Here is a 46,532-nt window from a genome sequence, read left to right as displayed (position 1 = left end):
GGGGGGGATCGCGGGGCGCGCGGCGCGTGCTCGCCGTCCCATTGTCGCGGCCCGCACCGCGGCCGGGATCATCCGGAAGGACGAGTCGGGGTCCTCCGGAAGGACGGGTCCGGCGGCGCGGCCCGTGCCGCCGCGCCTCCGGACGGACCGCTCCGCCTATCGTGGTCCCATGAGTCAGCACCCCCCGGCCGCTCGCCCCGCCAAGATCCTCATCGTCGACGACCAGCGGCTCATGCTGGGCGCCCTGCGCGTGTTCATCGACGCGGAGGACGACCTCGAGGTCGTCGGCGAGGCCCAGGACGGGAAGGTCGCGGTGGCCCAGTGCCGGGCGCTGCGCCCGGACCTCGTGGTGATGGACCTGCAGATGCCGGTGCTCAACGGCGTCGAGGCCACCCGTGCCATCATCCGGGAGTTCCCCGAGACCAGGGTCCTCGCCGTCACCGCGTTCCACTCGGAGGACTGGGTGATCCCGGCGCTGAAGGCCGGGGCCGGCGGCTACGTGGTCAAGGACTCCGAGCCGCACGAGATCGTGGGCGCCATCCGCGCCGTCCTCGCCGGGGAGTCGGCCCTGTCCCGTCAGGTCGCCGCCACGCTCATCCGCAGCGTGGTCACCGAGCCGGACCGGCCGGGCCCCCTCCCGTCCGCCGCGGCGGAGCTGGCCGGGACGCTCTCCGAGCGGGAGCTGACGGTCGTGGGGCTGCTGTGCGAGGGGCACAGCAACCGGGAGATCGCGGCACGGCTGCACCTGTCCGAGCCCACCGTGAAGTCCCACCTGCGCAACATCCTCACGAAGATGGAGGTCCGCGACCGGGTGCAGGTCGTGATCAAGGCCTACCGGACGGGGCTCGTCACGCTCCCCGTGCCCTGAGGCCGGTTCCCGGCCCGGGCGGCAGGGTCACGACCGCGGTCGGCACGAGTTCGGCGGGGGGACGGTGGGCGACCACCAGGACGGCGCGGTGCCGTGCCCACTCTGCGAGCTCCGCGCACAGCTCGGCGGTCGACGCGAGGTCCAGCCCGTTGAACGGCTCGTCCAGGACGACGACGGCGAAGGCGCCGCACGTGCACACGATGGTCCACAGCTTGCGCCGGTTGCCGGTCGAGAGCCTCTCGGCGGGCTCGTCCAGCCACGGGCCCAGGCCGTGGCGCACGGCCCGGCGCAGGCCCTCGGCGGGATCCGCCCCGGCCCACCCGCTGGCGAACACGATGTGGTCGTGCGCCGTCAGGGTCGGGTAGAGCGCGGGCTCCGTCCGGCAGATGCGGCGGACCCGGGGCGCCCGAGGGGAGCGCGCGTCCACCCCGGCGAGCTGGACGGTTCCGCCCAGTGGGCGGAGGTGGCCGCTGAGCGTCTCGACGAGGGTGGACTTGCCGGACCCGTTGGGGCCCTGCAGCAGGTACAGGCCCGGCCCGTCGACGCGCAGGGAGAGGCCGTGGTGGACCGGCCGGGCGGCGTCGTAGCCGGTGCTGAGGCGCTCGACGTCGATCAGCGGCGGGTCAGGGCGCGGTGCAGGCATGCCAGGGCACCTCCGGCGAGGACCAGGGCGGACAGGGGCGCCCACCACGCGGCGGTGGCCGGGAGGGACATCGGGAGGACCACCGGCACGGCGGCCAGGGCCACGGTGAGCAGCGCCGTGAGCGGGCTCTCCCCGCCCGTGCCCTCCGCCGTGCGGGGCGGGGGCAGCAGGTGCTCGGCGATCGTGGCCGCCCACACCCCGCTGAGGACCACGAGCGCCGGGACGGCGGACGCGGTGCCGGTCACCGTGCCGGCGGCGACGGCGACCAGGACGGCCACGGGCAGCACCGGCGCGCTCAGCGCGGCGGCGTGCCCCAGGGCCACCGACGCGGCCGGTGCCCCGGACTCCACGGCGGTGCGCAGCTGCCGGCCGTAGCGGAGGAACCCGATGTCGGCGCCGACGAGCTCCGCGAGGGCCAGCCCCACCGCCAGCGCGACGAAGCCCGTGGCCGGTCCCGCGGAGGCGTTCCACACCTCCTCCGGCACCGCCGGCCGGGCCGGCAGGACCAGCGGGGCCGGGAGCGGCGGCCCGGCTGCGCCCGCGCTCACCGCGGCGGCCGTGACGGCGGTCGCCGCGAGGACGACGCGCTGCTGGGCCCGCAGCCGCCATCCGCCGGCCCGCTGGGCGCTCAGCACCCGGGCGAACCGCAGAGCCGCCGGCCCCTGCAGCCGGACCCGGCGGACGCCCGCCGGGCGGGACGGAGGGCTCCAGGGGCGGCTCCCGAGGGCCCGCCACCCGGCGACGGCGCCCGCCGCCCCGGCCAGTGCCAGGACGACTGCCGCGACCGCCGGTCCCGGCGTCCCGGGGAGCTCTTCGGCCCCCAGTGCCCCGGCGGAGCCCAGCAGCCCCTCAGAGCCCAGCGCCCGGGTGGAGCCCAGCACGTCCTCGAGCAGGCGGACGGCGGCGAAGGCCGCCCCGCCCGTCAGGAGCGCCACCGCCGCGGCCACGGCCGGGAGGCGGCGCCGAGCGCGCTCGGGGTGGGCCGCGGCCCACAGGGCGGCGGCTGCGGTGCACGTCCCGACGGCCACGGGCAGGACGAGCACGCCCACGGCCGCGGCCGCCCCCGTCCCGCCCCCGGAGCCGAGGAGCACGCCGAGCCCGGCGAGCCACCACGACGCCGTGGCGGCGGTGAGCCGCGGGAGCACGTGGACCATGAAGACCGCCGTGGGCGGGACGTCGAGCGCCCGGAAGAAGTCGCGCTGCGGGTGGCCGCTCACGGTGCTCCGGAAGCGGCCGAGGGTCTCGGCCGCGAGCAGCCCAGCACCGGCGCAGGCGCACAGCAGCACGAAGAGCTCCGCCGAGGGAAGACCCGGGGCCAGCGTTCCCAGGACCCTCGCGGCGAGCAGTCCCGCCGCGAACGCCGACAGCGCGCCGGCGGCGCCGGCGGCCAGGACGATCCGGCGGGCCGCGGTCACCGACAGGGAGGTCCCGAGCGCGGTGAGCAGGTCCGCGATCCGCAGGTCGGCGAGCAGCCGGGTCCGCCGCCACCGGCCGGGCGCGGAGGGGCCGCCGGCCGCGCTCCGGCCGTGGACCGCCGCGCCGGTCACGACAGCCGGCTGCGCCCCGCGGTCCCGCGGCGGCGCAGGTCGAGGGCGTTGAAGAGGACCACGATCCCGGTGGCGAGGGAGACCAGGACACCCACGGCGCACAGCACCGTCACGGGGAAGCCGCCCAGCCGGTCGTTCAGGAAGGTGGCCTGGACGAGCCCGGCCAGGAGCAGCACCAGGGCCGGCACGAGCGAGCTGGGCCGGGACAGCGGGGTCAGCAGCGTCACCAGGGGCACGACGACGCCGAGCAGCGCCAGGGCTGCCACGAAGACCGCCCACAGTCCCGGCGGCACGGGCCCGGCCCCCTGCTCGCGCAGCAGGACGGCGGTGAGCGCGGCGGCGGAGAGGACGGTGACGACACCGAGCCCGACGCGGACGTGGTTCTGGCTGAGGGTGAAGGGGAACACGGTGCGACTCCTCGGGACGGGGGATCGGCAGGGCGGTGGGGGCGGGCTCAGACCACGGTCACCAGGACCGCGACGACCACAACCACGGCGGGGACGAGGAGGCCTCTGCCGCGCGGCCGGCGGGCCCACTGCCGCCGGTAGAGCAGGGCGGCCACGAGGGCGAAGGCGACGACGAGCGCGACCTCGGCGGGACCCCGGGCGAGGTGCCCGCTCCACAGTGCGTACAGCTGCGACAGGACGGTGAGCCCGCCGGCGACCAGCGTGCAGAGGCCGATCCGCTGCCGGACGCCGAGGGCCAGGCCCTCGGGCACCAGCTTCCGGTCGAGGACGCCCGCGAGCCACAGGTAGAGCGCCAGCACCACCGCGAAGACCAGGACGCCCAGGAGGACCGCGACGTTCACGGCCAGGCCGACCAGGGCCGGGTCGAGCTCAGCGGTCTCCGCGGCGAGCGTCCCGACGGCCTGCTCGCGCATCTGCACGCTGGTCGTGGGCAGCCGGCACAGCAGCAGGCCGAGGCCCAGCGCGTAGACGGTGCGCCGCACGAGGGGCGTGGTCGCCGGGTCCGTGCCCGCCGCCCCGGGGGCGGGGTGCGCGGGGTGGGCGGGGACGCCGCGGAGGGACATGGCGTGGTCCTTTCGGTGGGCGGGGCGTGCGGCGAGCCGGTGGGCGCGGCGTGCCGCAAGCCGCTCAGGCACGGGCGATGAGGGCCGCCTCGAGGCCGGCTGCGACGAGCAGGAGCACGACCGCGGCGGCGAAGAGGCAGAGCGAGGCGGGCAGCGCGGCGAGGTAGCGGCGCACCGGGGCTCCGCCGGATCCGGACCGCCGGGCACGCAGGGCCGCGCTCACGGGGAGGAGCCCGGCCGCGGCGGCGGCGAGGCAGCCGAGCAGCTCCGGTCCGGCGTACCAGCCGGCGGAGCCGAGCACGGCGCCCGCCCCGACGGTGAGGACGCCGACCTTCGCGGTGGCCCCGACGTAGGCGGACAGCACCGCCAGGGATACCCCGGAGCTCAGCCCGCCCGTCAGCACGCCGCTGTACAGCAGGGCGGCCGCCCCGAGGTTGCGGGCGAGGATGGTCCCGAGGGTCCACCGCACGCCGTCGGCGGAGGCCCCGGGCGGGGCCGCCGGCGCCTCGGAGACGCTCGACCAGCCGACCAGGAGACCCGCCACGAACACCGCGGCGGCCGTCGCCCCGGCCCATCGGAGGGCGGGCGGGAGCCGGGCGGCGGCGGGTGTCCACGCCGGGGCGGACACGGTGCGCACGACGGGCCTCCGGCGCGGTCGGTCGGAGGGCCGGTCAGGCGATCGCCATCTTGGTGCCCTTGCGCAGGACGTACCAGCGCACGGTCGCGACGAAGGCGCTGCCGACGCCGAAGCCGAAGGTCGCGCCCACCAGGGTCAGGGCGAGCCCGCCGACCTGGACGGCGGTGACGATCTGGGAGGCGGCGGCGGTGGAGATGCCGAGCGAGCCGGCGACCCAGGCGACGGCGAAGCCGCCGAGCAGCAGGCCCAGGACGGCGACGCAGGCGGCGACGGGGACCGCGGCCCGGACGGCCCGGGGGCCGGCGGGGGTGGTCGCGGAGGGGACGGCGGGGGTGGTGAGGGTGTGCATGACGCGCTCCTGGCTCCTGATGAGGACTTCCTGGTCCGCCGGCCGGTGGGGTCCGGCGCGGCGGTGATCAGAAAGCTACGGGAGCGGGAGCGCCCGGACATCCTCCGGAGGGATGTCCGGGGACCGTCCTCCGGGTGCCGCCCGGGCTGTGGAGGACGGCCCCCGGCCGGCTACTGGAGCACCGGGAGCTGGAGGGGGTACCGGTAGACCTCGCCCCGGTTGGCGCGCACCACGGCCAGGACGTGGCAGACGATCAGCAGCACCGCCGCCACGGCCCACAGGACGATCGCCACCGGGATCAGGATCACGGTGAACAGGCAGACCCAGGCGGCGACGTTGAGCAGCCACATGGACAGGTTGAAGTTGAACGACCCGGCCGAGGTGGCGCGCAGGAACGGGTTCCGGTCCTTGTAGACGAGCCACACCACGAGCGGGCCCACGAACCCGAGCCAGCCCACGGAGATCAGCGCGCCGACCAGCCCGGACAGGTGGGTGAGGACCGCGATCGTGCGGTCGTCGCCCTGGGCCCGGTACTGGGGCTGGGATGCGGCGGGAGGAAGGTAGGACATCGGGGTCTCCTGGTCGGGCGACGGGTGCCGGCGGGTCGCCGGGCGGGCGCCGGATCGGCGCGGTGCAGCCAGCGTATCGAGGCGGGGGGTCTGCCCGGTATGGGGGTTGACCGCACATTCGGGTGGCGCTCACCCGCCGGGCCCGCGCTGGTCTACGATTCTCGGCAGAGCACGAACGGCCCGCCCGCGGGCCCCCGAACCGAGGAGGAGCCGTGGGCCTGCACCTGCGCCCCAACGAGCACGCCTACCGCGCCATCGTGCTCGCCGGCCTGGCCGCGGTGAAGGCCTTCCGCGTCCCCCTGATCGCCTCGGGCGAGGAGCACCTGCCCGCCGGCCAGGTGGTGCGCCACGGGTACCGGCAGGTCCTGCCGGGCACGGGGGCGGTCGTGGCGGTGACCCACTTCGGCTACCTCGACTTCGTGTTCGCGCAGCTGGTGGTCTGGCGCCGGCTGCGGGCCCACTCGCGCTTCCTCATCACCCGCAAGCACACCGGCAGCGCCTTCGTCAGGGCGGTCTGCGAGCTGTGCGACCACGTCGTCGTCGACCGCGCCAACGGCGCCCCCGCGTACGCCGAGGCCCTCGCCAAGCTGCGCCGCGGGGAGTTCCTCGCGCTCTTCCCGGAGGGGGGCGTCAGCCGCAGCTTCACGGTGCGGACCCTGCGGACCGGGGCGGTCCGGATGGCCGCCGCGACCGGCGCGCCGATCATCCCCGTGGCGGTGTGGGGCGGCCACCGCATGCTCACGCGCGGGCGCGGCGGGATCCGGCTGCGGGACGTGTGGCGGACCCCCGTGCGCGTCCACGTGGGCGCCCTCCTGCACGTGGCGCCCGACGACGACGTCCTCGCCGCGGCGGAACGGCTGCGCGCCGAGCTGCAGGCCGGGATCGAGCAGTGCATCGAGACCTACTCCGAGACCCCCGAGCCGGGCGCGTGGTGGATGCCGGCGCACCTGGGCGGCGGGGCGATCACGGTCGAGGAGCAGCGGGCGTGGGACGACCGCGAGCGGGAGTCGTACCGGACCACCGGCTGAGCCGCCGGGTCCTCAGTCCTGCCCGGCCAGGGCCTGCGCCCTGAGCACGAGCTCGAGCTCGAACCGGGCCTGCGGGTCGTTGAGCTCCTCCCCGAAGACCTCCCGCAGCTGGTTCACCCGGTAGCCCACCGTCTGCTCGTGGACGTCCAGCTCGGCGGCCATCGCGGCGCGCTGCCCGTGGTGCTTGAGCCAGGACAGCAGGGTGGCCCGCAGCCGCGACCGGGGCCCGGGCCGCAGGGCCTCCAGCGGCGCGAGCCGGCGCGCCGCCAGGTCCTCCAGCACCGTGTGCTCGGCGAGCAGCAGCAGGTCCGCGAGGTGCTCCGCGACCCACAGCGGGCCCTGGGCGTCCGTCCCGCCGCGGAGGTCCTCCTCCCGCAGCAGGTCCCGGGCCATGACCGCGAGCCGGAGGGAGTCGGGGGCGGCGTACCAGGGGCGGGCCGGGCCGATCACGGCCGCCCGCCCGGCGAGCCGGCGGGCGAGCGCCTCGCGCGCCGACGGGGAGGAGGGCTCGGGCAGGACCGCCACGGTGTCCCCCGGCCGCAGGGTCAGCAGCGCCTGCTCGCCCAGCCTGGACCGCAGCCCCTCCCGGCGCGCGCTCGGCAGGGTCACCACCACCACCCGCTCCGGCAGGACCCAGCCCGCGGCCGCCGCCGCGGCCCGCATCGCCTCCTCGTCCCCGTGCCCCCGGATGAGCATGTCCGCGACCGTGTCCCGCAGCCGGTCCCGGTCCCCCGCCCGCTCCGACTGCTCCGCCGCGTAGCCCTCCGCGCTGGCCGCGGAGAGCTCCTCGATGTAGGCGAGCACCGACTCCCCCAGCGCGATGAGGACCCTGGCGTCGAAGCCCGCGCCCATGGCCACCTCGGACAGGGAGCGCAGGGTGGTGCGGGCGCCCGAGCGGTAGGCGGCGAGCAGGGAGTCCATCGTCCGGCCCTCCCTCAGCTCGCCCCGCCCGAGCCGGACGTAGACCCCCCGGTCGTCGGGGGTCAGGGCGGGCCTGCGGGTGCCCGGCAGCTGCAGGAACCGTGTGAGGGCCACGTCCACGCCGCGCCGGATCGCCTCGCCGAACACCCCCTCCAGGGGCCGGGCGTACACGGGGACGTCGCGCCGGACGCCGTCGAGCAGCTCCTCGGTCACGTCCGGCAGGTGGGCCAGCAGGACCGGCGCCACGTCGGCGGGCAGGTCCGTCCAGGGATGGCGGTGGTCGACGTCCGGCATGATTCCCCGATTCATCTCTCGACAACAAGAACTGCACGCAAAGAGTACGTGCGAGTACGAGAATAGTTTGTCGGGATGAGTAAAACTGGCATCGTGCCTTCTTTTCGCCCGCTGTCCCGCATCGCCTCTGCGTTCACCACGCCGCTGACCCCCGCCGACTACCTGCGCCTCGTCAACCCGCTCTCCAGCGCCCGGCAGCTGCGCGCCGTCGTCACGGCCGTGCAGCCCGAGACCGCGGACTCCGTGACCATCCGCTTCCGCCCCGGCAAGGGCTGGAACCCGCACGAGGCCGGCCAGTGGGCGCGGATCGGCGTCGAGATCGACGGCGTGCGCCAGTGGCGCTCCTACTCCTTGAGCACCGGCGCCGGCCAGGACCCGGCCATCACGGTGACCGCCATGGGCACCGTCTCCACCGCCCTGGTCCGCGGCACCCGCGTGGGGGACGTGCTGTTCCTCGCCCCGCCCGAGGGCGACTTCGTGCTCCCCGAGCACCCCCGGCCTCTGCTCATGCTCACCGCCGGCAGCGGGCTCACCCCCGTCATGTCGATGATCCGCACCCTGGTCCCGCGCCGCGCGGACGCCGACGTGGTGCTCGTGCACTCGTCGCGCACCCCCGAGGAGGCCCTGTTCGCCGAGGAGCTGCTCGAGCTCGCGGACCAGTTCCCCGGCTTCCGCCTCGTGCAGTGGTTCACGGGCGAGCGCGGCCGCCGCCTCGACCTCACCACGACCTCCGACCTCGACGCCGCCTGCCCCGACTGGCGCGACCGCGCGTCCTACGCGTGCGGGCCCGTCGACTTCCTCGACGCCGCCGAGTCCCTGTGGAACCGGGAGGAGGGCGAGCTGCGGGTCGAGCGCTTCGCACCCGTCGTCGCCCCCGGTTCCGGCGGCGAGGGCGGACGGATCACCTTCGAGAAGACCGACAAGGAGGTCGAGGCCGACGGCTCCACGACCCTCCTCGACGCCGGCGAGAACGCCGGCGTGCTGATGAGCAGCGGGTGCCGCATGGGCATCTGCCACGCCTGCGTGACCCCCCTGCTCGCCGGCCAGGTCCGCGACACCCGCACCGGCGAGGTGCACGGCGAACCCGGCCACCTGATCCAGACCTGCGTGTCGACGGCCGCCGGGCCCGTGAGCCTCGACGTCTGACCACCCCCTGACCACCCCCGCTTCCCTGTCCCCGTTCCGAAGGAGCGCCCCATGACGATCGTCACCCCATTCCTGCTCGACTCCGGACAGCGCGCCGAGCCCGCCAAGCCGGCCGCCGCCGCCCACCTCACCGACGAACAGGTCGAGGAGCTGGGCCGGGAGCTCGACGCCATCCGCGCCTCTGTCATCGCCACGCGCGGGGCCAAGGACGCCGCCTACATCCGCCGCGTCATCGCCGTCCAGCGCTCCCTCGAGCTCGCCGGGCGCGCCACGCTGCTGTTCTCGAAGCGGAAGAGCGCGTGGGTCGCCGGGACCGGCATGCTCAGCGTCGCCAAGATCCTCGAGAACATGGAGATCGGCCACAACGTCCTGCATGGCCAGTGGGACTGGATGCGCGACCCCGACATCCACTCCACCACCTGGGAGTGGGACTTCGTGACCCCCTCCTCCGCCTGGCAGCACACCCACAACGACCTGCACCACACGTGGACCAACGTCATCGGCAAGGACCGCGACGTCGGGTACAACATCTTCCGCGTGGACGAGGCCCAGCCGTGGCAGTGGTGGAACATCGGCAACCCGCTTTACAACGCGATGCTCGCCCCCGTCTTCGAGTTCGGCATCGCCATCTACGACCTGGAGCTCGACCAGGTGCGGGAGGGCACCAAGCCGAAGTCCGAGCTGCGGAAGAACCTCAAGGCCCTGGGCAAGAAGTTCCTCAAGCAGGTCGCCAAGGACTACGTGGCCACCCCCACCGCCGCGGCGCTGACCGGCTCCGGCAAGCAGGCGCTCGCCGGGACCCTGACCGCCAACGCCGTCCGCAACGTCTGGGCGCACGCCGTGATCTTCTGCGGCCACTTCCCCGAGGGGGTCGACACCTTCACCGAGGAGCAGATCGAGGGCGAGACCCGCGGCGACTGGTACGTGCGGCAGATGATCGGCTCGGCCAACATCTCCGGGTCCAAGCTGATGCACCTGATGACGGGCAACCTGTCCTTCCAGATCGAGCACCACCTGTTCCCGGACCTGCCCTCGAACCGCTACGCCGAGGTCGCCGTGAAGGTGCGCGAGATCTGCGAGCGCTACGGCCTGCCCTACACCACCGGGCCGCTGCCCAAGCAGGTCGGCTCGTCCTGGGCGAAGATCTTCCGCCTGGCGCTGCCCTGATCCCAGGCCCCTTCCGCTCCCGGCCGCGCTGCGGCCGGGAGCGCATCCGGAACGGCCGCACACCTCGGGGGGTGCGGCCGTTCCGCGTGCGCACCGACCGCAGGACCGGCACCGGGACCGGTAGCCGGACCGACCGTGGCAGCGGCCGGGCTGCAGGCCGGACTGTCGGCCCGCGTTGGTAGGCTCGGGCCAACCGCACGAAAGGCAGACCATGAGCTCTCCCCAGCGCGTCCTCGTCACCGGTGCCACCGGGTACATCGGAGGGCGCCTGGCGCCCCGGCTGCTCGAGGCCGGCCACCTCGTGCGGGTCGCCGTCCGCAGCCCCGGCAAGCTGGACCACGTCCCGTGGCGGGACCGGGTGGAGATCGCGAAGACGGACCTCTCCGACCTCGACGGCATGACCGAGGCGTGCCGCGACGTGCACACCCTGTACTACCTCGTGCACTCCATGGGCAGCTCCCAGCAGTTCGAGGAGCAGGAGGCCGAGATGGCCCGCACCGTGGCGCTGGCCGCGGAGCGCGCCGGGGTCCGGCGCATCGTCTACCTCTCGGGGCTGCACCCGGAGGGCGTCGAGCTGTCCCAGCACATGCGCTCGCGCGTGCGCGTCGGCGAGATCCTGCTGGCCGGCGCCGTCCCGGCCGTCGTGTTCCAGGCCGGCGTGGTCATCGGCTCCGGCTCCGCGTCCTTCGAGATGATCCGCCACCTCGGCGACACCCTGCCGGTGATGCCCGCCCCGTCCTGGGTGAACAACAGCATCGAGCCGATCGCGGTCCGGGACGTCCTGCACTACCTCGTGCACGCCATGGACCTGCCGGAGGGGCTCAACCGCACCTTCGACATCGGCTCGCGGGACGTCATGACGTACGCGGACGCCATGCGCCGCTACGCCCAGGTGGCCGGACTGCGCCGTCGTCGCGTGTTCCACTTCCCCCTGCCGGCCCCGCGGCTGTCCGGGTTCTGGGTGGGGCTCGTGACGCCCATCCCGCTGGGCCTGGCCGTGCCGCTCGTGCAGTCCCTGCAGCACGACGCCGTCTCCGCCGAGCACGACATCGACGCCTACATCCCGCCGCCCGCCGAGGGGCTGACGGGCTACCGCCGCGCCGTCGCGCTCGCGCTGAAGAAGATCGAGGACAACAGCGTGGAGACGACGTGGGACTACCGTCCCGGCGCCACCTCCGCCGCCGATCCCCTCCCCTCGGACCCGGACTGGGCGGGGCGCACCGTCTTCGTCGACGAGCGCAGCCGGACGGGCGAGGCGGAGCCCGAGAAGGTCTGGAAGGTCATCGAGTCCATCGGCGGGCGCAACGGCTGGTACTCCCTGCCCCTGGCCTGGCGGGTCCGCGGCGCCATGGACAAGCTCGTGGGCGGGGCGGGCCTGAACCGCGGCCGCCGCGACCACACCGACCTGCAGGTCGGTGAGTACGTCGACTGGTGGCGCGTCGAGGCCATGGAGGAGGGCCACCGGCTGCTCCTGCACGCCGAGATGAAGGCCCCGGGCCGGGCCTGGCTCGAGCTGTCCGTGGAGCCCGAGGGCGACGGCAGCCGCTACAAGCAGCGGGCCATCTTCTTCCCGAGGGGCCTGCCCGGGCGGCTCTACTGGTGGGGCGTGTGGCCCTTCCACGGCTTCATCTTCCCGTCCATGGCCCGCAACATCCTCTCCCGGGCGGCCGCGCTGGACACGACCGAGGAGGGCGCCGCGTCGCGGCCCTGATCGGCCGGGACCTCGATCAGGCCGGGCCTGCGGCGACCGGGCGCGGGCCGGGGCGTCCCCACTCGCTCCAGGAGCCGTCGTAGACCGCCACGTCCTCCCGCCCGGCGAGGTGGGCGCCCAGGGCGAGCACGCACGCGGTGAGCCCCGAGCCGCACGTCGTGACGATCCGGTCCCCCTCGGGGACCGCCGCCGCGAAGCGGGCCCGCAGCTCGGGCAGGGGCAGCAGGTGCCCGTCCGCGGTCTGCAGCTCCGTGTGGGGCAGGCTGACCGCGCCGGGCATGTGCCCGGGGCGCAGGCCCGGGCGCGGCTCGGGCTCCGTGCCGGCGAACCGGCCGGCGGAGCGGGCGTCCAGGACGGTCGCGTCCGGAGCCGCCAGGGCGCGCGCGACGTCGTCCGCCGTCACGAAGAACTCCTCCCGCGGGACGAGCTCCACGTCGCCGGGCTCGGCGGGGGCCGGCGCGTGCGGGCCGGTCGGCCGGTCCTCGGCGGCCCAGGCGGGCAGGCCGCCGTCGAGCACCGCGACCCGCTCGAAGCCCGCGGCGCGCAGCATCCACCACACGCGCGCCGCGGCGAAGAGGCCCTTGCCGTCGTAGGCCACGACGGTGCTGCCGCGCCGGATGCCCAGGGCCCGGGCGGCCGCCGTCAGCTGCTCCGCCGGGGGCAGGGTGTGCGGCAGGCCCGAGGACGGGTCGGAGAATGGTCCGTCCAGGTCCAGCAGCAGGGCGCCCGGGATCGCCTCGTCGGCGCGGTTCAGCGTGGAGCTCGCGTCCACCAGCACCAGCCGGGGGTCGTCGAGGTGCTCGGCCAGCCAGGCCGTGCCCACCACCGGCCCGGGCAGCCCGAGCGGGGCGGTCGCGTCGTCGTCGTGCGGAAGGCTGTGCGTCATGCGCCCCAGGCTAGTGCGGACATGGCCCCGCCACGAGGGTCTGCCGTGAGCGCCTGCTACGCGGTGGCGGCCGCGAGCGCCCGCTCGAGGTCGGCGAGCTGGTCCTCGACGTCCTCGATGCCCACGGAGAGCCGCACGAGGTCGGCCGGCACGGCCAGCGGCGTGCCCTTCACCGAGGCGTGCGTCATCTCGGAGGGGTAGCAGACCAGGGACTCGACCCCGCCCAGGCTGACGGACAGCGAGTACAGCTCCGTGGACTCCGCGACCGTCCGCGCGGCGGCCTCGCCGCCGGCCAGCCGGAAGGAGACCATGCCGCCGAACCCGCGCATCTGGGCCGCGGCGAGCTCGTGGCCGGGGTGGCCGGGCAGGCCCGGGTAGAGCACGTGCGCGACCTCGGGGCGCTCGAGCAGCCACTCGGCGATCGTCTGCGCACTGGCCTGGTGCCGCTCCATGCGCAGGCTCAGGGTCTTGAGCCCGCGCGCCGCCAGATAGCTGTCCTGGGGGCCCGCCACGGCTCCGGCGGCGAACTGCTGGAAGCCCACGGCGTCGGTCAGCGGGGCGTCCCGCCACGCGGCGTCGCCCACGACCACGGCGCCGCCGAGGACGTCGGAGTGCCCGCCGATGTACTTGGTGGTGGAGTGCACCACGGCGTCCGCGCCGAGCGCGAGCGGGGTCTGCAGGTACGGGGAGGCGAAGGTGTTGTCGACGACGAGCAGCGCCCCGGCGTCGTGCGCGAACTGGGCCCAGGCGGCGACGTCGGCGATGCCGAGCAGCGGGTTGGACGGCGTCTCCAGCCACAGCACCCGGGTGGAGCCGGGCCGGACGGCCGCGGCCACGGCGTCGAGGTCGGTGATGTCCACCGGCGTGCTGCCGATCTCCCACGGCGCGAGCACCTTGGTGATCAGCCGGTTGGTGCCGCCGTAGCCGTCGGCGCCGAGCACGATGTGGTCCCCGGGCCGCAGCACCGCCCGGAGCAGGGCGTCCTCGGCGGCGATCCCGGAGGCGAAGGCGAAGCCCCGCCGCCCGCCCTCCAGCGCGGCGAGCTGCTGCTCGAAGCCGCTGCGGGTGGGGTTGGAGCCGCGGCTGTACTCGTGGCCCGCGCGCAGGACGTTGATCTCGTCCTGGGCGAAGGTCGAGGTCTGGTAGATCGGCGGGATGACGGCGCCGGTCAGCGGGTCGGGCTCCTGCCCGGCGTGGACGGCGGTGGTGGTGAAGCCCGGGGTGCGGGTCCCGGTGGTCGCGGACGCGGCGGCGGTGGTGGAGGCGGTGGTCATCGTGGGTCTCACTTCCCGGAGGTCTGGACGCGGTCGAGGGCCTGGCGGAGGTCCGCCACGAGGTCGTCGGGGGACTCGAGGCCGATCGAGAGCCGGATCGTGGTCTCGGCGATCCCGCCGGCGATCCGCTGCTCGGGGGTCAGCCGGCAGTGGGTCATGGCGGCGGGGTGGGCGACGAGGCTGCGGACGTCCCCGATGTTGGCGACCAGCTTGAACAGCCGGAGGCTGTCGATGAACGGGCCCACGGCGTCGTCGGGGGCGGCGAGGTCGAAGGAGAACACGGAGCCGATGCCGCGGGGGAAGTCCCGGGCGGCGATCCCCGCGCTGGGGTCCCCGTCCACGCCGGGGTGGTGGACGCGGGCGACGGCGGGGTGCCCGGCGAGGAACTCGGCCACGGCCAGGGCGGACGCGGTGTGCCGGGACACGCGCAGGTCGAGGGTCTCGGTGCCCTGCAGGATCTGGCTGGCGTTGAATGGGGACAGGGTCGTGCCGAGGTCGTGGACGTACTTGGCCCGGACCAGGTGCAGGTAGGGGCTGGCGCCGGCGCACTTGTCGACCAGGCTCTGCCCGCCCCAGCGGGCGCGTGCCGCAGTGAACTGCGGCCACTTCCCGGGCTGCGCGGCCCAGTCGAACGTCCCGCCGTCCACGACGGCCCCGGCGAGGGCGTTGCCGTGCCCGCCGAGGAACTTCGTGGCCGAGTGCACCACGACGTCCGCGCCCTTCTCCAGCGGCCGGTACAGCGCCGGCGAGGCGAGGGTGTTGTCCACCACGACGGGCACCCGGGCGGCCCGGGCGACCTCGGCGATGCCGGGCAGGTCCGGCAGGGTGGCCAGCGGGTTGCCGATGGACTCGAGCAGGAAGGCCCGGGTGTCCGGGCGCACGGCCGCGGCCCACGCCCCGGGCGCGGCGGGGTCCACGAAGTCGACCTCGATGCCGAAGTCGGCGAAGGAGTCGGTGAGCAGGTCCACGGTCCCGCCGTAGAGCTTCTCGGAGGCGACGAGGTGCTTGCCGGAGCCCTGGCCCAGCAGGGCCAGCAGGGCGACGGCGACGGCGGACTGGCCCGAGCCGGTGGCCACGGCGCCCACGCCGCCCTCGAGGTCGGCGATGCGCTGCTCGAGCACGGCGACCGTGGGGTTGCCGGTGCGGGTGTAGGTGAAGCCCGGGCGGGTCTGTGCGAACATCTGCTTCGCGGCCTCGTAGTCCGGGAACTCGAAGGCGGCCGACTGGTAGATCGGGACCGTCAGGGTGCGCTGGGTGAGGTCGTTCTCGGTGCCGGCGTGGATCTGCCGGGTCGAGAGGTCGTGGACGGTGACGGACATGGCGGTGCTCCTCGCGCTTGCTCTTACCCGCATCGGTCACCGGCTGCGCCACAGCCGGGATGCGGGCCGCTTCCTCATCCGAACCACCCATGAGCACGGGGTTGGTGCGTGGCCCAGTCGGAGCTTCGCGGCCACGTCTCGTGAAGCTGGGGCCACACTATGCGCATAGGCAGTGCCCGTTCCAGCCCCCGGCAATGTGACGACTGTGACGCGGGCCGTCGTCATGTGACGTCCCGCTGGGCGGGGCGGAGGCTCAGGCGCGGGTGTCGATGTCCTCGAAGATCAGGAACGTCTGGGTGTCCACGACGCCGGGCAGCTGCTGGATGTGCTCGAAGATGACCTGCCGCAGGTGCACGGTGTCCACGGCCCGCACCAGCAGCATGACGTCGAAGTTGCCGCCGACCAGGGCGATGTGGTGCACGGCCGGGATGGCCTGCAGCTGCTGGCACAGCTCCCGCCAGGTGTTCTGCCGGAGCTTGAGCGTCACGTAGGCGGAGGCCTGGAGGCCGGCCCGCACGGGGTCGACGACGGTGCTGAAGCGCTGGATGACGCCCTCCTCCCGGAGCCGGTTGATGCGGGCGTACGCATGGGCCCGAGAGACGTGCACGGCCGCGGCGATCGCGGTCACCGACTGCCGGGAGTCGCGGGAGAGCTCGGTGAGGATCTTCCGGTCGGTCTCGTCGAGCGGCACGGGGGTGGAGGGCACGGGAAGCTCCTGATGCGGTCGGGGACGGGGCACCGGACGAACCGGTGTGCTCCACGCCACACTAGAACATTTCGTCCATGCAGGACACGGTCCTGGATCCACAATTCTGCACTTTCGCGGATCTGTGGATACGAACCCGCTTCTCTTCCCATACTTGGGAGACAGAACCAGTTCCGTTGTCCCGTCTCCCCGCTCCGCACCCGGCTCGGGGACCGACCGAAGGGGAACCCCATGAGCCAGACCGTCGAGAACGTCGACGACCTCGACGACGCGGAGAACCCGATCCTGAAGGCCTCCCAGACCTTCGGGATCACCCCGGAGCAGTACATGCTCCCGGCCCGCGGCGAGATCCGCATGGTCGACCCGAACGGGTGCCTGCTGGCCCCCGAGGACCAGGGCACCGGCCCCGGCCACGAGTACCCCCTGCCGCCCCAGGACGTCCTGCTGGACGCCTACGAGAAGCTGGTGGTGGGCCGGCGCGTCAACGACCAGAACTCCGCCCTGGTGCGCCAGGGCCGCATGGCGGTCTACCCGTCCAGCCACGGCCAGGAGGCCTGCCAGGTGGCGGCCGCCCTGTGCCTGGAGGAGGGCGACTGGCTGTTCCCCACCTACCGGGACACCGTGGCCGTCATGACCAAGGGCGTGGACCCCATGGAGGTCATGGCGATCTTCCGCGGCGAGTGGCACAGCGGCTACGACCCCCACGAGCACCACGTCAGCATCCAGTCCACGCCGCTGACCACCCAGCTGCTGCACGCGGTGGGCGTGGCCCACGCCGCGAAGCTGCGCGGGGAGGACACCGTGGTGCTCGCGATGTGCGGCGACGGCGCCACCAGCGAGGGCGACTTCCACGAGGCCCTGAATTTCGCGGCCGTGTTCAAGCTGCCGGTGGTCTTCTTCGTGCAGAACAACGGCTACGCGATCTCCGTGCCGCTGTCCCAGCAGTCCGCGGCCCCGACCCTCGCCCACAAGGCGGTCGGCTACGGCATGGCCGGCGAGCGCGTGGACGGCAACGACCTCGTGGCCCTGCTGGCGACCCTGCGCCGGGCCGTGGACCTCGCCCGCTCCGAGTCCGAGCCCCTGCTCGTGGAGGCCCACACCTACCGCATGCAGGCCCACACCAACGCCGACGACGCCACCCGCTACCGCGACGACGCCGAGGTCCAGGAGTGGATCAAGAAGGACCCCGTCACGCGCATGCGCGCCTACCTGTCCGGGGAGGGCGTGCTGGACGAGGCCGCGGAGCAGCGCATCGCCGCCCGCGCCGAGGAGGTCGCCGCCACCCTGCGCGAGGGCATGAACGCCGAGGTGGAGATCGACCCGCTCGAGCTGTTCCGCCACGTCTACGCCGAGCAGACCCCGCAGCTCGCCGAGCAGGAGCGATTCCTGGCGGACGAGCTCGCCCGAGAGGAGACCGAGAAGTGAGCACCCTCGAAGCCCCCGCGCCGGCCCCCGAGGCACCGGTGCAGAAGCCGGTGACCTTCGCCCAGGCGCTGAACACGGCCCTGGCCGACGCGCTGGAGGCCGACGACGGCGTCGTCGTCTTCGGCGAGGACGTCGGCACCCTGGGCGGCGTCTTCCGGATCACCGACGGGCTGACCAAGCGCTTCGGCCGGACCCGCTGCTTCGACACCCCGCTGGCCGAGTCCGGGATCGCCGGCATGGCCGTGGGCATGGCGATGAACCGGATGCGGCCCGTCGTCGAGATGCAGTTCGACGCGTTCGCCTACCCCGCGTTCGAGCAGATCGTGTCCCACATCGCCAAGATGCACAACCGGACCCGCGGGGCCGTGCGGCTGCCGATCGTCATCCGCATCCCCTACGCCGGCGGGATCGGCGGCGTGGAGCACCACTGCGACTCCTCCGAGGCGTACTACGCCCACACCCCGGGCCTGAAGGTCTTCACCCCGGCCACGGTCGAGGACGCCTACCTCATGCTCCGCGAGGCGGTCGACTCGGACGACCCCGTCGTGTTCTTCGAGCCCAAGAAGCTCTACTGGTCCAAGGCCCCGGTCGACCTCGCCGCGCTGCGGGACCGCTACGAGGCCCGCTCCCCCGAGCGGCGGGAGGGCCGCGCCGTCGTCGCCCGCGCCGGGGACGACGCGACGATCCTGACGTACGGGCCCTCCGTGCCCACCGCGCTGGCGGCCGCCGCCGCGGCGGCGGCCGAGGGGCGCTCGCTGGAGGTCGTGGACCTGCGCAGCATCGTCCCGTTCGACGACGAGACGGTCGGGGCGTCGGTGCGCAAGACCGGGCGCGTGGTCGTCGTCGCCGAGGCCCCGGGCTTCGCGTCCGTGGCGAGCGAGATCGTGGCGCGCGTCCAGGAGCGCTGCTTCCACTCGCTGGCGGCCCCGGTGCTGCGCGTGACCGGGTTCGACATCCCCTACCCCGCGCCCAAGCTCGAAGAGCACTACCTGCCGAGCGTCGACCGCATCCTCGACGCCGTGGACGACCTGCAGTGGGAGGACTGACCATGACCGTGAAGACGTTCACCCTGCCGGATCTCGGCGAGGGGCTGACCGAGGCCGAGCTCGTCACCTGGCTCGTCCAGGTGGGGGACACCGTGGCGGTGGACCAGCCGATCGCCGAGGTCGAGACCGCCAAGTCCGCCGTGGAGGTGCCCTGCCCGTTCGCCGGGACCGTGCGCCAGCTGCACGGCGCCTCCGGGCAGACCCTCGACGTGGGCGCCCCGCTGATCTCCGTGGACACCGGCGCCGGCGACGGCGTCCCCGCGCCCCAGGGCGGCGGGCCCAAGGGCGGGCAGACCTACCGCGAGGAGGAGCGCGCCGGGGCGGACCCCGCGGCCGCGGCCGAGACCGCCGAGGACGGCTCCGGCAATGTCCTCATCGGCTACGGCACCCCGGGCGGGGGCTCCTCCGGGCGCCGGCGCCGGCCGAAGAAGGCGCCCTCCGCCACCCCGGCCCAGGCCGCCGCCACGGGTGCCGCCCACGACGCCATGGCCTCCGCCCCGCGGCTCGCGCCCACGGTGATCTCCCCGATCGTGCGCAAGCTCGCCAAGGACCGGGGCGTCGACATCTCGACCGTCCGCGGCTCCGGGCCCGGCGGGCTGATCCTGCGCCGGGACGTCGTGACGGCGGCCGCCTCCCCGGAGGCGGCGCCGGTCCCGGCCGCGGCGCCGGTGGCCGCACCGGTGGCCGCGCCGGCCGCCGAGGCCGTGGACGCCCGCACCGGCCTGGAGGTCGCCGGGCGCGTGCCCGTGAGCGGGGTGCGGAAGGTCATCGCGGAGGCCATGACCCGCTCGCGCACCGAGATCCCCGAGGCCACGGTGTGGGTCGACGTCGACGCCACGGAGCTGGTGGAGCTGCGGGCCGCGCTCAAGGCCCGGGATCCCGAGAACGCGCCCGGTCTCATGGCGCTGATCGCACGCTTCGTGCTCGCCGGCCTCGCCCGCTACCCCGACCTCGCCGCCCGGATCGAGACCCGCGAGGACGGCAGCCAGGAGATCGTGCGCTTCGACGGCGTGAACCTCGGCTTCGCGGCGCAGACCGACCGCGGGCTCGTGGTGCCGAACATCCGCGGCGCCCACCGGCTCAGCGCCCGCGGGCTCGACGCCGAGCTCAAGCGGCTCGCCGAGCGGGCCCGGTCCGGCAAGGCGTCCCCGGCGGAGCTGTCCGGCAGCACGTTCACCCTCAACAACTACGGGGTGTTCGGCACGGACGGCGCCGCAGCGATCATCAACCACCCGGAGGTCGCGATCCTGGGCATCGGCCGGATCATCGACCGGCCGTGGGTGGTCGACGGGCAGCTCGCCGTCCGCAAGCTCACCCAGCTCTCGCTGGCGTTCGACCACCGCGTGTGCGACGGCGGGGTGGCCGGCGGGTTCCTGCGCATGGTGGCCGACGCGGTCGAGAATCCGGTGTCGGTGCTGGCCGACCTGTAGCGGCCGGCTCCACCGCGGAAGAGGCCCGTCCGGACGGAACGCACCACGTGTTCCGTTCGGACGGGCCTCCTCGGCATGCGGGGCCGTTGTTCGCGACCCCTCGGCGCTGCCGCCGGGTCAGTAGGGCTGGTCGGTGACGGTCTCCCGCCGGCGCAGGTCGGGGTGGTTGCGCGTGCCCATCAGCTCCGGGCCCAGGCCACGGACCGACTCGGCACCCATGAGCTGCATGCTGATCCGGATCTCCTCGGCCAGCAGCTCGACGGCCCGCTCGACGCCCTGCTGTCCGCCGGCCATGAGCCCGTACAGGTAGGCCCGGCCGATCAGCACGAAGTCCGCCCCGGCGCACAGCGCGGTGATGACGTCGGCGCCGCTCATGACCCCCGAGTCCAGGATCAGCTCGACGCCCTCCCCCACCTCGTCCCGCACCTCGGGCAGGGCGTGCAGGGAGGCGGGAGCGCGGTCGAGCTGGCGCCCGCCGTGGTTGGAGACGACGAGGCCGTCGGCGCCGGCGGCCATGGACCGGCGGGCGTCCTCGCGGGTGAGCACGCCCTTCACGAAGAGCTTTCCCGGCCACACGGAGCGGATCCACTCGAGGTCCTCGTAGGAGAGGGTCGGGTCGAACATGGCGTTCGTGATGGTCGGCAGGTCGGCGCTCGTGCTCGACAGCGACGCGAACTTCAGGGAGTCGGTGGTCAGGAAGTTGAACCACCACTCCGGGCGGTGGGACGCGTCCGCCACGGTCCGCAGCGTGAGCTTCGGCGGGATGACCATGCCGTTGCGCACGTCCCGCAGCCGCTGGCCGGCGACCGGGGTGTCGACGGTGACGAGCAGGGTCCCGTAGCCGTTGCCGCCGGCGCGCTCCAGCAGGTCGCGGGAGCGGGCCCGGTCCTTCCACAGGTACAGCTGGAACCAGCGGGTCGCGTCCGGCGCGGCCTCGGCCACCTCCTCCAGCGACCGGGTGCCCATGGTGGAGAGCGTGAACGGGATGCCGGCCTTCCGGGCCGCACGGACACCGCCGATCTCGCCCTCCGCGTGCATGAAGCGGGTGAAGCCGGTCGGCGCGATGCCGAACGGCAGGGCGCTGCGGGCCCCCGCGATCGTGGTGGAGAGGTCCGGGGCCTCGATGCCGTGCAGGATGCGCGGCAGCAGCTCGACCGCGTCGAACGCGGCCCGCGAGCGCTCCCGGGTCAGCTCGCGCTGGGCGGCGCCGTCGGCGTAGTCGAACGCCGGGCGCGGGGTGCGGCGGCGGGCGATCCGGCGCAGGTCCCACAGGTCCGCGGCTCGCGCCAGCCGGACCGCGCGCCGGTCGAGGGACGGGGTCTCGAACTGCATGAGCGGGCGCAGCTCGGACCACCGGGGAAGACGTCGCTCCATCGCGGACCTCCTGGTCGGTGTGCTCCCGACCACACTACGACGTGATCGGGCGAGGAGGACCTGACGGACGCGCCCCTCAGTCGCTCTCCGGGCCGGAGCAGTACGGGCAGTCGGCCTCCGACGTCGCGGACTCGCACCGCGGCACGAAAGGCGTCCGGGACCTGACCGGGGCATGCTCAAGAACCGCCCGGGGCGGGGTGGCGGAGACGGTCGGCGGGAGTTCGATGGTCATCATGACTGGTCCTTGGTGAGAGTCGTCGTTGAGCGGCGGTCGCGCAGTGGACGGGCGGGAGGCAGCGGGCGAGCAACGGATCACGGATGGAGGCCTGTGATCCCCGCCACTGCTGAGGAGGTGGTGACTCCAGTATCGGCGGCTCCAAGTATCAGGAAAAGCAGTGCTTTCTGACGAACACTGGTTAGTAGTTCTGTGCGTTTCCTCCAGCTGGGGCGCACGAAGCTGCGGCTGGGGCGAGGAGACGTGATCAGCCCGCGCGGCACGTCGAGGGGGCGCGTTCGGTCGGCATCCGCGCGGCATTGCAGCGGAACGCGACCCCTCACGCGCGGAGAATGCGGGACGCGACCCCTCGCGCACAGAGGGGGGAGGGGGCGACTACGGGCTCAGTGTGCGAGCGCCCAGGACCAGATGAGCAGCATCGTCACCAGGAAGCCGGTGACGTAGTTCAGCCACAGGAACCGCTTCCAGCCCCGGTTGGCGCGCTCGCAGCCGGCGTCCGTGACGGTCAGGTACGGGGCCACGTTGGCCAGGTACGGCAGCACCAGCAGGGACGCCAGCGGCCCCGGCCAGGGCGTCAGCAGCATCAGCAGCCCGGCCGTCAGGTAGAACACGGCGGCGGCCCAGACGGTGGGGCGGGCGCCCAGGACCGTGGCGATCGACTTCAGCCCGCCGTCCCGGTCCGCCTGCACGTCCTGGACCGCGCCGAACGCCTGGGACGCCATGGACCAGAGGAAGAACCCGGCGCACAGGGCCACGGTCCCTAGCCGCCAGTCCGCCCCGGCGAGCACGAGCCCGTACACGGCCGGGGACACGAAGTGGGTCGCGGAGGTGGCCGAGTCGAGGAACGGGACCTCCTTGAACCGCAGCCCCTTGGCGCTGTAGGCCACCACCGCGAAGAGGCTGACCACGAGCACCCACGCCGCCGCGGCACCGCCCACCAGGAACAGCCAGGCCAGGAACGGCAGGGCGAGCAGGACCGATCCCACGAGGATCATCCGGTGCTCGGAGCGGTCCACGAGGGCGCCCTCCACGCCGCCCTTGCGGGGGTTGAGGAGGTCGGACTCGTAGTCGAAGACGTCGTTGATCCCGTACATCAGGAGGTTGTAGGGGAACAGGAAGAACAGCGTCCCGACCACGAGCGGGAGGTCCACCCGCCCGGTGGTCATGACGTAGGCCGCCGCGAACGGATAGGCGGTGTTCACCCAGGACACCGGCCGCGACGTGGCCACGAGGGTGCGCACGGTCGCGGTCAGGCGCCCGCGCTCCCCCAGCCCCCACCACAGCGCGGGCAGCAGGAGCAGGGCCGCGAGGGGATAGGCGAAGTCCTCGACCGGCACGAGCCCGATCCGCAGCTCCGTGATGTGCCCGTCCCCGTAGTCGAAGAACCCCGCGGCGATCATGAGGTTGTCGAACACGACGGTCAGCACCGCCAGCACGGCGAACGAGAGGCCGAGGACCGCCGGCGCCCGGCGTCCCGGCGGCGCCGGGGAGGGCGCGCGCACCAGCAGCGTGGCCGGCACGAGCGCCAGGGCGAGGAACACGGGGATGATCATCGCGTAGGTCACGGGGCGTCCACCTCCCGGCGCGCCTCCGGGGTGACGACGGCGGCGCGCCGGCCCAGCAGCTGCTCGGCCAGCCGCACCACGTTCATCGTGAGGTAGCAGAGGAAGACCAGGAACACGACCTCCTCGACCGGGATCTGGGGCGCCACCATCCACCCGGTCGCGAACCGGCTCTGGCTGTGCAGGAAGATGCCCAGGCCGATCCCGGCCACGTCCCACGCCAGGAAGAACAGCACGCCGACCAGCAGCACGAGGGCCGCGCGCCGGGCGTCGGCCGCGAAGAACAGCCTCCGCCGCACGTCCAGGACCACCATCCCGGCGAGGCTGAGGAGCAGGAACCCCAGGTACAGGAAGCTCATGCGCCCGGCACCAGCGGCTCGGCGAGGCGGCCCGTGGAGGTGTCCCCCCGGAGGTCCTTGAGCAGGATCTCGGCGCTGATCAGGCACATCGGCAGGCCGATCCCGGGGATGGTCGAGGCCCCGCAGTAGTGCAGCCCCTGGACCCGGCGGCTCTTGTTGGTGCCCCGGAAGAACGCGGACTGCTTCAGGACATGGGCGGGGCCGAGCACGTTGCCGCGCCAGGAGTTGAAGTCCCGCCGGAAGTCCTCCGGGCCCACGGTGTGGCGCACCACGATCCGCTCCCGGAGGTCGGGCACGCCCGCCCACTGCGCGATCTGGTCGATCACCCGGTCCGCGGCGGCCTCCACGGCGGCGGACCCGCCGCCGTCCGGACCGCCCGCGCCGAGCCCCGGGTCGGCGGGCACCGGCACCAGCACGAAGAGGTTCTCGTGGCCCTCGGGGGCGACGTCCGGGTCCGTGGCCGACGGCTTGCACACGTAGACCGACGCGGGGTCCGGGACGCGGGCGGGCTCGTCGAAGATCGCCCCGAAGTTGGTGTCCCAGTCGTCGGTGAAGAACAGGCTGTGGTGCGGCAGCTCGGGCAGCTCCCCGCGCACCCCGAGCATCACGAGCACCGCGCCGGGACCGGTCTGGCGGCCGTCCCAGTAGCGCTGCGGATAGGTCTGCAGCGCCGGCGGCAGCAGCTGCGTCTCCGTGTGGTGCAGGTCCGCGGCGGAGACCACGACGTCGGCGGCGAGCTCGTGCTCGGCCCCGTCCGCGTCCCGCCAGACGACGCCGGTCGCCCGGGGCCGGCCCGCGCCGCCGGCGTCGGGGGCGGTGACGATCCGCACGACGTCGGCCTGCGTGCGGATCCGTGCCCCGTGGGCGACGGCGAGCCGCTCCACGGCCTCGATGATCCGGCGGAACCCGCCCTGCGGGTACTGCACGGAGTCGGCGAGGTCCATGTGGCTCATGAGGTGGTAGAGCGAGGGCGTCATCCGGGGCGCCGAGGCCAGGAAGACGGCCGGGTAGCCGAGGACCTGGCGCAGCCGGGTGTCCTGCACGGTCCGGGCCGCGAGGTCGTGCAGGGACCCGGTGAGGTGCCGGGCGAGGCCCGGCAGCCCGGCCACGACCGCCCGGGTCAGCAGCGGGGTGAACGACGCGTAGGAGGTGTAGAGGAAGTGGTCGACGGCGAGATCGTACGTGCGCTTCGCGGAGCCCAGATAGGCGCGGATCCGGGCGCCGGCCCCGGGCTCCACGGCCTCGAACTGCGCCACGGTGTGCTCGAGGTCCGAGCGGATGTCGAGCGGCTCGGCGTACTTCTCGCCCCACACGCGGTAGGCGGGGTCGAGCCGGACGAGGTCGAGCTCGGCCGAGGCGCTGGAGCCCATCAGCCGGAAGAAGTGGTCGAAGACCTCCGGCATGAGGTACCAGGAGGGCCCGGTGTCGAAGCGGAAGCCGTCGCGCTCGAGCAGCCCGGCGCGCCCGCCCGTCGTCGTCCCCCGCTCGAGGACCTCCACGTCCCAGCCGTCCCGCGCGAGCAGGCCGGCCGCGGCGAGCCCGGCGATCCCCGCGCCGACCACGACCGCCCGCCTTCCCCCGGGCGCGGGGGCCGGGGCGCGGCGGCGGGTGCGCGCCTTGGCGACGGCGGCCGCCGCCAAGGCGGCCTTCCGCGGGTTCGGGACCTGCACGCGGGTGCTCAGGAGGTCGCGGGCCGGGGTGGCTCGGATGCGCACGGACAGCTCCCGGAAGAGGTCGTGGGCGGCCAGCACGGCCGCCCGGGAGGACGGGGGCAGGTCGCCGACCACGGCGCGGGCCGCGGCGAGGTCGGCGTCGATGTCGTCGAGCAGCCGGTCCTTCTCCGTCTCGGAGAAGGCGCCGGGCTCGACCCCGGGGAAGTAGACGCGGCCGAGCTCGCCGTAGTCCTCGGCGAGGTCCCGCAGGAAGTTCACCTTCTGGAACGCGGCGCCGAGCCGCCGGGCGCCGGCCACGAGCTCCGCGCGGCGCTCCTCGGGGACCGGCCGGTCCATGAGGAAGACCTGCAGGCACATCAGCCCCACGACCTCGGCCGAGCCGTACACGTACTCGTCGAGGGAATCGGCGCTGTGCCGGTCCTCGCTGAGGTCGGCGCGCATGGACGCGAAGAACGGGCGGATCAGCTCGGGGCCGATCCCGGCGCGCCGGGCGGTGCGGGCGAAGGCGTGCACCACGAGGTTGCTGCTGAAGCCGCGCCCGATGGCCGCGTAGGTCTCCGTCTCGAGGTCGTCCAGCAGCTCGCGGGCGCCCCGGGCGGAGACCCCGGAGCCCGCGCTGGCCCCGTCCACGATCTCGTCGGCGATCCGGACCAGCGCGTAGACCGCGTAGACGTGCGGCCGGACCTCGGGGCCCAGCAGCCGGCAGGCCAGCCCGAACGAGGTCGAGTAGCGGCGGATCACGGTCGCGGCCGCCTGCAGGGCGGCGTCGTCGTAGCGGGCGGCGGCCTCGGCCGGGGAGCCGGCGTGCTGCGGGCGGGACGGCGCGGCGCTCATCGGGCGCGCTCCGTGGCGCCGGCCACGATGCGGCGCAGGTCCCGGTCGAGGTCCGGGGGCAGGTCCGCGGCGTCGAGCAGGGCCCGGGCCTCGGCGGCGCAGCCCGCGACCATGTCCTCCACCTCGCGCCGGGCGCCGCACTGCTCGAGGAGGTCGCGGGCGCGCAGGGCCTGCTCCCCGCTGATCTCGTGCCGGTCCAGGAGGGCGTCGAGCTCCTCCCCCGCCGGCGTCCGCTGGGCGACGGCAACGAGCATCGTCCGCTTGCCCTCCCGCAGGTCGCTGACAGCGGACTTGCCGGTGGTCTCCGGGTCCCCGAAGACCCCGAGCAGGTCGTCCACGAGCTGGTAGGCGGTGCCCACCGCGCGGCCCAGCCGGCCGAGCACCGCGACGTCCTCCTCGGGGGCGCCGCCGAGCACCGCACCGGCCTGCAGGGGCGTCTCGAAGGAGTAGACCGCGGTCTTCAGGCACGTGGCCGCCAGGACGTGCTCCCGCGCGGGGCGGGCGCCGGGCAGGGCGTGGTCCACGTCGAGCAGCTCGCCGGCGGCGGAGTGGAAGAGGGCCTCGTCGAGCAGGTCGAGGATCCGCGGCAGGCGCTCGCCGGAGATCCCCGAGCGCGCCACGAGCCGGTAGGCGCCGGCCAGGGCCAGGTCACCGGCGATGACGCCGACGCTGGCCCCGTACTGCCGGGCGTGCTCGGGCGGGGAGCCGGCCGCCGCGGCGCGGGCGGCGGCGGCCGCGTTGATCGTGGGCTGGTGCCGGCGCTGGTCGTCCTGGTCGATGACGTCGTCGTGGACGATGAGCGCGGTGTGCAGCAGCTCGAAGGCGGCGCCCACGGCCTCGACCGCGGCCTCGGGCTCCCGCCCGGGATAGGCGCCGGCCGCGAGGCGGACGAGCCGGGGCCGGATCCGCTTGCCGCCCGAGCTCAGCCGCGCGACCTCGGCCCACAGCTGGGCGAAGCCGGGGGCCACGGTGCCGGCCCGGTCGGTGGCCTCCGCGAGGAAGCCGTCGAGGGCGGGCGCCGACCCGTTCCCCGCACGGGGTGCCGCCGGGGCGTCCGCCGGGGCGCCGTGCGGAGCCGATGCGCGCGAGGAGACCGTCACCATGACTCCATTCCACCACAGTCGTTCGAAAATCGAATCAATTACCCTCCTCGTCTCCTCCGGGGGCCTCCGGGTCCTGCGCGGCGCCTCCCGGGCGCCCCTCGGGCCCCTCCCCCGGCACGGCCTGCGCCCCCGCCTTCCGGCCCGGGGCCGGGTCGGCCCCCTGGGCGGCGCGCCGGCCCGCCCGGCCCACCGCGTCGGTCAGCTGCGGCAGGCGCCGCCGCAGCACCTCGAGCTCCTCGTCCGTGCAGTCGTCCAGCACGGCCATCAGCTCCTCCGTCATGGCGGCGAACATCTGCCGCCCGGAGCGGTAGGCGTGCTCCGTGGCCCGGAGGCTGACCTCGCGCCGGTCGTGGGGATCCACCGCCCGCACGAGGTGGCCGGCGGCGACCAGCCGCTTGATGACCGTCGTCGTCGCCGAGCCGCTGAGCACGAGCCGCCGGGCGATGTCCCCGGCGCGCACGGGCCGTCCGGCCCGGTTGGCCTGCATCACCTCATTGAGGGCGTGGACGTCCTTGTGGGCGAGCCCGAAGCCGCGGCGCACCTGGTCCGCGTAGCGCTCCGCCTCGGTGCTGAAGAGCTGGAGGAGGAAGAGGACGTCGAAGCCCCGGTCCCCGCGGCGCGCGCCGCCCGCCGGCGCCGGGGCGCCGGACCCGCTGATCGTGCCCTCGTCGGCCTGCATGTGCCGATTCTAGGGGGCGGGCACGAGAGAATGGGCCCATGACGGACAGCAGGAGCGAGACCGGCCACGACCGCACCCCCGTCGTCTCGGTGGTCGTGCCCGCCCGGGACGACGCCGTGCACCTGGCGCGGTGTCTGCGCCTGCTCGCCACCCAGACCCGCCCGCCCGACGAGGTGGTGGTCGTGGACAACGGCTCGACCGACGGGACCGCGGACGTCGCGCGCGCCGCGGGGGCGCGCGTCGTGGTGGAGCCGCAGCTCGGCATCCCGCCCGCGGCCGCGACCGGCTACGACGCCGCCCGCGGGGACGTGGTGGTGCGCTGCGACGCGGACACCGTGCCCGGCCCCGGCTGGATCGCCGGGCTCCTGGCCGCCCTCGAGGCCGACGACGGCGCCGTGGCCGTGTCCGGGCCCGGGCGCTTCTACGGGCTCCCGCCGGGGCTCGACCGGGCGGTGTCCGCCGTCTACATGGGCCTCTACGTCGTCAGCACGGGCGCCGCGCTGGCCCACCCGCCGCTGTTCGGGACCAACATGGCGATGCGCCGCTCCTGGTGGCTCGAGGTCCGCGACGGGGTGCACCGCCACGACCCCGAGCTGCACGACGACATGGACCTCAGCTTCCGGCTGGCCCCCGGCCGGCGGATCGTGTTCCGCCCGGGCCTGGCCGTGGGCATGTCCCCGCGGGCCCTGCGGCTCGGCCCGGCCGGCGCGCGGCGCCTGGCCCGTGCCGGGCGGACGCTGCGGGTGAACTGGGCGCTGGAGCGGCCGTGGGAGCGGTGGCGCTCCCGGCTCGACCAGCGGTTCGGCGCGGGCAGCGGGCGGGACCGCGCATGAGGCCGCTCGTGCTGGTGGTGCGCTGGTGCGGGCCGCTCTCGGTGCTCGCCACCGCCGCGCTCTTCGACGCCGTGGGCGCCGCCGTGATGATGCTCGTGTGCCTCGGCGTCACCGTCACGTGGCGGGCCCGCCTCCCGGCCGCCCTCGAGCTCGCCACCGACCTGGTCCTGCTGCTCGCCGCGTGGAGCTCCGTGTTCCTGCTCTACGAGCGGCTGTCGTACTGGGACCTCGTCGTCCACTTCGCGGCGACCGCCGTGCTGGCCGAGCTCGCGTTCCGGGCGCTGGAGCGCTGGGGCCGCCTCGCCGCGCCGGGGGCCGTCACGCACGTGCTCGTGGTCACCGCCCTGGGCACCGCCCTGGCCGTGGTCTGGGAGTACGCGGAGTTCGTGGGCAACGTCGCCGTGGACCCCCGTGTGCAGGTCGGCTACGGGGACACCATGGGAGACCTGGCCGCGGGCAACGCGGGAGCCGTCGTGGCGGGCATCCTCGGGGCCTGGGCCCGGCTTAGAGTGGACCCACCGGCGTCCGCTCCGGCGCGCACACCGGCCGACACCGTCGGAGAGACCGCAGAGGGAACGGGGTAGCCATGTTCGGGACGTACCTGCTCAAGACGTCCGCGCAGACGGCCGCGGCCGCCGCCGCGGGCAGCGCGGCCACCGCCACGGGGACGGGCAGCGCCTGGTACCGGGCGCTGCGCAAGCCGTCGATCCAGCCGCCGGCCGAGGTCTTCCCGGTCGTGTGGACCCTCCTCTACGCGGACATCGCCGTGACCTCCGCCGCGGTGCTCACCGCGCTGGAGCGGCGGACCCGTCCGGGACTGCACCGCGGCAGCGGGCAGGTGCGCACCATCCGCCCGCCCCGGCCCGGCCGCACCCCGTCCGAGGCCGCGCGGCAGCACCGCGGCTACCGCCGGGCCCTCGCCCTGAACCTGGCGCTCAACGGCGGGTGGAGCTGGGTGTTCTTCACGAAGCACGACACCGCCCTGGCCACCGCGACCGCCGCGGCCCTCACGGTCAGCAGCGCCGACCTGGCGCGCCGCGCCGGCCGGACGACCCCGGTCCTCGGCGCGGCCCTCCTGCCCTACGCGGGCTGGTGCGCGTTCGCGACCGTGCTCAGCGCCCGCATCCACCGGCTCAACGCCTGAGGGGCGGGGCCGCCGTCCCCGCCCCGCACGACGCCGTCCCCGCCCCGCCGAGGCGGTGCGGGGACGGCGGGCTCAGCCGATCAGCCACCGCTGCGGGGAGCGGGGCACCGGGCTCAGCTGATCAGCCACCACTGCGCGGGGAGCGGTCCGTCGATCCAGCGCGCGCCGCCGGTGGTGGACCACACGATCCACCCGGTCTCGAACTCCTGGAAGCACGGGCTACCGCTCATCCCGCAGATCTCGCGGGAGACGGGCTCGCCGGTGCTCGCACCGATCCGGCCGTGGAGCTCCCCGATGGCACCGTCCACGGCGAAGGGCTCGCCGCCCTGCACCCGGACCAGCGCGGAGACCGGGTCGATCATCCCGGCGCCGCAGCCGGCCGGGCAGCCGCCGGGCGCCGTGCGGGCCGTGGACGTGAGGGCCTCGCGCACGCCCTCCACCCCCAGGCCCGGGGCGAGCTGCTGCAGCAGGGCGATCGTCCCGGAGACCGCCGGGGCGGCCATGGACGTGCCGTTGCGGTCCCCGTAGGAGGCCGCCGCGGGACCCTGGGCGCCGGCGTTGAGGGTGCCGCGGATCCCGCTGAAGGCGTTCCCGCCAGGGGCCGCGAGCGTCACCGCCCCGAAGTTGGAGTAGGGCGCCCCGGCCCCGGCGATGTCGGTGGCCGCGACCGAGATGACCCCGGCGCAGTTGGCCGGGGTGGTGCGGGAGGCGTCGATGCCCTGGTTGCCGGCGGCCACGACCACGGGCACGCCGCGGGAGACGGCCTCGGTGATCGCGCTCTGCAGCACCGGCGGGCACACGCCCTCCACCGCGAGGCTCAGGTTGACCACGGAGGCGGGGTTCGGGTTGGCGGGCGCGCCCGGCACCGCGGCGCCCACGGCCCAGGCGATCCCTGCGGCGACGTCCGAGATCTGGCCCGTGCTGCACGCGCCCACGGCGCGCACCGGCAGGATCTTCGCGTCGGGGGCCACCCCGGAGACGCCGATCCCGTTGTTGCCGTCCGCGGCGGCGATGCCCGCGGTGTGGGTGCCGTGCCACGTGGACGTGAGCGGCATGGGGCTGCCGGGGCACAGGGCCGGGTCCGGGTAGTCGCCCATGTCGGTGGGATCGGCGTCCCAGCCGTCGCCGTCGCGGGCGTGGGGCACCGCGGAGATGAAGTCGCGGCCCGGGAGGACGTTCGCGTCGAGGTCGGGGTGGGCGGTGATGCCGGTGTCCACGATCGCGATGGTCTGGCCCGCGCCGGTGGCACGCTCCCACGCGGGGGGTAGGCCCAGGCCCGCCGGGTCGTCCCACAGGCTCCACTGCACGGCCTTGTACTCGGGGTCGTTGGGCACGGCGGTGCCGCTCGCCGGGACCTCGGGGGCCGTGCCCCCGACGGCGGGCGCCTGCTCCAGGGCGGTGCTCAGCGCGCCGGGCCCGGTGATGCCGGGGTCGGCGGGCGCCGCCACGGCGGACGCCGCGGGAACGAGGGCCAGTGCCGCCGCGAGGGCGAGGGTTGCGGTGGTGCTGCGGGTGGTCGTCAAGGATTCCTCCGGCCGAACGGGCGGAAGGCAGCACGGCGCACGCAGTCCTGCCCCCCGACGGACTGGAGCGCGGACCATCCCCCTGCGAGAAGGCTGCGGACAGCCTGCGAGAAAGGAGCCCCCACTCCTGTGCACTGCCCAGCGTAGGGACGTTATGGACATGTGACCCAATGCGAAGCCTGCCGGGACCCCTGCCGGAGGGCGTCGGGCGATGTCAGCGGGCCGGTGCCACGGCCCGGCGCGTCACCCGCGGACCCGGAGCGCGACCCCGCGCAGCTGGTAGCCGGCGATGAGGTCCTCCCAGCCGAGCCGCGGCGGCTCCGCCAGCTCGAGGGGCAGCCGGAGCAGGCGCTGCAGGAGGACGTCGCTCTCCTGGATCGCGAGGAAGTTGCCGGGGCACCGGTGCGGGCCGTCGCCGAACGAGACGCCCTCGGGCCTCGCCCCCGTGGGCCGCTCGCGCACGGGGCACAGGGAGAGGGCGTCGTCCCCGAAGGCGCCGGGGTCCGCGTTCGCCTGCCGCACGTAGAGGTCGAGCACGGCCCCGGCGGGCACCTCGTGGCACTCGTCCCCGTCGACGAGGACCAGGTCCCGCACGGCCCGGCGGTAGAGGTGGCCCACCACGGGCTCGAGCCGGAGGATCTCGTGGAGGATCCCGTAGCGCTCCGCCTCCTCCGCCGCCAGGTAGCGCTCGCGCAGCCGCGGGTCGTCGAGCAGGTGCCAGGCGGCCATCGCGATGAACTCGCGCGTGGTGGCCATGCCCGCGGCCGCGTAGGTGATGCACTCGGTGAGGATCTCCCGGTCCCCGTACCCCTGCTCGAGCAGGTGCGAGATGACGTCCTCCTGGGGCGCCGCCCGGCGGGCGGCGATCGCGGGGCGGACGTCCCTGAGGAAGAACGCGCCGACGGCCGCGAGCGAGCGCAGCGACCGCGCCCGGGCCCTGAGGGCGGCCCCGAGCCGGCTCCCGCCCGCCCCCTGCTCGCCCGGCGGGACGAACGGGAGCCCGAAGAACCGGTCCAGCCGCACGGACATCCCGTCCGTGTCCGACTCCGTCAGCCCCACCACCTGCGCCGCGATCTCCACGGAGTAGCGCATGGTCACGCGGGAGAGCTCGCACCCGCCGTCCCGCCGGACCTGCCCGACCAGCTCGTCGGCCAACTCCTCCATGAGGCCGCGGTAGCGCCGGCCCACCGTGGCCGGGGTGAAGTACCGCGCGATGGCGGCGCGCTGGCGGCGGTGCTCGGGGCCGTCCATGAACAGCACGGGGGTCCGGGCGAGCCCCTCGTGCGCGGTCTCGGCGTTGAACCCGGCCTGGACCGTGGCGTCCCCCTCCCGCAGGACCTGGCGGACCAGGGACAGCGAGCGCACGTGCCAGGCTCCCCCGACCACCTCGATCCCCGGCTCGGCGGCCTCTCCGGCGCGCACGGACTTCCGGTGCCCGCCGTGGTGCGGGGCGGGGCACGAGTTCTCGGCGTTCACGGGGTCCTTCTTCCCTCGGCGCGGCAGGCCGCGGCACGGCCGGCCGGGCCGCCAGGTCTCGCTCCCGGCGCCCGGACGTCGTCCGCCTGGCCCCAGGCTACTCACCGGTGACGTGATGAAGCGCACGTCCGGGCCGGGCATGGGATCGAGTCGCTTGTTGTTGACATGTACACGAGCAGTGCTTGAACTCGAAAGGATCATCATGACCGCCGACGCCCTGCAGGACCACCTCGCCCTCGACGCCCCCGCCGCCGACCTCCTCTTCCGGGAGGCGCGCACCGCCACCGAGTTCCTCGACGAGCCCGTGACCGAGGAGCAGCTGCGCGCCGTCCACGAGCTCGCCAAGATGGGCCCCACCGCCATGAACATCCAGCCGCTGCGCGTGACCTGGATCCGCACGCCGGAGGCACGTGAGCGCCTGGTCCAGCACATGGCCGAGGGCAACAAGGCCAAGACCGCCGCCGCGACCGCCGTCGCGGTGCTCGGCTACGACGTCGACTGGCACGAGCACCTGCCCGTCGTCTTCCCGCCCGCCGCCGGCAACCAGGAGATGTTCGCCGGCAACGAGGAGCTGCGCGCGCAGATGGGCCGGGACAACGCCCACCTGCAGGCCGGGTACTTCATCATGGCCGTGCGCGCGCTGGGCCTCGCCGCCGGCCCCATGGGCGGGTTCGACCCCGCCGGCGTGGACGCCGAGTTCCACCCCGGGACCAACCGTCGCTCGATCATGGTGGTGAACATCGGCCGGCCCGCCGCTCCCCGCCACGACCGGCTGCCGCGCCTGGACTTCGACGCCACCACGACCACGGTCTGACCCCGGCCTGATCGCGGCCCGGCCACGGCCCCACGGCGGCCGGGCCCCGCAGCGCGGCGCGCCGCGCCGTGGCTTTCCGCGGAACCAGGGTCGATACTGAGGGCGATGACCGCCGCACTCCTGTCCCTCGGCACGGCCCTCCCGGAGCACGTGCTCGAGCAGACCACCGCCCGGGACCTCTACCTGGCCCAGCCCGGCACCGACCGCCTCACCGAGAGGCTCGTGCGCACCGTGTTCGGGGCCTGCGGTGTGGGGCGCCGGCACACCGTCCTGCGGGAGCTCGTCGACGAGGACGCCCGTGCCGGCTCCGCCTACGTGGCCCCCGGCGGCCGCATCCTGGGCCCGCTCACCGGGGCGCGCAACCGCACCTACGTCCAGGAGGCGCCCGCCCTCTTCGCGGCGGCGGCCCGCGACGCCCTGGCCGGCTGCCCCGCGCTGGACCCCGCGGACGTCACCGACGTCATCACGGTCTCCTGCACCGGGTTCTTCGCGCCCGGCCCGGACTACCAGCTCGTGCGCGACCTCGGCCTGAACCCGGCCACGCGCCGGTCCCACATCGGGTTCATGGGCTGCCACGGCGCGCTCGTCGGCCTGCGCCAGGCGGCCGCGGTCGCGGAGGCGGACCCGGACGCCGTCGTGCTCGTCGTGGCCGTCGAGCTGTGCACCCTGCACCTGCAGCGGGCCCGGGACCCCGACGCCATCCGCGGGGCCTCCCTCTTCGCCGACGGCGCCGCCGCCGCGGTGGTCAGCGCGGCGGCCCCCGCGGGCGTGGAGCCGCTGCTCCGGCTCGACCGCTTCCGCACCCTCGTGATCCCCGACGGGGAGCGGGACATGGCCTGGAGCATCGGGGACGAGGGCTTCGAGATGGTCCTGGGCGCCGCCGTGCCCAGGGTGATCGAGGAGAACATCCACACCGCCCTCGACGCCCTGCTCGACGGCCCCGGCGGCGCCGTGGACCGCGCCGCGATCACCGACTGGGCCGTCCACCCCGGCGGGCGCAGCATCCTCGACAAGCTGGAGAAGACCCTCGGCCTGCCCCCGGAGGCCCTCCGGGAGTCCCGCGACGTGCTGGCCACCCGCGGCAACATGAGCAGCGTGACCGTCCTGCACGTGCTGCGCCAGGTGATCGACGAGGCGCCGGCCGACGAGCCGCGGACGGTGTGCGCGCTCGCGTTCGGACCGGGCCTGACCGTGGAGTCGGCGCTGTTCACGATCCCGGTGCGGCGCGCCGCCGCGGCACCCCGGAGCGCACGCGCGGCGGACGCCGTCGTCGGCTGACCCGGCTCCCTGCCGTCCCCGCCACGGCGCCTGATAGCGTGGGCCGCCCGACGGCAGAAAGGATGAGCCCGTGACCTCCTCCGCACCGGCCCCCGTGGTGCTGGGCCGCATCGACGAGTCCTTCCACCAGGTCGCCGCCGCGGTCGTGGAAGAGGTCCTCCTGCGCCTGGGGCACGACGTCGAGGTGCGCGAGGGACCGCACCCGGAGATGTACCCCCTGCTGGCACGCGGTGAGCTGGACCTGTTCGCGGACAGCTGGCTGCCCGGCGGGCACGCCGCCTACTGGGAGCAGATCCGCGATCGGGTCGTCGAGGTGGCCCCGCTGTTCGAGGGCGCGGAGTTCTTCTGGGCGGTGCCCGGCTACGTCCCCGCCGACCAGGTCGCCCGCCTCTCCGACCTGGCCCGCCCCGAGGTCACGGCGCGGATGGCGACGCTCGTCGTGCAGGGCACCACCGCGGGAGCCGGGCTGACCACGCGGTCCCAGCAGCTGCTGGTCGACTACGGCCTGGACCGGGCCGGCTGGAGCCACCGGATCGGCGACATCCACGCGATCATCGACACCATCAACGCGCGGATCGCCGCCCGCGAGTGGTTCGTCACCCCGCTGTGGCAGCCCCAGTACCTCAACGAGGTCCACGACCTGCGCCCCCTCGTCGACGAGCTCGGCGTCTTCCCGCCCCCGGACCGGGCCTCCCTGCTCGCCCACCGCGGCGCGTTCGAGAGGCTGCCGGAGCGCACCCGGGAGGTGCTCGGCCGGATCCGCTTCACCGTCTCCGCGGTGAGCGCGATGGACCGCGCGGTCAACCTGGACGGCCTCGACCCCCTGGCCGCGGCGCGCCGGTGGATGGACCGGCACCCCGCCGAGGCGGCTCCCTGGTTCGCCTGACAACCGGGGCGCCGCCCTGCGAGGATGGCAGCACGTGGACGGGGCCCTCCCGGCCGCGGCGCCCCTGATCCGCTAGGAGGACCCCGTGGACCACGACGTCGTCATCGTCGGCGCAGGACTGGCCGGCCTGCAGTGCGCCCGGCTGCTGGAGCAGCACGGCCTGGACGTGGCGGTGCTGGAGGCCTCCGACGGCGTGGGCGGGCGGGTGCGCACCGACCTGGTCGACGGCTTCCGCTGCGACCGCGGCTTCCAGGTGCTCAACCCCGCCTACCCGGAGCTGCGCCGCAGCGTGGACGTCCCGGCGCTGCGCCTGCAGAAGTTCGAGGCGGCCGCGGGGGTCCGCCGCGGCGACGGCATCGACGTCCTCGCCGATCCCCGCCGCTCACCGGCCCGCCTGGCGGAGACCCTGCGCAGCCCCCTCGTGGAGCTGCGGCGGGTGCCCGCCCTGCTCGCCTGGCTCGCCCCCGTGCTCGACCCCCGCGCGGAGCGGCGGGAGGAGCACGACCGGAGCTGGTTCGAGTCCCTCGACGCCGCGGGCGTGCACGGCCCCCTGCGGGAGCTGGTGCTCGAGCCGTTCCTCGCCGGCGTGATCCTCGAGGACGAGGGCCGCACCTCCGCCGCGTTCGTGCGCCAGCTCGTCGGGTGGTTCCTGCTCGGCACCCCGGGCCTGCCCGCCGAGGGCATGGGCGCGCTGCCGGCCTGGCTGCACGACGGGCTGCGCGCCCGGGCGGTGCTCGGCACGCGCGTCGAGTCCCTCGAGCGCACCGGGTCGGTGTGGACCGTGGGCGCGGGGGAGAACTCGTGGCGCGCCCCGGCGGTGGTGGTCGCGACCGACGCCCCGGCCGCCTCCGGGCTGCTGGACCTGCCGACCGCCGCCATGAAGGGGGAGGTCACGTGGTGGTTCGCCCCCGACCGCGCGCCCTCCGGCCTGAGGGCCCAGGTGCTGCCGGGCGGGACCACGGGGCCGGTGGTCGACACCGCCGTGGTCAGCAACGCCGCCCCCAGCTACGCCCCGGAGGGCCGCTCGCTCGTGCAGGCCACCGCCCTGCTGCCCCGCGGCGCCGCCGTGCCCCCCGAGGCCGACGTCCGCCGGCAGCTGGCCGAGATCTGGCAGGCCGACGCGGCGGCGTGGGACCTCCTGACCGTCCACGAGGTGCGCGGCGCCCTGCCGGAGCAGCTGCCCCCTCTCGTGGCCGCCCGCCCCGCCGCCCTCGGCAACGGGCTGTTCGTGTGCGGCGACCACCGCACCACCGCCTCCACCCAGGGCGCGCTGCTCTCCGGGCGGAGGGCGGCGGAGGCGCTGCTGGCCTGACCGGCTTTCGGCACGCCTCCCCCGCCGAGGGGTCGCGTTCGCCGCCCTGCCACCGCCGAGGGGTCGCGTTCGCCGCCCTGCCACCGCCGAGGGGTCGCGTTCTGTCGGTGTGCAACACCGATTCCGGTCGGTAGGGACTCCTCGGCGCCGCGTGGCCGCGGCGGGGGCTCAGCCCCGGAGCACCTCCCCCAGGCGGCGGACGCCCTCGGCGATCTCCTGCTCCGAGGCCGCGGAGTAGGCCAGGCGCAGGCTCGTGGTGGGGCGGCCGTCGGCGTAGCAGGCGCCGCCGGGCACCAGCACCAAGCCGTGCCGGACCGCCCGGTCGAGCAGGTCCTCGTGGTCGGCGGCCGGGTCGAGGTCCAGCCACGTGAAGAAGCCGCCGGCGGGCCGGGTCCAGCGCACCCCCTCCGGCATGTGCTCCTCGAGGGCGCCCATCATCGCGGCGCACCGGGAGCGGTAGCGCTCCACGGCCCGGTCGAGGGCGGGCCGCCAGTGCTCGCTGCCCACGTACTCGGCGGCCAGCTCCTGGCCCAGCACCGAGGGGTGGATGGTGACCGCCTCCGCCGCGATCTGTAGCCGCGCCCGGACCACCGGCACCGCGGCGATCCAGCCGATCCGCAGGCCCGGGGCGAAGATCTTGGAGAAGCTGCCCAGGTGGATCACGGTGGCCGGGTCCAGCGAGTACAGGGACGGCGGCCGGTGCTCCCGGTCGAAGCCGAGCAGCCCGTACGGGTCGTCCTCGAGGATCAGCACGCCGCGCTCCGCGCAGACCGCCACGAGCCGGCGCCGCCGCTCCTCGCTCAGCGTCACGCCGGTGGGGTTGTGGAAGTTCGGGACCGTGTAGACGAACTTCACGGTCCGCCCGGCGGCCCGCAGCTCGTCGATCCGCTCCGCCACCGCGCCGGGGTCGAACCCGTCCTCGTCGACGTCGACGTGCTGGACCTCGACCTCGTAGCTGCCGAACACCCCGAGCGCCCCCACGTAGGTGGGGCCCTCGGCGACCACGACGTCGCCCGGGTTGCAGAACAGCTTGGTGACCAGGTCCAGGCCGGCCTGGGAGCCGGCCGTGACCTGGATCCGGTCCGGGGTGGTCTCGGCGCCCTCCAGGGCCATGAGCTCGCAGATCAGCCCGGGCAGGCGCCCGATGCCCGCCCCGGAGCCGTACTGCAGCACCTCCGGCCCCCGCTCGGCGAGGATCCGGGCGGTCATGCCCGCGATCACGTCGTGCGGGAGCACGCCCATGTCCGGGTTGCCGCCGGCCAGGGAGATCATCCCCGGCCGCATCGCGATCTCGAACACGGCCCGCACGGGGGACGGGCGGAACTCCCCCGAGCGGCGTGCGAAGAGGGAGACGTGGTCGGGCCAGCGCGCCACGGCCGCGCCTCCGCTCACCGGACGTCCTCGGGCCGCCCTGCGGCGGCCCTGCCGTAGACGTGCCCGGCCAGGCCGTACGCCGGCCCGCCGGGTGCGGCGCCGGGGCCCATGGCGAGCAGCGTGATCAGCTCGTAGACCACGTGGGCGGCGGCGACCCCGGTGAGCTCGGCGTGGTCGTAGGCGGGGGCGACCTCCACGACGTCGCAGCCCACGACGTCCGTCCCGCGCAGCCCGCGCAGGATCTCGAGCACCTCGCGGCTCGTCATCCCGCCGGCCTCGGGGGTGCCCGTGCCGGGGGCGTGGGCGGGGTCCAGGACGTCGATGTCGAGGGAGACGTAGAGCGGACGGTCGCCGACGCGCTCGCGCAGCGCCTCGACGACGGCGTCGACCCCCAGCCGCATCACGTCGACCGAGGACACGATGCCGAAGCCGAAGCGGGCGTCGTCGTCGAGGTCCTCGGGCCCGTAGAGGGGACCGCGGGTGCCCACGTGGCAGACGGCGTCGGTGTCGAGCAGGCCCTCCTCGAACGCGCGGCGGAACGGGGTCCCGTGGGTGTACTCCGCGCCGAAGTAGGTGTCCCAGGTGTCGAGGTGTGCGTCGAAGTGCAGCAGCGCCACCTTCCCGTGGCGGGCGTGGGCGGCCCGCAGCAGCGGCAGGGCGATGGTGTGGTCCCCGCCGACGGCCACGAGCCGGGTGCTGTCCCCCATCAGCTCCTTCGCCTGGGCCTCGATCGAGGCGATGGCCTCGTGGATGTCGAAGGGGTTGGCGACGATGTCCCCGGCGTCGGCGACCTGCGCCCCGGCGAACGGCGAGAAGCTCTGGGCGGGGTTGTAGGGGCGCAGCAGGCGCGAGGACTCCCGGACGTGGTTGGCCCCGAAGCGGGCGCCGGGCCGGTAGGAGACCCCGGAGTCGAAGGGGACCCCGACCACCGCGATGTCCGTGCGCTCGACCTCGTCGGTGCGCGGCAGCCGGGCGAAGGTGCCCAGGCCGGCCCAGCGCGGGGTCAGGGCCGCGTTGACGGGGCCCACGACGGTGGTGCCGTCCGGGGCGGTGGAGGTGATGCGTTCCGGGTTCATGCGAGAGGCCTTTCGAGGGTCGGAGGGGTGGTGCGGAGAGGCGCTGCGGACGGACGGCCGGATCAGGTGCGGAGGATCCAGAGCAGGACGGCGTCCTCGTCCCCGGGGTTCTCCCAGGTGTGGGGCTCGGAGCCGGGGAAGGTGACGGTGTCGCCGGCGACCAGGTCGAAGGTGCGGCCGGGGACCTTCAGCCGGAACCGGCCGCTGATCAGGTGCAGGACCTCGGTCTCGCAGTCCATGCTGTACATGGCCTCCTCGCCGCGGCCCCCCGCCGCCACGCGGGCCCGGAGGACCTGGACCGTGCGCTGGTCGGTGGGGGTGAGGAGCTGCTCCTCGATCCCCTCGCCGCCGAGATCGATGTGGGGGGCGTCCGCCAGCCGGACGAGCTCCACCTCGCCGGGACCGGCGAAGAGGTCCCCCACGTCGATGCGCAGCACCTGGCACATCCGCACGAGGGAGTCCACGGAGGGCGAGGTGATGTCCCGCTCCACCCGGCTGACGAAGCCCTTGGTCAGGCCCGCAGCGGAGGCGAGCTGGTCGATGGTCATGTGGTTGCGCCGGCGGTGGTTGCGCAGGCGAGAGCCCACGGCGGCGGAGCGGCCGGAGCTCTCGATGGGCAGTGCTTTCACGGTGGGCCTGCCCTCCGGAGGTGCCGGCGGCCCGCGACGGCAGGGGCCTGGTGGGGGAACATGATCCAGATCATACTAGGTTGGACAACTTTTGTTTCTCCACCAGCAACTTCTGCCGAGACAGCCCGATCCCAGCGGGCCCTCGGCCCCGTCTCCGGAAGGATCTCCCCATGCAGATCGCCCTCCTCCAGTCCGAGGCGAAGGTCATGGACCTCGAGGCGAACCTCGAAGCCGTCGACGCGGCCGCCCGGCGCGCCCGGGAGGACGGCTCCGACCTGCTCCTCACCCCCGAGCTGTTCACGTGCGGCTACAGCCCCGACCGGGTCCGGGCGGAGCTGACCGCCGCGGACCTGGACCGGATCGCCGAGCGCGCGGCGGGGATCGCGCGCCGCCACGGCATCTCCCTCGTGCACAGCACGCCCCGGATCGCCCCCGACGGGCGCTGGCACATCTCGGCCCGCCTGCTGGACGCCACCGGCGCGGAGGTGCTGGCCTACGACAAGGTGCACCTGTTCGGGGCCGAGGAGCGGAGGGCCTTCGCCCCCGGCTCGGCCGCCCCGCGGGCGGTGGCGCACGGCGGGATGCTGGTCTCGCTGCTGATCTGCTACGACGTGGAGTTCCCGGAGAGCGTCCGCGCCGCCTCCGACCAGGGCGCGGAGCTGCTGCTGGTCCCCACCGCGCTCGGCGCCGGCTTCAGCGCGGTGCCCCGCGTCCTCGTGCCGGCCCGGGCGCTCGAGAGCCAGGTGGTCGTCGCCTACGCCAACCACTGCGGCACGGAGAGCGGGCTGCGGATGGGGGGCGAGAGCGTGGTCGCCGCGGCGGACGGGACCCTGCTGGCCCACGCCGGCGAGGGCCCGGAGGTCCTGTGCGCGACGGTGGACCGGGCGGCCGTCGCGGCGGCGCGGGAACGGGTCCCCTACCTGAGGGACCGGCGCCCGGACCTGTACGGGCGGTGGACCGGCTGCTCCTGCAGCTGACGCGGCCCGGCGCGGGTCAGCGGTCCTCGGGCATGAACTGCAGGGCGATCAGCAGCTCGGCCCTGCTCCGCGCGTCGTCCAGGTCGAGGCGGAGCACGTCGGCGGCGTGCTGGACATGCCGGCGCACACTGTTGCGGTGCAGCCCCAGCTCCCGGCCGCAGGCGTCCCAGCTGCCGTGGACCCCCAGCCACGAGCGCAGGACCCGCAGCAGCAGCCGCCGCCTCTCGTCGGGCAGCACCGCGAGCGGCGCGAACAGGCGCTCGGCGACCAGGCGGCCGGACTCGGGACCGAGCAGGCCCGTCACGGACCACTGCACGTCCTCGGCCCGGACGCTGGCGCCGCCGCCCCGGAGCCGCCGCCGCACCGCCGCGACCTGCTCGTTGCCGCTCGCGAGCTCGGCCGGCTCCACGGGCCCCCCGACCGCGACCAGCCACCCCAGCCGCTCCAGGTCCGCCACGACCCGGTCCGGGACCGCCGAGCGGGTGACTGCTACGAAGCCGTAGTCGGTGAGCTCCACCAGCCGCGTGTCGCAGAGGCGCCGCAGCTGGATCAGCTCGGGGAGCTCGCCGGCGGCGGGCGGGGGCCAGCCCCGGTCCTGGCCGTCCCGGCGCACTCCCTGCACGATCCGCACCGGCGCCCCCTCGGCCCCGGACATGCTCTGCGCCAGCGACCGCGCGAGCGTGCGGTCGCGGCCCGAGGCGGCCCGGCCCAGGGCCGAGGGATCCAGCAGCAGCCGGGTGGCCAGGCGGCTCGGGCCGAAGTTGCCCACGGTCCGCTGGCGGAGCAGGACCTCGAGGAGGCCCACGGCGAGGGTGATCGTCGTGTGCTGCGGCGGGCTGAAGCCGGTGGCCGAGCCGAGCACCAGGGTGCCCAGGTTGACGTCGCGCTCGCTGCGCAGGGGGTGGCCGACCACGTGGGCGGCCCCCGGTACCGGGAATCCCGCGACCTCGACCCGTGGGCCGCTGCCGGCCAGCATGCGCTCCTGCAGGGGCCGCAGCTGCTCCTCCGCCAGCACCTGCCGCCCCGCCGCGGCGCTGGCCCTCCCGTCCGCGCCCGTGAGCACGACCCATCCGCGGACCTCCGCGGCCAGCACCCCCAGGAGCGAGCCCTCCGGCGCGTCGGAGAGCACCGCCCGCAGCATCCGGCGGTTGACCTCGGCGAGGTGGCGGCTGAGGCGCGCGCCCTCGGCCTCCAGCATGGCCGCGAACTTCCGGGTCACGGCGACGAAGGGCGTGCGCCGGGCCACCCGGACCAGCGGCAGCCCCTGCGCGGTGCACGCCCGCACGAGGGGCGCCGGGACGTCGTCGTGCACGGGAGAGACCCCAAACCCCAGGGCCGTGACCCCCGCGGCGCGAAGCCTCCCGACGTAGGCGTCGACCTCCTCCGGGGGACGGTCGACCAGCGGGACGCCGGCGGTCAGGAGGAACTCCCCGCCCAGCAGGAAGGGCGTGGGGTCCTCCAGCTCGCTCGTGGCGACCCAGCGCAGGGGCCGGTTCGCGTCCCCCTCCGGGCGCGCCACGGGCTCCAGCTCGGCCGGCATCTGGGCGAGCAGACGGTCCAGGGTGAGCTGCACCCAGCCCGCACCGGCCTCCACCTGTTCCTGCTGTGGTGCATTTCCGCTCATGGAGAGGGATTCTAAGTCATTCCGTCCCGACTGAGACTGCCGTCACATCCCTAGGGTTTGTGGGGACCCGCAGGCCGCTCGTCGAAAGGGACGCCTCCATGACCATGACACCCACAGCACAGCAGCAGCGCTCCGGCCCCGCCCTCCGGCTGGGCCACCAGCTGACCCGGCGCAAGCCGCTGCAGCAGATGGTGCGGGACTCGGACACCGCCAGCACCGGGCTCATCAGGAGCTTCGGCCTCCTCCAGCTGACGATGATCAGCGTGGGGGCCACGCTCGGCACGGGCATCTTCGTGGTCCTCGGGGACGCGGTCCCCATCGCGGGCCCGGCGGTATGGATCTCGTTCGTCGTGGCCGGGGTCGCCGCCATGCTCTCCGCCCTGTCCTACGCGGAGATGGCGGGTGCCGTGCCCGTCTCGGGCTCCAGCTACTCCTACACCTACGCGACGATGGGCGAGGGCCTGGCCTGGATCTGCGGCTGGTGCCTGCTGCTCGAGTACGCGGTGTCCGTGGCGGCCATCGCCGTGGGCGCGGGCGAGTACCTCACGGAGATCGCGACGACCTTCGGCGTGACGCTCCCGGAGGCCCTCATCCAGCCGCCCGGCGACGGTGGGGTGTTCAACGTCCCGGCCGTGGCCGTCGTGCTCCTGGCCACCGTCCTGCTGATCCGGGGGGCGCGGGAGAGCGCGCTGGTCAACACCGTGCTGGTGGTCCTGAAGATCGTCGTCCTCCTGTTCTTCGTCCTGGTGGCCTTCACGGCCTTCGACTCCCGCAACTTCGCCCCGCTGCTGCCGATGGGCTCCGCCGGCGTCACCGCGGCGGCCTCGAGGCTGTTCTTCTCCTACATCGGGTTCGACGCGGCCTCCACCGCCGGCGACGAGGCCCGCAACCCCCAGCGGGACCTGCCGCGCGCGATCATCCTGTCCATGGCGCTCATCACGTCCCTCTACATCCTGGTGGCGCTGGCCGCCGTGGGGGCCCGCCCCTGGGGCTGGTTCGACGGCCAGGAGGCCGCTCTTGTGCGGATCCTCCAGGAGGTCACCGGCAGCTCGTGGATGTCGCTGGTGTTCGCCGTCGGCGCCGTCATCGCGATCGTCAGCATCGTGCTCGTCGTCCTCTACGGGCAGACCCGCATCCTGATGGCCATGTCCCGGGACGGGCTCGTCCCGCCGGTCTTCGGCAGGGTCTCCGCCCGCACCGGCACCCCGGTCGCCAACACGCTGATCACCGGCGGAGTCATCGCGGCCGCCGCCGGGCTCGTCCCGCTGGGGGAGCTCGCCGACGCCACGAGCATCGGCACCCTGTTCGCCTTCAGCCTCGTCAGCCTGGCCGTCATCGACCTGCGCCGGCGCCGCCCCGACCTGCCGCGCACCTTCCGCGTCCCGCTGTTCCCGCTGACGCCGATCCTGGCCGTGACCATGTGCGTGCTCCTCATGGTGAACCTCGGCGGCAGCACCTGGGTGGTGTTCGTCCTGTGGATGGCCCTCGGCGCGGCCGTGTACCTCGGCTACGGGCGGCGGCACTCCACCGTGGCGGCCATGACCGACGACGAGTACGTTGAGGCCTCCGCCTCCTCCCCGACGGACGCCGCCGCCTCCGCCGGCGCACGCACCCCCACCCGCGAGACCGTGAAGGACGACCAGTGACCATCGCAACGGACATCAACCACTCCGGGCCCGGCACCGCGCCGGTCACCATGCTGAACCCGGACTTCCCGTTCGGCTACGACACCTACCTCCAGCACCCCTCGGGGCTCGGCAGCATCCCGGAGGCCGCGCGGGGCACGAAGGTCGCGGTGATCGGGGCGGGGCTCTCCGGCCTGGTGACGGCCTACGAGCTCATGAAGCTGGGGCTGTGCCCTGTCGTGCACGAGGCCGGGGAGATCGGCGGGCGGCTGAAGACCCGGTCCTTCGCCGGGGCGCCCTCCGTGACCGCCGACCTGGGCGGGATGCGGTTCCCCGTCTCCGGGCGCTCCTTCTACCACTACGTGGACAAGCTCGGGCTGCGGACCGAGGCGTTCCCCAACCCCCTCTCCGACGCCACCTCCAGCACCGTCATCGAGCTCGGCGGGAAGGCCCACTACGCCCGCACCCCCGAGGACCTGCCGGCGTTCTTCCACGAGGTGGCCGAGGCCTGGCACGACGCGGTCGACGACGGCGCCCAGTTCCGGCAGATGCAGGAGGCCATCAGGGCCCGTGACACCGGCCGGATCAAGCAGCTGTGGAACGTCCTGGTCCGGGACCTGGACGAGCAGACGTTCTACGGCTTCATCGCGGCCAGCAGGGCCTTCAAGGAGGCCGGGTTCGACCACCGCGAGGCCTTCGGGCAGGTCGGCTTCGGGACGGGCGGCTGGGACACCGACTTCCCGAACTCGATCCTCGAGATCCTCCGGGTCGTCTACACCGACGCCGACGACGGCCACCGCAGCATCGTCGGCGGCGCCCAGCGCCTGCCCGAGGCCCTCTGGCACCACGCGCCCGAGGACCTCGTCCACTGGCCCGCGGGGACGTCCCTGGCCTCCCTGCACGGCGGCTCGCCCCGCGGCGCCGTCGCACGGATCACCCGTCCGCCCGGGGCCGGCGGCGGCGTGGGCGACTTCCGGATCGAGGAGAAGTGGGGCCGCGCCGCGCAGTACCCCGCCGTCGTCTCGACGTGCCAGTCGTGGCTGCTGTCCACGCGGATCCACACCGAGGAGGGCCTCTTCCCGGCCCGCCTCTGGACCGCCATGGAGCGCTCCCACTACATGCAGTCCTCCAAGACGTTCGTCATGGTGGACCGGCCCTTCTGGAAGGACGTCGACCCGGGCACCGGGCGCGACGTCCTGAGCATGACGCTGACCGACCGGCTCCCGCGGGCCACGTACCTGCTCGACGACGGGCCGGACAAGCCCGCCGTGATCCTGCTGTCCTACACCTGGAACGACGACGCCCTGAAGTGGCTGGCCCTCGACGCCGACGGGCGGGTCGAGCTGATGCTGCACTCGCTCGAGCAGATCTACCCCGGCGTGGACATCGCGTCCCACATCGTGGGGGAGCCCATCACGGTCTCCTGGGAGTCGGACCCCAACTTCATGGGGGCGTTCAAGGCGAACCTCCCCGGCCACTACCGCTACCAGCAGCGCCTGTTCACGCACTTCGCCCAGGACGGGCTGCCGGAGCACCAGCGCGGGATCTTCCTGGCCGGCGACGACATCTCCTTCACCGCGGGCTGGGCCGAGGGCGCCGTCACCACCGGGCTCAACGCCGTGTGGGGAGTCGTGAAGCACCTCGGGGGCGTCAGCGCCCCCGGCAACCCCGGGCCCGGGGACCTCCTCGAGGAGCTCGGGCCGATCAGCCTGGACTGAGCCCGGCGGGCTCCGGCGGGTGCCGGAGCCCGCCGCGTCCACCCCGCCGTGACCGACCGGACCGGTTCCCAGCACGTGCGCCGGCCCCTACGATGTGCGACAACTCCTGTTTCTCCCATGCAACTTTCTCCCATGCAACTTTTCTCCCACGCGACCGCAGGGGCGCCGGCCCGCGCCCCGGGAACGAGCCCGGCCCATGAACGTCCTCGTCGTCACGCCGCCGACCACCACGGCGGCCCGTCCGTGACCGCCCGCAGGACCACGGCCCGCGCCGTGCTGGAGACCCTCCGGGGCTACGGGATCGACACGGTCTTCGGCATCCCCGGCACCCACTCGCTGGAGTTCTACCGCCCGCTCCGGGAGCTGGGCATCCGGGCGATCACGACCCGCCACGAGCAGGGCGCCGCCTACGGGGCCGACGGGTGGAG

General features: G+C 74.7%; 43 protein-coding genes and 1 riboswitch (1 of these 44 only partly in view). Of the genes, 19 read left to right on the top strand and 24 right to left on the bottom strand.

The genetic code is table 11. From position 1 onward, the window contains the following. Positions 1-169: 169 nt before the first annotated feature. Positions 170-868, top strand: a complete 699-nt coding sequence (locus IEW07_RS07325) for a response regulator (RefSeq protein WP_188535747.1) — start codon at positions 170-172, stop codon at positions 866-868. Here the strand turns inward: IEW07_RS07325 and IEW07_RS07320 are convergent. The 7 genes from IEW07_RS07320 to IEW07_RS07290 all read right to left on the bottom strand — a co-directional run bounded on the left by IEW07_RS07320 (position 849) and on the right by IEW07_RS07290 (position 5,643). Further along, positions 849-1,511, bottom strand: coding sequence for an ABC transporter ATP-binding protein (locus IEW07_RS07320; protein WP_188535746.1), 663 nt, complete (start codon positions 1,509-1,511; stop codon positions 849-851). The genes IEW07_RS07325 and IEW07_RS07320 overlap by 20 nt on opposite strands. After that, the gene (locus tag IEW07_RS07315) at positions 1,481-3,058 is read right to left on the bottom strand and encodes a hypothetical protein (protein WP_188535744.1); all 1,578 of its coding nucleotides are present in this window, start codon (positions 3,056-3,058) and stop codon (positions 1,481-1,483) included. The genes IEW07_RS07320 and IEW07_RS07315 overlap by 31 nt, the downstream gene beginning before the upstream one ends. After that, positions 3,055-3,465, bottom strand: a complete 411-nt coding sequence (locus IEW07_RS07310; RefSeq protein WP_188535742.1) for a hypothetical protein — start codon at positions 3,463-3,465, stop codon at positions 3,055-3,057. Before IEW07_RS07310 ends, IEW07_RS07315 begins: the two co-directional genes overlap by 4 nt. Before the next feature lie 47 nt (positions 3,466-3,512). Next, positions 3,513-4,088 (bottom strand): hypothetical protein, encoded by a 576-nt coding sequence (locus IEW07_RS07305; protein ID WP_188535740.1) that lies wholly within the window; start codon positions 4,086-4,088, stop codon positions 3,513-3,515. Between the two features lie 64 nt (positions 4,089-4,152). Next, on the bottom strand, positions 4,153-4,725 hold the full coding sequence (locus IEW07_RS07300; protein WP_188535738.1) for a hypothetical protein: 573 nt from the start codon (positions 4,723-4,725) through the stop codon (positions 4,153-4,155). 34 nt (positions 4,726-4,759) lie between these two features. Then, on the bottom strand, positions 4,760-5,074 hold the full coding sequence (locus IEW07_RS07295) for an uberolysin/carnocyclin family circular bacteriocin (RefSeq protein WP_229741629.1): 315 nt from the start codon (positions 5,072-5,074) through the stop codon (positions 4,760-4,762). A 170-nt stretch (positions 5,075-5,244) separates the two neighbouring features. Then, positions 5,245-5,643 carry a DUF4870 domain-containing protein gene (locus tag IEW07_RS07290; protein ID WP_188535736.1) on the bottom strand — a complete coding sequence of 133 codons (399 nt, stop codon included), beginning with the start codon at positions 5,641-5,643 and terminating at the stop codon, positions 5,245-5,247. 212 nt (positions 5,644-5,855) lie between these two features. Here IEW07_RS07290 and IEW07_RS07285 point away from each other — a divergent pair, with 212 nt between their 5' ends. Then, entirely contained in the window at positions 5,856-6,671 is an 816-nt protein-coding gene (locus tag IEW07_RS07285) for a lysophospholipid acyltransferase family protein (protein WP_188535734.1), read from the top strand. Positions 6,672-6,683: 12 nt separating this feature from the next. Here IEW07_RS07285 and IEW07_RS07280 read toward each other — a convergent pair whose 3' ends face one another. Next, positions 6,684-7,886, bottom strand: a complete 1,203-nt coding sequence (locus IEW07_RS07280) for a PucR family transcriptional regulator (protein WP_229741628.1) — start codon at positions 7,884-7,886, stop codon at positions 6,684-6,686. 93 nt (positions 7,887-7,979) lie between these two features. Here IEW07_RS07280 and IEW07_RS07275 point away from each other — a divergent pair, with 93 nt between their 5' ends. The 3 genes from IEW07_RS07275 (at position 7,980) to IEW07_RS07265 (ending at position 11,910) form a co-directional block, all read left to right on the top strand. Then, on the top strand, positions 7,980-9,032 hold the full coding sequence (locus tag IEW07_RS07275) for a ferredoxin reductase (protein ID WP_188535730.1): 1,053 nt from the start codon (positions 7,980-7,982) through the stop codon (positions 9,030-9,032). Between the two features lie 51 nt (positions 9,033-9,083). Then, complete coding sequence (locus IEW07_RS07270; protein WP_188535728.1) at positions 9,084-10,199, top strand: fatty acid desaturase family protein; 1,116 nt, start codon at positions 9,084-9,086, stop codon at positions 10,197-10,199. A gap of 211 nt (positions 10,200-10,410) precedes the next feature. Beyond that, on the top strand, positions 10,411-11,910 hold the full coding sequence (locus IEW07_RS07265; protein WP_188535726.1) for an SDR family oxidoreductase: 1,500 nt from the start codon (positions 10,411-10,413) through the stop codon (positions 11,908-11,910). Between the two features lie 16 nt (positions 11,911-11,926). On the opposite strand, the gene IEW07_RS07260 is transcribed toward IEW07_RS07265, so the two are convergent. The 4 genes from IEW07_RS07260 to IEW07_RS07245 all read right to left on the bottom strand — a co-directional run bounded on the left by IEW07_RS07260 (position 11,927) and on the right by IEW07_RS07245 (position 16,095). Continuing rightward, positions 11,927-12,796 (bottom strand): sulfurtransferase, encoded by an 870-nt coding sequence (locus IEW07_RS07260; RefSeq protein ID WP_188535724.1) that lies wholly within the window; start codon positions 12,794-12,796, stop codon positions 11,927-11,929. 56 nt (positions 12,797-12,852) lie between these two features. After that, complete coding sequence (locus tag IEW07_RS07255; RefSeq protein ID WP_188535721.1) at positions 12,853-14,070, bottom strand: cystathionine gamma-synthase; 1,218 nt, start codon at positions 14,068-14,070, stop codon at positions 12,853-12,855. Positions 14,071-14,078: 8 nt separating this feature from the next. Continuing rightward, the gene (locus IEW07_RS07250) at positions 14,079-15,389 is read right to left on the bottom strand and encodes an O-acetylhomoserine aminocarboxypropyltransferase/cysteine synthase family protein (RefSeq protein ID WP_188535720.1); all 1,311 of its coding nucleotides are present in this window, start codon (positions 15,387-15,389) and stop codon (positions 14,079-14,081) included. 14 nt (positions 15,390-15,403) lie between these two features. Continuing rightward, positions 15,404-15,535, bottom strand: a riboswitch (SAM riboswitch). 107 nt (positions 15,536-15,642) lie between these two features. Further along, complete coding sequence (locus IEW07_RS07245) at positions 15,643-16,095, bottom strand: Lrp/AsnC family transcriptional regulator (RefSeq protein ID WP_188535718.1); 453 nt, start codon at positions 16,093-16,095, stop codon at positions 15,643-15,645. Between the two features lie 231 nt (positions 16,096-16,326). Here IEW07_RS07245 and pdhA point away from each other — a divergent pair, with 231 nt between their 5' ends. Genes pdhA through IEW07_RS07230 form a run of 3 tightly spaced genes read left to right on the top strand, consistent with a single transcriptional unit; the run spans position 16,327 to position 19,996 of the window. Next, the gene (gene pdhA / locus IEW07_RS07240; protein WP_188535716.1) at positions 16,327-17,520 is read left to right on the top strand and encodes a pyruvate dehydrogenase (acetyl-transferring) E1 component subunit alpha; all 1,194 of its coding nucleotides are present in this window, start codon (positions 16,327-16,329) and stop codon (positions 17,518-17,520) included. Further along, a complete protein-coding gene (locus IEW07_RS07235; RefSeq protein ID WP_188535715.1) occupies positions 17,517-18,566 on the top strand; it encodes an alpha-ketoacid dehydrogenase subunit beta in 1,050 nt (349 codons plus the stop codon). Before pdhA ends, IEW07_RS07235 begins: the two co-directional genes overlap by 4 nt. Before the next feature lie 2 nt (positions 18,567-18,568). Then, positions 18,569-19,996 carry a dihydrolipoamide acetyltransferase family protein gene (locus IEW07_RS07230; protein ID WP_188535713.1) on the top strand — a complete coding sequence of 476 codons (1,428 nt, stop codon included), beginning with the start codon at positions 18,569-18,571 and terminating at the stop codon, positions 19,994-19,996. A 117-nt stretch (positions 19,997-20,113) separates the two neighbouring features. On the opposite strand, the gene IEW07_RS07225 is transcribed toward IEW07_RS07230, so the two are convergent. The 6 genes from IEW07_RS07225 to IEW07_RS07200 form a co-directional block, all read right to left on the bottom strand. Continuing rightward, positions 20,114-21,370 (bottom strand): alpha-hydroxy acid oxidase, encoded by a 1,257-nt coding sequence (locus IEW07_RS07225; RefSeq protein WP_188535711.1) that lies wholly within the window; start codon positions 21,368-21,370, stop codon positions 20,114-20,116. A 618-nt stretch (positions 21,371-21,988) separates the two neighbouring features. After that, positions 21,989-23,170, bottom strand: coding sequence for a prenyltransferase (locus IEW07_RS07220; protein ID WP_188535709.1), 1,182 nt, complete (start codon positions 23,168-23,170; stop codon positions 21,989-21,991). Then, a complete protein-coding gene (locus IEW07_RS07215; protein WP_188535707.1) occupies positions 23,167-23,526 on the bottom strand; it encodes a lycopene cyclase domain-containing protein in 360 nt (119 codons plus the stop codon). The genes IEW07_RS07220 and IEW07_RS07215 overlap by 4 nt, the downstream gene beginning before the upstream one ends. Beyond that, the gene (crtI, locus tag IEW07_RS21605) at positions 23,523-26,033 is read right to left on the bottom strand and encodes a phytoene desaturase family protein (protein ID WP_188535705.1); all 2,511 of its coding nucleotides are present in this window, start codon (positions 26,031-26,033) and stop codon (positions 23,523-23,525) included. The genes IEW07_RS07215 and crtI overlap by 4 nt, the downstream gene beginning before the upstream one ends. Next, the gene (locus IEW07_RS07205) at positions 26,030-27,136 is read right to left on the bottom strand and encodes a polyprenyl synthetase family protein (protein WP_188535703.1); all 1,107 of its coding nucleotides are present in this window, start codon (positions 27,134-27,136) and stop codon (positions 26,030-26,032) included. The genes crtI and IEW07_RS07205 overlap by 4 nt, the downstream gene beginning before the upstream one ends. A 34-nt stretch (positions 27,137-27,170) precedes the next feature. Further along, the gene (locus tag IEW07_RS07200) at positions 27,171-27,815 is read right to left on the bottom strand and encodes a MarR family winged helix-turn-helix transcriptional regulator (protein WP_188535701.1); all 645 of its coding nucleotides are present in this window, start codon (positions 27,813-27,815) and stop codon (positions 27,171-27,173) included. A 38-nt stretch (positions 27,816-27,853) separates the two neighbouring features. Here IEW07_RS07200 and IEW07_RS07195 point away from each other — a divergent pair, with 38 nt between their 5' ends. Genes IEW07_RS07195 through IEW07_RS07185 form a run of 3 tightly spaced genes read left to right on the top strand, consistent with a single transcriptional unit; the run spans position 27,854 to position 29,792 of the window. Beyond that, positions 27,854-28,648 carry a glycosyltransferase family A protein gene (locus IEW07_RS07195; RefSeq protein WP_188535699.1) on the top strand — a complete coding sequence of 265 codons (795 nt, stop codon included), beginning with the start codon at positions 27,854-27,856 and terminating at the stop codon, positions 28,646-28,648. Further along, on the top strand, positions 28,645-29,232 hold the full coding sequence (locus tag IEW07_RS07190; protein ID WP_188535697.1) for a DUF2238 domain-containing protein: 588 nt from the start codon (positions 28,645-28,647) through the stop codon (positions 29,230-29,232). Before IEW07_RS07195 ends, IEW07_RS07190 begins: the two co-directional genes overlap by 4 nt. A gap of 2 nt (positions 29,233-29,234) precedes the next feature. Next, complete coding sequence (locus IEW07_RS07185; RefSeq protein WP_188535695.1) at positions 29,235-29,792, top strand: TspO/MBR family protein; 558 nt, start codon at positions 29,235-29,237, stop codon at positions 29,790-29,792. Between the two features lie 113 nt (positions 29,793-29,905). Here IEW07_RS07185 and IEW07_RS07180 read toward each other — a convergent pair whose 3' ends face one another. Together IEW07_RS07180 and IEW07_RS07175 are read right to left on the bottom strand one after the other, a co-directional pair. Continuing rightward, positions 29,906-31,315, bottom strand: a complete 1,410-nt coding sequence (locus tag IEW07_RS07180; RefSeq protein ID WP_188535693.1) for a S8 family serine peptidase — start codon at positions 31,313-31,315, stop codon at positions 29,906-29,908. A gap of 243 nt (positions 31,316-31,558) precedes the next feature. Next, a complete protein-coding gene (locus IEW07_RS07175) occupies positions 31,559-32,791 on the bottom strand; it encodes a cytochrome P450 (protein WP_229741627.1) in 1,233 nt (410 codons plus the stop codon). 202 nt (positions 32,792-32,993) lie between these two features. Here IEW07_RS07175 and IEW07_RS07170 point away from each other — a divergent pair, with 202 nt between their 5' ends. From IEW07_RS07170 to IEW07_RS07155, 4 genes are all read left to right on the top strand, one after another. Then, positions 32,994-33,605, top strand: a complete 612-nt coding sequence (locus IEW07_RS07170; RefSeq protein ID WP_188535689.1) for a malonic semialdehyde reductase — start codon at positions 32,994-32,996, stop codon at positions 33,603-33,605. Between the two features lie 105 nt (positions 33,606-33,710). Then, a complete protein-coding gene (locus IEW07_RS07165; protein WP_188535687.1) occupies positions 33,711-34,883 on the top strand; it encodes a type III polyketide synthase in 1,173 nt (390 codons plus the stop codon). Positions 34,884-34,953: 70 nt separating this feature from the next. Beyond that, positions 34,954-35,769: a glycine betaine ABC transporter substrate-binding protein gene (locus tag IEW07_RS07160; protein ID WP_188535685.1), complete on the top strand. Its 816-nt coding sequence runs from the start codon at positions 34,954-34,956 to the stop codon at positions 35,767-35,769. Positions 35,770-35,854: 85 nt separating this feature from the next. Beyond that, the gene (locus tag IEW07_RS07155; RefSeq protein WP_188535683.1) at positions 35,855-37,081 is read left to right on the top strand and encodes an NAD(P)/FAD-dependent oxidoreductase; all 1,227 of its coding nucleotides are present in this window, start codon (positions 35,855-35,857) and stop codon (positions 37,079-37,081) included. Between the two features lie 168 nt (positions 37,082-37,249). On the opposite strand, the gene IEW07_RS07150 is transcribed toward IEW07_RS07155, so the two are convergent. The 3 genes from IEW07_RS07150 to IEW07_RS07140 form a co-directional block, all read right to left on the bottom strand. Then, a complete protein-coding gene (locus IEW07_RS07150) occupies positions 37,250-38,473 on the bottom strand; it encodes an aminotransferase-like domain-containing protein (RefSeq protein WP_188535681.1) in 1,224 nt (407 codons plus the stop codon). After that, positions 38,470-39,531, bottom strand: a complete 1,062-nt coding sequence (gene speB / locus IEW07_RS07145; protein WP_188535679.1) for an agmatinase — start codon at positions 39,529-39,531, stop codon at positions 38,470-38,472. Before speB ends, IEW07_RS07150 begins: the two co-directional genes overlap by 4 nt. A gap of 62 nt (positions 39,532-39,593) precedes the next feature. Then, positions 39,594-40,160, bottom strand: a complete 567-nt coding sequence (locus IEW07_RS07140; protein ID WP_188535677.1) for a helix-turn-helix domain-containing protein — start codon at positions 40,158-40,160, stop codon at positions 39,594-39,596. 170 nt (positions 40,161-40,330) lie between these two features. On the opposite strand from IEW07_RS07140, the gene IEW07_RS07135 reads away from it, so the two are divergent. Next, on the top strand, positions 40,331-41,137 hold the full coding sequence (locus tag IEW07_RS07135) for a nitrilase-related carbon-nitrogen hydrolase (RefSeq protein ID WP_188535675.1): 807 nt from the start codon (positions 40,331-40,333) through the stop codon (positions 41,135-41,137). 16 nt (positions 41,138-41,153) lie between these two features. On the opposite strand, the gene IEW07_RS07130 is transcribed toward IEW07_RS07135, so the two are convergent. Beyond that, positions 41,154-42,761, bottom strand: a complete 1,608-nt coding sequence (locus IEW07_RS07130) for a PucR family transcriptional regulator (protein ID WP_188535673.1) — start codon at positions 42,759-42,761, stop codon at positions 41,154-41,156. A 98-nt stretch (positions 42,762-42,859) separates the two neighbouring features. On the opposite strand from IEW07_RS07130, the gene IEW07_RS07125 reads away from it, so the two are divergent. From IEW07_RS07125 to IEW07_RS07115, 3 genes are all read left to right on the top strand, one after another. Further along, the gene (locus IEW07_RS07125) at positions 42,860-44,407 is read left to right on the top strand and encodes an amino acid permease (protein WP_188535671.1); all 1,548 of its coding nucleotides are present in this window, start codon (positions 42,860-42,862) and stop codon (positions 44,405-44,407) included. A 50-nt stretch (positions 44,408-44,457) separates the two neighbouring features. Continuing rightward, positions 44,458-46,104, top strand: coding sequence for a flavin monoamine oxidase family protein (locus tag IEW07_RS07120; protein ID WP_188535801.1), 1,647 nt, complete (start codon positions 44,458-44,460; stop codon positions 46,102-46,104). 132 nt (positions 46,105-46,236) lie between these two features. Next, positions 46,237-46,532: the 5' end (the start) of a thiamine pyrophosphate-binding protein gene (locus IEW07_RS07115; protein WP_229741626.1), read on the top strand. It continues 1,399 nt past the right edge of the window; 296 of the gene's 1,695 nt are visible here — the first part of the coding sequence; the start codon lies at positions 46,237-46,239; its stop codon lies beyond the right edge, outside the window.

It is taken from the genome of Kocuria dechangensis (genome assembly GCF_014636775.1).
Classification (GTDB): domain Bacteria; phylum Actinomycetota; class Actinomycetes; order Actinomycetales; family Micrococcaceae; genus Kocuria; species Kocuria dechangensis.
This window is presented reverse-complemented; position numbering and strand designations above follow the sequence as displayed.

Bases quoted from the DNA above. Each gene is read 5' to 3' on its own strand.
- IEW07_RS07255 (WP_188535721.1), bottom strand. From the start codon at position 14,070: ATGACCACCGCCTCCACCACCGCCGCCGCGTCCGCGACCACCGGGACC.
- IEW07_RS07260 (WP_188535724.1), bottom strand. From the start codon at position 12,796: ATGACGCACAGCCTTCCGCACGACGACGACGCGACCGCCCCGCTCGGG.
- IEW07_RS07325 (WP_188535747.1), top strand. From the start codon at position 170: ATGAGTCAGCACCCCCCGGCCGCTCGCCCCGCCAAGATCCTCATCGTC.
- IEW07_RS07130 (WP_188535673.1), bottom strand. From the start codon at position 42,761: ATGAGCGGAAATGCACCACAGCAGGAACAGGTGGAGGCCGGTGCGGGC.
- IEW07_RS07135 (WP_188535675.1), top strand. From the start codon at position 40,331: ATGCAGATCGCCCTCCTCCAGTCCGAGGCGAAGGTCATGGACCTCGAG.
- IEW07_RS07225 (WP_188535711.1), bottom strand. From the start codon at position 21,370: ATGGAGCGACGTCTTCCCCGGTGGTCCGAGCTGCGCCCGCTCATGCAG.
- IEW07_RS07290 (WP_188535736.1), bottom strand. From the start codon at position 5,643: ATGTCCTACCTTCCTCCCGCCGCATCCCAGCCCCAGTACCGGGCCCAG.
- IEW07_RS07215 (WP_188535707.1), bottom strand. From the start codon at position 23,526: ATGAGCTTCCTGTACCTGGGGTTCCTGCTCCTCAGCCTCGCCGGGATG.
- pdhA (WP_188535716.1), top strand. From the start codon at position 16,327: ATGAGCCAGACCGTCGAGAACGTCGACGACCTCGACGACGCGGAGAAC.
- IEW07_RS07120 (WP_188535801.1), top strand. From the start codon at position 44,458: ATGCTGAACCCGGACTTCCCGTTCGGCTACGACACCTACCTCCAGCAC.
- IEW07_RS07265 (WP_188535726.1), top strand. From the start codon at position 10,411: ATGAGCTCTCCCCAGCGCGTCCTCGTCACCGGTGCCACCGGGTACATC.
- speB (WP_188535679.1), bottom strand. From the start codon at position 39,531: ATGAACCCGGAACGCATCACCTCCACCGCCCCGGACGGCACCACCGTC.
- IEW07_RS07270 (WP_188535728.1), top strand. From the start codon at position 9,084: ATGACGATCGTCACCCCATTCCTGCTCGACTCCGGACAGCGCGCCGAG.
- IEW07_RS07295 (WP_229741629.1), bottom strand. From the start codon at position 5,074: ATGCACACCCTCACCACCCCCGCCGTCCCCTCCGCGACCACCCCCGCC.
- IEW07_RS07190 (WP_188535697.1), top strand. From the start codon at position 28,645: ATGAGGCCGCTCGTGCTGGTGGTGCGCTGGTGCGGGCCGCTCTCGGTG.
- IEW07_RS07170 (WP_188535689.1), top strand. From the start codon at position 32,994: ATGACCGCCGACGCCCTGCAGGACCACCTCGCCCTCGACGCCCCCGCC.
- IEW07_RS07205 (WP_188535703.1), bottom strand. From the start codon at position 27,136: ATGGTGACGGTCTCCTCGCGCGCATCGGCTCCGCACGGCGCCCCGGCG.
- IEW07_RS07185 (WP_188535695.1), top strand. From the start codon at position 29,235: ATGTTCGGGACGTACCTGCTCAAGACGTCCGCGCAGACGGCCGCGGCC.
- IEW07_RS07230 (WP_188535713.1), top strand. From the start codon at position 18,569: ATGACCGTGAAGACGTTCACCCTGCCGGATCTCGGCGAGGGGCTGACC.
- IEW07_RS07125 (WP_188535671.1), top strand. From the start codon at position 42,860: ATGACCATGACACCCACAGCACAGCAGCAGCGCTCCGGCCCCGCCCTC.
- crtI (WP_188535705.1), bottom strand. From the start codon at position 26,033: ATGAGCGCCGCGCCGTCCCGCCCGCAGCACGCCGGCTCCCCGGCCGAG.
- IEW07_RS07305 (WP_188535740.1), bottom strand. From the start codon at position 4,088: ATGTCCCTCCGCGGCGTCCCCGCCCACCCCGCGCACCCCGCCCCCGGG.
- IEW07_RS07320 (WP_188535746.1), bottom strand. From the start codon at position 1,511: ATGCCTGCACCGCGCCCTGACCCGCCGCTGATCGACGTCGAGCGCCTC.
- IEW07_RS07200 (WP_188535701.1), bottom strand. From the start codon at position 27,815: ATGCAGGCCGACGAGGGCACGATCAGCGGGTCCGGCGCCCCGGCGCCG.
- IEW07_RS07250 (WP_188535720.1), bottom strand. From the start codon at position 15,389: ATGTCCGTCACCGTCCACGACCTCTCGACCCGGCAGATCCACGCCGGC.
- IEW07_RS07165 (WP_188535687.1), top strand. From the start codon at position 33,711: ATGACCGCCGCACTCCTGTCCCTCGGCACGGCCCTCCCGGAGCACGTG.
- IEW07_RS07195 (WP_188535699.1), top strand. From the start codon at position 27,854: ATGACGGACAGCAGGAGCGAGACCGGCCACGACCGCACCCCCGTCGTC.
- IEW07_RS07280 (WP_229741628.1), bottom strand. From the start codon at position 7,886: ATGCCGGACGTCGACCACCGCCATCCCTGGACGGACCTGCCCGCCGAC.